The following is a 57,671-nucleotide window of genomic DNA, read 5'->3' as shown; positions in this document are numbered from 1 at the left end:
AATGGCAAACAGACTATCCGTGTTGGTTTTAATCGTCCTTTAGAGTCGGTACTCACCGGTAATCAGGAGGGTGCATGGCGCATTCTGGTGGAAGAAATTCCACAGGCCGTGAAAGAAACCTCAGTTAACTTTCTGCTCAGCTTTAACCTGCCTTTATTTGTCGGTAAGCAGGAAGACACGAACGTTAAATTTAATATTGAGAATAACCGGCTGGTTGCACAAAATCAGGCCAATTCGCATGTTCAGATTAATAATTTGAAGATTGTTGATGCCAATAAGAAGGAAGTGTTTAAGGCCGATACTATGGCTTACTTATTGGCCAAAATGAATTACAGCTATGAGTTAAATGGAACCAAGATTGCAGATCCAAAAAAGTATACTGTCCAATTTTTTACGGATAAGAACGATAACATGGTGGAGCTTAAATTCTCGGACTAGCGGTATAAGGGGAATTTGCGATGAATATAAAAAATCGGTGGTTTATTGTTGTTCATATTTTATTTAGCTTCGCAGCGAATGCGAATGAAAATCCGATAGAAGAAAGTCTTGCCAATCTGTGGATTAATGAACTTGATCATCATACTGATATTATTTTAATCACAGAAGGGCAGCATTATTATATGGGTTGTGATGTGCTGTCCGAACGGCAAATTCAAGTGCAAAAGTTAAAGAAACATCAGCAGCGTGCGGATTTCTGTCTGGTCAGTGAAGGCGATATTCAAGCGGTTTTTGATAGTTCATCGCAGTCCATTAAATTAACCATCCCCACTCACTATTTTCAATCCGATTTAAACGTTTTTAACCAGAAAGTGATTCCTGAAAAAGCCAGTTTTGGTGGCTTTTTGAATTATGACTGGGTCTATGCCAACAGCGATTCAAATGAAGCTTATAGTGGTCTGGCCGAGTTGGGGATCTTTAAAGATTACTGGATTCTCAAGAATTCGGTGCTGTATCAGAATACCTCTGTTGAGGAGCAGGTAGTACGTTTAAATAGCAGTTTTGATCTGGAATTTCCAGAAAGCATGACCCGTCTAACCCTGGGCGATACCACAACAACCTATAACCCGTTAATTAATTCTTTGCGTTTTGCCGGCTTAAACTGGGGAACCAACTACACCGAGCGTCCAAGTTTTGTCTATTGGAATATTCCAACCTTACAGGGTAGCGCGCGTATTCCATCTACTGTTGAGCTGTTTATTAACGGGGTGAGCATTTATAGCCAGAAAGTCAGCCCGGGTGATTACATGCTGGAAACAGGGGCGCAAATTCAGCAGGCGGGTGATGCACAAATTGTAGTTGAAGATGTTTTAGGTAACCGCAGTGTGCAAACTTTTCCGGTACTGGTCACTAACCGTTTATTACGTGATGGCCTAAATGAATATAATATTGCCTTAGGTAAGCTGCGTTATAACTACAATCTGGACAGTAGCGATTATCGGGATTTCTTTGTTAATGGCTTTTACCGCAGGGGGCTGTCTAACGCAACCACTTTGGGAACCAACCTGTCCTATAGTGAAGATATTCAGAATGCGGGGGTTATGTGGACTCAGGCCATTAGTAATATTTTAATTGTAGACAGTGTGGTCATGGTCTCGCATGATGACCGGAATCAGATGAACTATTCCTATGGTTTATCCGCCAGCAAGGATTTCGGGAATTTTTCACTGGGTGCCAGTTCCAAGTATACCGAACGGGATTTTAAGTTTTTAGGCGATGATCTGGACAATGTTTCGAATTATCCAAAATTTGAAAATCTGGTGTATTTAGGGCTGACCAATGTGCCTTATGTGCACAATATTAATCTGAACTATGCTGAACAGAAATACTATGATCATCCTGAATTTGAACAGCAGAACCAGCGGGTGATCAATGTTGGATTTAACCGAAATTTTGGACGCCGATTTGCTGTCGGGCTCAGTTATTTCAATGCCTTTGGCGATCGTAAAGATTCTGGCGGGATATTATCTCTTAGTTATAGTTTTGATAATGATAAATCCGTCTATTTTAGTCAGTCTGCAGACCAGAACACCAACCTGCAGCTGGTAAAAAGTGACTCGAGTCAGGTCGGCTTTGACTATGCTGTCGGTGTGAATCATCGCAATGATGACACACTTTATAATGTAAATGGCCTGCTGAAAACCAAGGTGGGTGATCTAGATTTTTACCATGTTCAGGGCAAGGAAACGCGTGACTCGCAACTGGCTTATCGTGGTGCTGTTGTCTGGTTGGGTAATCAGCTAAGTTTTACCAAAATTGTTGAACATGCTTTTGGTTTGGTCAAAGTCGGGGATTATCAAGATATTGATATTCTACGCTCACTGGTTTATGTCGATAAAACCAACAAAGACGGCTATGCCTTTGTGCATGACATTATTCCTTATGTGAAATACGACATTGCCTTTGATGAAAATCAGTTACCTATCGAAGATAAAATTCTTTATTCAAGTAAACAAATTACCGCGTTAAACCAGCGCGGCTACAAAATCAATTTCCCGGTTTTCCATGCTAAACAGGTTCGTATCCGGCCGGTAGATGTCCAAAATCGCAGTTTTGTACCGGGATCAGAGCTGCATATTAACAATGAAGGTGGCGAGGTTTATCCGATTGGTTCGGATGGAACGGTCACTTTATATGGCTTGATTCCAGGGAATTATAGTGTCCGGATTAAAACCCGAGAGGCGCAAACCTGTAGCGCTGTATTACAGGTTTCAGCTCAGGCACAAGATATAACTGTACCGGTTGAACTTGTGTGTAAATAAAAGGAGTAGGGGTGATGAAAGCGAGTGTACTGTTTTTAGTCTGTTGTATCAGCAGCAGTCTGTCTCTGGCACATGCGAGACAATGCCAAATTGAGCGTTTAACGGCAACTCAATTGAATTTGAATGCCTCTTATTTAAGTCAGGCTGCGACTTCCTTTTCGGTGAATTGTGATAGTCGTTATGCTATTAAATTTAATAGCCGAAATCTGGTGAATAGTACAGGCAGCAGTTATCTGGTGAATGAGAAGAATTATAAGCTCAGAACCCAGATGAATATTAGTGGCGCCAGTTCTTCACGCTGGAATGTTCCGCTTAGTCAGGCCCCTACTGGTCAAGATAAATTTGTGGTGTTGGTTCAATTAATGGAACGTCCAACGGCAAGAACACCTGCCGGTGTATACCGGGACAGTCTATATATTAATTTGATGTTTTAATTATGCTTTAAATATTGGAAATATCGAATATTTTTCCAAGCCTTTAACTAGGCGGGTGCAATACCACGAGTTTGATACAAGTATGAAATTAATTTCATGAATTTATCATAAAACTGCAAACTGTAAGGATTATGCTGGGCAGACAACAACAACAGAGGAATACGCGGATGTCAGCGTCTTCACGCACACTGGTATTAAAGTCGCCTAATATTCCTGAGAATTTTAAATTTTATTTTAAACAGGAAAAACAAAAAAACGCGATTAATGAAGTCATTGAAATTGAAGAGCTGGTGCGACCTCGTTTAAGAATTGCGTTAGTGACAGAAACCTGGCCGCCAGAAATTAATGGTGTGGCCAATTCATTATTACAACTGTGCAAAGGATTGCAAAAACTGGGACATAAAATTCTACTGATTCGTCCTGAACAAAAACAACCTTGTACCGATTTTAGTCCCAACAAAGAATGTCTGGTCAAGGCGCAGTCTATTCCGAAATATGGTCATCTGCAGTTTGGCTGGCCACAGCTGTATAAACTCTCTACCGCCATGGATGAGTTTGAGCCAGATATCGTGCATGTGGTGACCGAAGGGCCGCTGGGTCTGGCTGCGTTACAGGTAGCAAAATCCAAGCAGATTCCGGTATCTAGCGGTTTTCACTCTGCCTTTCAGGATTTTAGCCGCTTTTTTGACCTGGCTTTTCTGGTCAAACCGATCCAGCGTTATCTGTGCTGGTTTCATAACAATACGCAACTGACCTGTGTACCCAGTACCGATACCGAGCAGTCTTTACGCCAGTTTGGTGTGGATGGTCCACTGGTGGTCGTCGGTCGTGGGGTCGATGTCGACAGGTTCTCACCACAACATCGTTCAGAGGTCTTACGTTCACGTTGGGGTGCCGATGAACAGACCCGGGTCCTGCTTTATGTAGGCCGGGTGTCGCCAGAAAAAGAAGTGAACGTGGTGATTGATGCCTATCGGGCCATGCAGTCCATTGCCAAATACCCAACCAAGCTGGTGGTGGTAGGCGATGGCCCAGACCTGAAACGTCTGGAAGGGCTAAACACCGATGGCGAAGTCATTTTTATGGGCAGCTTAAGCGGGCAAAAACTGGCTGAAGCTTATGCCAGTGCAGATGTGTTTGTCTTTGCCAGCCAGGTAGAAACCTTTGGCAATGTGGTGCTTGAAGCCATGGCCAGCGGCTTGCCAGTCGTGGCGTATGACTATGCCTGCGCCAATTTGCATGTCAAGCAAGATGAAACCGGCTGGCTTAGTCCACTGGGTGATGTCGCCGGAATTATGCGTTCGATTTATCAGTTACCAAGCGCAAAAGTATTAAGACAGATGGGTAAAAAAGCCCGTGAATCTACCCAGCATATCGGCTGGCAATATCCGATCCAACAATTTGAACAGGCACTTTATCGGGTGGTGCAGGAGTCGCATATGACGACCTAGATTTTAAGCTCAAGCTTAAAGGAGAGCATAGAATGAAACTTAAAAATGCAAAAATAAGAATACTTGATCTCGACTTGAAAGGCTGTTTGTATCTCAATCATTTTTCCCACTCCGAGCGGGTGGCTTATTTCTTTAAAGTGGTGAGCCGTTTAGGCGACGGTTTATTCTGGTATGTCATGCTGGCCACAGTCTGGTTATGGCAGGGTCTGCTGTATGGATTACAGATTATCTACCTGCTGTTAGGTGGATCAGTCGGTACAGGCATCTATAAACTGCTTAAAAGCAAAACCGTGCGTCCCCGTCCTTATCAGGTACATCAGGTGATTCGCCTGGGCGAGCGTCCGCTTGATCACTTTAGTTTTCCCTCTGGTCACACTTTGCACGCGGTCATGATTACCACAGTGCTGGGCTACATTCAGCCGCTACTGCTGGTGTTGATGTTACCTTTTACCATTCTGGTGGCGCTGTCGCGTATGGTGCTGGGGCTGCATTATCCCAGTGATGTGGCGGTCGGTGCACTAATTGGCGGTCTGGTGGCCAGCGGCATTATTTCGGCTGCGCCGTATCTGGAAATTGCGCTATAGCCCATTCACCGGCGGTACGGCCTATCAAAGCTGGTACAGCATTTGCAAAATTTGCTAAAGTAGTGCATCACACTAAACTGCCTTAGGAATAGACATGGGTTTACGTTGGACAGATAGCATCGATATCGCCATTGAACTGTATGAAGCACATCCAGATGTCGATCCGCAATGGATCCGTTTTACTGACCTGCATGCCTGGGTTTGTGCACTTCCAGATTTTGAAGATGATCCGACCAAGTCAACCGAAGGTCTGTTAGAAGCCATTCAAATGGCATGGATTGACGAAGCACGTTAACAGCGACCTCAAAAAACCGATTTTTTTACAGATTAAACGCAGAAAAAAGCCCATTTTTCGGTATAATGCGGCAAAATTTCTGTCAACTTTGACTTTAAGGAGCCAATCATGGCTATCGAACGTACATTATCTATCGTTAAACCAGACGCAGTTGCTAAAAACGTAATCGGCGAAATCTTCGCACGTTTTGAAAAAGCGGGTCTTAAAATCGTTGCAACTAAAATGAAACACTTGACTCAAGCTGAAGCTGAAGGCTTCTACGCTGAGCACAAAGAACGTGGTTTCTTCGCTGACTTAGTTGCGTTCATGACTTCTGGTCCAGTTGTTGTTTCAGTTCTTGAAGGTGAAAACGCAGTTCTTGCTCACCGTGAAATCCTGGGCGCGACAAATCCTAAAGAAGCGGCTCCTGGTACAATTCGTGCAGACTTCGCTGTAAGCATCGACGAAAACGCTGCTCATGGTTCTGACTCTGTAGCATCTGCTGACCGTGAAGTTAACTACTTCTTCGCTCAAACTGAGATTGCTCCACGTACTCGTTAATACGCAGTATTCAAACCAGATAAGTGTTATTATACTTATCTGGTTTTTTTATTCTCTGAATAATCCCTCGCTCAGATCTTGAGCATCTCCTTTCATCCTCAGACATGATTTAGGTAATACACATGAGTAATGAAGTGGTCGCTTCATCTGCAACATCTGATGAGCAGCAACAATCTTTGTCCACTCCAGCGCAATCAACTTCTGTGCAGAAAGTGAATTTACTGGGCATGTCGCGTGCTGAGCTGGAAAAATTCTTCGAAGATTTAGGCGAGAAGAAGTTTCGTGCCGGCCAGGTGATGAAATGGATTCACCAGTATTTTGTAACCGATTTTGCCGAAATGACCAATATTTCAGGCAAGTTGCGCGCAAAACTGGAACAGATATGTGAAATTAAAGCGCCCGATGTGGTGCATAAAAACTATTCTAAAGATGGTACGCGTAAATGGGTGTTCCGTGTCGGTGATGGTGCCGGTTCCTTGGTTGAAACGGTCCTGATTCCGGCAGAAGACAAAACCGGCTCACGTAAGACCCTGTGTATTTCTTCACAAGTGGGCTGTGCTCTGGACTGTTCATTCTGTTCAACCGGTAAACAGGGCTTTCAGCGTGACTTGACTCAAGCTGAAATCATTGGTCAGTTGTGGATGGCCAACTATTCCTATATGGAAGAAGTGCCTGTGGCTGAGCGTGAGCGTTCAGTGACCAACGTGGTGATGATGGGCATGGGCGAGCCGCTGCTGAACTATGATGCAGTTTTAAACTCGATGCGTATTATGCTGGATGACTTCGCCTATGGCATGTCAAAACGCCGTGTAACGCTGTCGACCTCGGGTGTAGTGCCAAAAATTGACCAGCTGGCTGAAGATATTGATGTCGCGCTGGCGATTTCTTTACACGCCACCAACGATGAACTGCGCAATGAGCTGGTGCCAATCAACAAGAAATATCCACTGGAACAGCTGATTGCAGCCTGCCAGCGTTATATCAAAAAAGATGGCAACGAAAGTGCGCGTAAGCACGTGACCATTGAATATGTCATGCTCGATGGCGTGAATGACAGCATTGAACATGCCAAAGAGATGATCAAGCTGCTCAAAGACCTGCCAAGCAAAATCAATTTAATTCCGTTTAACCCGTTCCCGCATGCGCCATATGGCCGTTCAAGCCGGAACCGGATTATTTCTTTCCAAAAAACTTTGTCTGATGCCGGATTTGTGTGTACGATTCGTCAGACACGTGGTGATGATATTGACGCTGCGTGTGGCCAGCTGGTGGGACAGGTGGCAGACCGTACCCGTCGTGCGGAACAGTGGAAAAAGAAAGTTGCAGAGCGAAATGAAATTATGCGCTCTCAAGGATAATTAAATTTAGGGGGAGAGGTCCATTGACTAAGTTGATGTATAAATTCACAACCATCAGCACACTGTGTGTGGCTGCATGGATGAGCACCGGCTGTCAAACCACAACTCCTACTTTAAGTCCGAAAGATCCGGAAAAGGCAATTCAGGTGCGTACCCAGCTGGCGGCCGAGTATTTAAAATCGGGTGATTTAGACTCGGCCAAACGTGCCCTGGATCAGGCACTGGAAACAGATTCGCGTGATTCTATGGCCAATATGATGATGGGCGTGCTGCTACAGCAAGAAGGTAGCAAGCTGAATCTGGAGAAGGCCGATACGTATTTCAAGCGTGCCATCTCTGCCGATCCGAACAATGCGCAGGCGCGTAACAACTATGGTACGTATTTGTATCAGGTTGAACGCTATAATGATGCCATTGAACAGCTGAGTATTGCCGGGGCAACACTCGGTTATGATCAACGTTTTCGTGCATTGGAAAACGTGGGGCGGATTTACCTGAAACTGGGCGATATGGCGAATGCTGAAAAATCATTCAAGCAGGCTCTGCAGGCGAACCGTGACTCCTATGTTTCAATGTTAGAGTTGGCGGAAATTTTTTATTTCAACCAGCAGACTCCTGCAGCATCCAGAATGTATGAACAGTTTGTGCGTGCTGTGGGACAAAAAAATCAAGGTGCGCGTGCATTGTGGATTGGGATCCGTGTTGCACGAGCAAATGGCGATCAGTTGGGACAGCAGGTGCTGGTCAATCAGCTTCGGGCATTGTTCCCTGAAAGCCAGGAATATCAACGTTATTTGCAATTACAGCACAGTACTGAGGCCGTATGGAAGTAAATCCTAATTCACCGCAATCAAATACAAATGTAGCGCCCAATGCATTAGGAAATATCCAACGCCCAGGTGAGTATCTGCGTCAAATCCGTCAAAATCAGAAGCTTGAGCTTGAAGATGTGGCGCAAGAATTGAATATTCCGGTCAAAACCCTGACGGCGCTGGAGCAGGATGAATACAAGTCACTGCCTGAAGCGACCTTTATCAAGGGTTATTACCGCACCTACGCCAAATATTTAAAAGTCGATGCCACCAGTATCATCCAGCGTTTTGATGAAATCTATGCCAATGATACCGGCATGCTGCCGAATCATGCCCTGAATAATTCCCCAATTAAAATTATGGGCAAACTGCCTGGCTCGAATCGTGACCGTAACCGCAAATGGTTAAAGCGTATTGCGCTGGCGGTAGTGGCACTGGCCTTAATCTGGATTATCATCGCGGCCGTGCAAAACTGGTCATCTTCGCAGTCGAGCGACACCGAGCAGAATATTGTGCCAATGTCTGATGTCGAAATTATTAATTTAGACAACAGCAGTGCCGTGACCGGCGATCAGCTGTCTTTAAGCTTTAACCGTCCGACGTCGGTTCATATTGTGGATTCGACCGGGAAGGTGCTGGCCACTGGCCGTCAGGCGTCCAGCTTGAATTTAACTGGTGAGGCACCATTTCAGATTCGTTTAGATGATGCAACCGCAGTGTCATTAAGTCTAAACAATGAAAATATTTCATTGTCTCCATATACCGTCAATGGCAAAGCGGAATTCCGTTTGTCGCGTTAATGGCACAGAGTAGAGCGAAATCATGATTGAGAATCCAATTCGACGCCGTCCAACCCGTAAAATTCGTGTCGGTTCAGTCTATGTGGGCGGTGATGCGCCAATCAGCATTCAGAGTATGACCAATACCGAAACCTGTGATGTCGCTGCAACGGTTGCGCAAATTCAGCGCTGTGTTGATGCTGGTGCAGACATCATGCGGGTATCGGTACCAAGCATGGAAGCCGCACAGGCTTTTGGTGAAATCCGTAAGCAGGTCTCTGTTCCTTTGGTGGCTGATATTCACTTCGACTATAAAATTGCTTTGGCTGTGGCCGATTTCGGTGCTGACTGTCTGCGGATTAACCCGGGTAATATCGGTTCGGAAGCGAAAATCCGTGAAGTGGTGGCTGCGGCTAAACATCATGATATTTCCATGCGGATTGGGGTCAATGCCGGTTCACTGGAAAAAGATATTCAAAAAAAATACGGCGAGCCGACCGGTGCAGCCTTGCTTGAATCGGCCATGCGCCATATTGATATTTTAGACCGTCTGGATTTCCAGGAATTTAAGGTCTCGGTGAAAGCATCGAATGTATTTTTAACCATGGATGCCTATCGTTTGCTGTCGCAGCAAATTGATAATCCGCTACATTTAGGTGTGACTGAAGCGGGAATCTATCGGACCGGTTCGGTGAAATCAGCGATTGCCTTAGGTGGCCTGCTGATGGAAGGCATTGGCGACACCATGCGTATTTCCCTGGCAGCAGAGCCGGAAGAAGAAGTCAAAATTGGCTTTGATATTTTAAAATCGCTCGGCCTGCGTTCTAATGGCATTAACTTCATTGCCTGCCCAAGCTGTTCACGTCAGGAATTTAACGTGATTAAAGCCATGCAGATGTTGGAAGAGCGTCTGGAAGATGTCCGCACTCCAATGGATGTGTCGGTGATTGGCTGTAAAGTTAACGGTCCGGGCGAAGCCAAAGAAGCTGATATTGGCGTGGTAGGTGCAAGTCCGCGTTCACTGGTGTATCGTAATGGTGAAAAGAGCCATTTAATTGATACCAATCAATTGGTTGATGAAATCGAAACAATGGTTCGTCAACGTGTTAAAGAGCTTGAAGAAGCTAAGTCAAAAGAGATTATTCGCACAGGTTTTTCTGAGTAGATCATGAGTTCAATCGTCGCAATCAAAGGTTTTAATGACATTCTCCCAACCCAGACCCCGGCTTGGAGACGTCTGGAACAGCATCTGTCCAGTCTTATGGATGCTTATGGTTATCAGCAAATCCGTTTGCCGATGGTTGAGCAGACCCATCTGTTCAAGCGTTCCATTGGTGATGCAACCGATATCGTTGAAAAAGAAATGTATACCTTCCTCGACAAGGGTAATCCACCTGAGTCGTTGACCTTGCGTCCAGAAGGGACGGCAGGCTGTGTACGTGCCATGCTTGAGCATAACCTGCTGCGCGGTGCAACGCCTCGCGTGTGGTATATCGGCCCAATGTTCCGTTATGAAAAACCACAAAAAGGTCGTTACCGTCAGTTCCATCAGTTTGGTGTGGAAACTTTTGGTGTGGCTACACCAGATATGGATGCCGAGCTGATTTTAATGACCGCGCGTTTATGGAAACGTATGGGCGTTGCAGATAAAGTTCAACTTGAACTGAATACTTTAGGTGAGTCAGATGAACGTGCCGCGTATCGCGCCGCCTTGGTTGAGTTCCTGGAAACGCACAAAGCCGATCTCGATGAAGATTCTCAGCGCCGTTTAAGCACCAACCCGCTGCGTATTCTGGACTCTAAAGATGCCAAAACTCAAAGCATCCTGGAAAATGCACCAAAACTTCACGACTTTATGGGTGAAGACACCATGGCGCATTTTGCCCTGTTGCAGCAGTATCTGACTGATGCCGGTGTCAGCTTCGTGATTAATCAAAAATTGGTCCGTGGTCTGGATTATTACAACAAAACTGTATTTGAATGGACCACCACCCATTTGGGTTCACAGGGGACAGTGTGTGCCGGCGGCCGTTATGATGGTCTGGTGGGGCAGTTAAAAGGCAAGCCAGAACAGTCGGTTCCGGCAGTTGGTTTTGCCATGGGCATGGAGCGTTTATTGCTTCTATTGGAACAGGTCGAAGACAACAGCCCAAGCCGCGATTGTGAAGTATTCCTGGTGGCCGATCCGGCATCACAAGGTAAAGCACTGGTGCTGGCAGAGCAGATTCGTGACCAGCTTGAAGCCAGTGGTAGTGCCATTCGCCTGAAAGTCGGCTCACAAGGCTCGATGAAAAGCCAGATGAAAAAAGCCGACCAGTCGGGTGCACTGTATGCTTTAATTCTGGGTGAGCGTGAGTGGGAAAACCAGCGCTTCGCCGTTAAAGAACTGGCCACTGCCGAGCAGTTGGATGTAGCTGTGGCAGAGATTGTGCCATTTATGATTGAAAAATTTTCTTCAAAATAAGCCAAAGAATATAAGGAAAAGGGTAATTCAATGAGCGCATTAAGTGATGATGAACAACTTGATCATTTAAAATCATTCGCTAAGAAATATGGTTCTGCAATTATTAGCGGGATTTTGATTGCGCTGATTGCCTTTTTCGGATGGCAATACTGGCAGAAGAAAAACCTGGCTGAAGATCAGACCAACACCGCCAAAGTCCAGCAACTGATGGACGAGGCGCGTGCGGCTGAAGGCGATGACAAAGCTTTCCAGAATCTGTCGACCACGGCCGATAAGATTGTGAAAGAAGCACCAGATTCCGTCCAGGCCATTCAGACCCAGTTCTTAATGGCGAAACTGGCCTATGATCAGGGCGATTATGCCGGTGCAGAAAAAGCCTTAAAGAAAGTTGAAAATTCTAAAGTCGATGATGCCGGCTTAATGCAGGTATTAAAACTGCGTTTGGCCTATGCGCAATTGGCACAAAAGAAATATGATGAGGCACTGAAAACCTTGTCTGCCGTCAACGATCCTGCCTTTAAAGCAACAGCTGAAGAAGCGCGTGGTGATGTGTACGTGGCGAAAAACGATATTGAAAATGCCAAAAAAGCGTATCAGAACGCATGGAATGCGTTACTTGAACGTCAACAGGAACGTCAAATTTTACAAATTAAACTCGAAAGTGTCGGCGTTTTAGTTGATGATCCTGAAATTGAACGTCCTGTAATCGACACACAAGTGGATGAAACTGAATGAATAGAAAATATAAGATCCCGTTTGCACTAACTGTTTTAAGCCTTGCATTGGCTGGCTGTTCAAGCAACAGCATTAAAGTTGAAAAAGTAAAACCGAATCCTTTGCCAAAACTGCAACAGGCCAAAACCCTGGTGCCTGTATTTTCTCAAAACACCTCATCGACTGCTGAAGAAGATCCGCTGCGTTTACAGCTAGATGTCGATAATGGCGTAGTATTTAGTATTGATCCTAAAGGTGAAGTGGCGGCCTATCGTGGCAAGCAGCGTTTGTGGCAAACCGAAGTCAGCAAACAGGGGCTGAGCTCAGGTGTAGAAGCGGCAGAAGGTCTGGTGATTGTTGGGAATCAGAAAGGCCAACTGTTTGCACTGGATCAGGCCACAGGTGAGAAAAAGTGGACCGCACAATTGACTGGGGCTATTCTGGCACCTTCGCTGGTGCATGCCAACCGTGTGGTGACTATCAGCAATGATGGTATTGTCTATGCGCATAACCTGGCGACTGGCCAGCAAATGTGGACTTACAATTTGCCGAATGTCCAGTTTAGCCTGCGTGGTAGCGCTGCACCGGTAGCGGTTGATCCGCGTACCGTGCTGGTAGCAACCGCCAATGCTTATATTTATGCAATTGATGTGGTGACCGGTACGCCGCGTATGCAGCGCCGTGTGGCCATCAGTGAAGGTCGCTCCGATATTCAGCGTTTAAATGATATTGATGGCGATCCGGTAGTAGCGGGCCAGTTCCTGGTCACTACCAGCTTCCAGGGCCAGGTGACCGTCACTGATCTGGCTTCACAGCAAGTGGTTTGGAGCGAAGACCTGAGCAGCACCAAACGTCCGGAAGTGGTCGGCAATGGGGTTTTTGTCGCCAGTGCCGATGGCCGTTTAGTGGCTTATGAAATTACCAGTGGCCAGAAGCTGTGGGAAAATGACCAGTTGCTTAACCGTCGTTTAAGTAACCCGGTAATGCTGGGTCAGGACCTGGTGGTGGGAGATATGGATGGTGTCTTGCATCTGTTTAACCCGAGCAACGGTCAGCTGATTGGTCGCGCCAAAACCAGCGGTGAAGTGCGTTCTTTACGTGTCATCGACAACCAGTTATATGTTGGTACGCAAAAGGGTGCATTCAGCATTTGGCAGAACCGTTAACTTTTTGTTGCCTTATGTTAAACTAGGCGACAATTTCCGTATTTTTTAACGCGGGGTGATTGAATGTTCAATGCCCCGTGTTTTTATTCAGGTCTTTGACTGAAATTTTTTCTTCCCATTTGTTTCTGATGTTCAGACCCGTGTAGTGGACTGATCTCAAATAAAGGTTAATCTATGAAACCCGTAATTGCGCTCATTGGTCGTCCGAACGTCGGAAAATCAACGTTGTTTAACCAGATCACCAAGAGTCGTGATGCTCTGGTCGCAGACTTTGCCGGCCTGACGCGTGACCGTAAATATGGTGATGCGACCTATCAGAATAAATCCTTCATCGTGGTCGATACCGGCGGTATTGGCGAATCTGAAGGTGGTATCGATTCTTACATGGCCGAGCAGTCGAAAACCGCCATCCATGAAGCCGATATGATCATCTTCGTGGTCGATGCGCGTGCCGGTCTGCTGGCTTCGGATGAGCAGATTGCCCGTGAACTGCGTACGCTGGGTAAAAAAGTCTTTCTGGTGGCCAACAAGGTCGATGGCGTACATGCAGAAGCCGCGCTGGTTGAATTCTTTAAACTGGGGATGGGCGAGCCAATGCAAGTGGCCGCCAGCCATGGTCGCGGTGTTCAGCAGATGCTGGAAGAAGTACTGCAAGATGTGCCGGAAGATGAAAACCCGGAAGAGCGTGATGAAGACACGGGTCTGCGTCTAGCGATTATTGGTCGTCCAAACGTGGGTAAATCGACGCTGGTGAACCGTTTGCTGGGTGAAGAGCGCGTGGTTGCTTTTGACCAGCCGGGCACAACACGTGACTCGATCTATATTCCGTTTGAGCGTGAAGGGCGTAAATACACCCTGATTGATACTGCCGGTGTACGCCGTAAAGGCAAGGTTGATGAAATGATCGAGAAATTCTCGATTGTAAAAACCTTGCAGGCGATGAAAGATGCCAACGTGGTGGTTGTGGTGGTCGATGCGCGTGAAGGGATTGTCGAGCAGGACCTGCACCTGATTGGTTATGCGCTGGAAGCTGGCCGTGCCATGGTGATTGCGATCAATAAATGGGACAACATGTCTGAATATGATCGCAAGCAGTGTAAGCTGGATGTCGAGCGCCGCTTTGACTTTATTCCTTGGGCGCGTATTCACCTGATTTCAGCGCTGCATGGCACTGGGGTGGGTGATCTTTATCCATCGATTCATCGTGCTTATGAGTCTTCGCGCTTAAAAGTATCACCAGCCAAACTGACTCAGATTCTGAATGATGCAACTGAAGCGCACCATCCGCCAAAAGTGCAGGGTCGTGCCATTAAAATGCGTTATGCACACATGGGAGGCCAGAACCCGCCAACGATTGTAATTCACGGTAACAAGGTGGATAAAACCCCGGCCGATTATCGTCGTTACCTGGAAAACGTGTTCCGTAAGGTCTATAAGCTGGAAGGAACTCCGGTGAAGATTGAATTTAAAACCTCTGAGAACCCGTTTGAAGGACGTAAATCACAGGTGGATGAACGTACTGCTGCGCGTCGTCGTCGTTATGTACAGAAGTTTAAGAAAGCCGAGAAGAAATTTAAACGCGGTTAAGCGGTTTGTCGCTTGATACAAAAAAGCCCGAATCAGATTCGGGCTTTTTTATGGCCATCAGTTTCTAGTCTGGACGCCGTGCCAGCAACATATTGCTATAACGATTCACCCACTGCGGGCTTAGGCGTGACAGGGTAAACAGGAATTTGCTTTTTAATCCGACCGGCTGATGGGTGGCGGTAAATAGCGAGCTTTTTCGCGTAACACAACTGAAAATTTCATCGGCCACATCTTCCACGCTTAAATGTACCCCCATGTTTTGAATGGTGCCGGCATCCATATCTTTGACCATGGCGGTTTGCACAAATAGCGGCATTACATCCAGTACCCGGATACCGTATTTTTGCCATTCTACATCCAGCCCTTCGCTTATACCGCGTACCGCAAATTTACTGGCCGAATACGACACCAGATCGGCCTGTCCATAAATGGCCGAAGCCGACGACAGGTTCACCACCCGGGCAAAAATCGCCTGTTTTAAATAAGGCAGTGCGGCATGACAGCCATTTAGCACCCCATTGACATTAACCTGCATGGTACGCTGATGCGCCTGAATCTCGGTGTCTTCAAAAGCACCCGAATATAAGATACCGGCATTGTTGACTAAAATATTCAGCTCGCCAGCCCAGTCTACAAAACGCGCCAAAGCCGTTTGCCACTGCGCATAATCTGCGACATCCAGCCCGCCGGCTTGCGCATTGGGACCCAGCTGCTGCGCCAGTTGCTCGGCCAGTGCAAAATTTAAATCATAAATTCCGACTTTATAACCCGCCTGATAAAATAAGCGGGCCACTGCTGCACCAATGCCTTGTGCTGCGCCACTAATGAAGATACTGTGCATGTGGCTAACTCCTTGTGTTTTTGTTTTTCAAAGTATTGTTCTGTTGAGAGCATAGCAAATATTTTTGTGTAGATGATGGTTGAAGAAGGTGGAAATCGGCATGGATCAGTTATTGGCAGTGATGAAACAGCTTCGTGAGCAATGTCCGTGGGACCAGAGGCAAACCCCGGAATCGCTGACCAAGTATGCGATTGAAGAAGCCTATGAAGTCGAAGCGGCTGTGCGCAGTGGTCATGCTCAGGACGTCAAAGAGGAACTGGGCGATCTATTGCTGCAAGTGGTGTTTCAGTCGCAAATGTATAGCGAGCAGGGTGCTTTTGATTTTCAGGATGTGGTGCAGGCCATTACCGATAAAATGATTCGCCGTCATCCGCATGTATTTCAGTCCGAGCAGTTTGCGGCCTTAAGCCCTGAAGATGTCAGTGCATTGTGGCAGCAGATCAAACAGCAGGAAAAAGCCGGCAAACCTGCATCGCGCTTATCTGAGGTCAAACATGGCCCGGCCATTCAGCAGGCGCAGCAGTTACAGCACAATGTCGCACAGATTGGCTTTGATTTTCCCGATATCGCTGGCGCAATGCAGAAAGTAGATGAAGAACTGCAGGAGTTGAAACAGGCGGTGGATCGGCAAAATTCCGACGAAATTCTGGATGAGCTGGGCGACTGTTTATTTTCTTTAATTAATGTTGGCCGTAAACTGAATCTGTCCAGCGAAATGGCTTTGCTGAGTACCGTACATAAATTTAGAACCCGCTTTGCTTTCATTGAACAGCAGTTACAACAGCAGCATAAAAATATAGAACAGGTGTCGTTGGCTGAAATGGATCAGTTGTGGGAGCAGGCAAAACAACAATTAAAATGACAGAGTGACCATGACAAGAAGAATAAGATTTCAACACGCTCAAGCTCTAATTCAACTGGCGTTAATGTTCTGCCTGTTTTGTAGTTTTTTCGCGCTGCAAAATGCGCAGGCAGAAAATTATGATGCGCGTTATCTGCGATGGAAGGCTGAACAAGAGGCAATTGATGCGCGTTTAAGCCCGTCGGCTTCTACGAAGACTTCCCAACCCCGTTCAGCTAGCGCAGGCAGCAGTGAAAAAATTAATCTGAATATGGCAACAGCCGCACAATTACAGCAATTATCTGGCGTGGGACAAAAGAAGGCGGAAGCCATTATTGAGTACCGCAATCGGCATGGAAAATTCAAACGGATTGAAGATTTACAGCTGGTCAAAGGGATTGGACCGGCATTATTGGCCAAAAACCGGCACCGGCTGGGTATTTAATCGGGTCTGATCATCGGCCAACACCGCATCAGCCGGGCCCGAGTATTGAGATAATCAAATTGCCCTTTGATTGTGTTAGAGATATGATTAGCGTCATCTAATCTATTTTACGTTCAGACGTAGGAGACAGCGTCTTTTGCAAACTTTGCGCGCGTCAAAATGTGGTTTATCAACCACGCAATTACCTGCTTACATTCTAGATGTTATTGATGCTTTAACCAAAGCTGGCTATGAAGCTTATATCGTTGGTGGTGGTGTTCGTGACCTGATGTTGGGCCTGAATCCGAAGGATTTTGATGCCGTGACCAATGCCACGCCATCTCAGGTCAAAGAGGTGTTCGGACGCCGCTGTCGCATTATCGGACGCCGCTTTGAGCTGGCTCATGTCTATTCTGGACGTGAACTGGTGGAAGTTGCTACCTTCCGTGCACCACCGAAAAGAGCGGTGACCTCTGCTGCGGGCATGATTTTAAGAGACAATAACTGGGGCACGATTGAGCAGGATTTTGCCCGTCGTGATTTCAGTATCAATGCTTTGTATTATCAGCCACGTAAAGGAATTGTGCTGGATTTCTGTCATGCAGTTGATGACATTAAATCCAAAACCTTGCGTCTGCTCGGTGATCCGACCGTCCGTTTTGAAGAAGATCCGGTGCGGATGCTGCGGACCTTACGTTTTGCGGCCAAGCTGAATTTCAATATTGATCCGGCCATTCTGGAGATTTTTACTCCGGAAATGACTCAGTTGCTGCGCGATGTTTCTCCGCACCGTCTGTATGATGAATCGCAAAAACTGTTCACCATGGGGCATTTAAATCGCGTCTTGCCGATGCTGATTGACTTCGGTATCTGGCGTCAGCTTTTTGCCGACATCAAGCCGGACATCACACCCTTTATTGAATTGGCTGCAAAAAATACCGATCAGCGCATTGCGATTGGCAAAACCATCAACCCGGCCTTTTTCTATGCGGTGCTGCTGTGGAAGCCATTTTTAGAGCGCTGTGATTTTTATCTGTCCAAAGGGGTAATTCCGGCAGAAGCACGTGCCCAGGCTGGACTGGATGTGTTGAAACGTCAGGCCACCCGCACGGTGATTCCGCGTTTTGCTGAAACCTTTATTCGTGAAGTCTGGGAAATGCAAACCCGTTTGCTGAATCCAAAACCTCAGCAAATTGCTGCCCTGTCCAACCATGCACGTTTCCGTGCCGGTTTCGACTTTTTGCTGCTGCGTGAAAGATCTGGCGATGCTCAGACTCAAGAGATGGGTACGTGGTGGGATCAGTACCAGACCATGAGCACCGATGAAAAAGAACGTGCCATTGGCCAGTACAACCGTCAGCGGGCCAAGAGCCGTCGCAAAGCTGCACAGGAAGAACATCTGGAGCAGCAGCTGAATGCCGCGCAGACCGCCGAAATTGAACCGCTGGTGAATGAGCCGGAGCCACGCAGCCGCCGTGCCCGTAAAGCCAAACAGCAGGAAGACGCCCGTGCCCAGGTTGCATCAACATCATCAAGCAATGGCTCGGGGATTGGTGCAGACCATCCAATTCTGAAGCGCAAGCGGGTACAACGTGATTTAAGTCAGGTTATTTTCGGGCCAACACAATGAGTAGGGTGACTTATATTGGCCTGGGCAGTAACCTGGGTGATTCACGCCAGATTCTGACCGAAGCTGTACACAAGCTGGCAACGTTGGGTCAGGTCAAAACCTCTAAACTGTATCAAAGTCCGCCGATGGGGCCACAAGACCAGCCGAATTATTTAAATGCGGTGATACAGCTGCGTACAGATTTACCGGCGCTGGAATTGCTGGATCAGCTGCAACGTTTTGAGCAGGAAGCCGGACGGGTGCGTTTACGCCATTGGGGTGAACGCACGCTCGATCTGGATTTACTCCTCTATGGACAGGAGCAGATTCAGCATGAACGTCTGACTGTGCCGCATGTCGGCGTTTTAGAGCGCGATTTCGTGGTGATTCCATTACTGGATTTAGACCCCGAACTGCGTGTGCATACGCAATTATTAAAAGACTTGCCGTTCATTCAACAGCCCGCACTGGATGTGCTGGACCATGAACACTGGGCAAATATTTAAAGTGATTTTTAGCATGTTCTATGCTTTTCCTAGAGGAACATCTCCATGATTAGTCTCAGTGACTTAAGACAATTTAAAGCCGATGGTCGCAAATTCTCCTGCCTGACTTGTTATGATGCGAGTATGGCCAAGGCAATGGAAATTGCTGAAATTGATAGTATTTTAATTGGCGACTCGCTGGGGATGTCGATTCAGGGCCGTGACTCTACCTTGCCGGTGACCGTTGAAGATATGGCCTATCATACGGCAGCAGTGCGTCGTGGCAATCAGCATGCCTTTATCATGACCGATCTGCCATTTATGAGTTATGCCACCTTGAATGATGCACTGCAAAGCTCGAAAACCGTGATGCAGGCCGGTGCGCAAATGGTCAAAATGGAAGGTGGTGCCTGGCTGGCTGAAACCGTAGAAGTGCTGACCCGTAACGGAATTCCAGTGTGTGTGCATTTGGGCCTGACGCCGCAATCGGTACATGTCTTTGGCGGTTATAAACTCCAGGCGCGTACCCGTGAAGCGGCAGACAAGTTGATTGCTGACTGTCAGGCGGTGGTTGATGCTGGTGCTGCGCTGTTATTGCTGGAATGTGTACCTGCACAGCTTGGTCAGGAAATTAGTGTCCTGTTTCCGCATATTCCGGTAATTGGGATTGGTGCCGGTGCAGACACCGATGGTCAGGTGCTGGTGGTGCAAGATATGCTGGGTCTGACGTTTGGCCGCGTTGCCAAATTTGTACGGAACTTTATGAAAGAGCAGTCTGGTGAAACGGCCATTTTAGATGCCTTCAAAGCCTATCATGCTGCGGTACAAGATGGTTCTTTCCCGGCACGTGAACAAACTTTCCAAGTTGAGTTGTAAAACATGAAAACAGAAACCACGATTCAGGGATTGGCAGCCTCATTAAATCCTGCACGTGCAGCGCGTAAAATTATTGGTTTTGTCCCGACCATGGGCAATTTGCATGAAGGCCATCTGAGCCTGGTGCGTGAAGCGCGTCAATTATGTGATGTGGTGGTGGTCAGCATCTTCGTGAACCCGATTCAGTTTGGTCCAAATGAAGACTTTGACAACTATCCACGGACCTTGGAACAAGACAGTCAATTGCTGGCAGAAGCCGGTTGTGACATCGTATTTGCACCTTCTGTCGAGCAAATGTATGGCAAAAACCCGCGTTTAACCAACATCAGTGTGTCTGAAATTACCGAAGACCTGTGTGGTTTGCAGCGTCCGGGACATTTTGATGGTGTCGCGGTGGTGGTGACCAAGCTGTTTAATATTGTGCAGCCGAACTATGCCTTCTTTGGCCAAAAAGATTATCAACAGCTGGCGGTGATCCGTCAGTTTGTACGTGACCTGAATATTCCGCTGGAAGTGATTGGCGTGCCAATTGTCCGGGCAGAGGATGGTCTGGCGCTCAGTTCACGTAACGGTTATTTAAGTGAACAGGAACGTAAAACGGCACCAGTAATTTATCAAAGCCTGAAAAATGCTGAACAGGCACTGCAACAGGGTGAAAAGCTGTCAGAAGTGTTAGCGAATATTAAGGCAGCATTGACGCAGGCCGGCTTTGTTGTGGACTATGTAGAGGCACGTACACCTGAACTGCAAAAAATTGATGAATTTAATCAAGAGATTGTTTTGTTCGTGGCGGCAAAATTGGGAAGCACCCGCTTAATTGATAATATGCAGATCAAACCGACTGCATAGCTCAGCAATGGAAAGGACAGCCTTGTCATGAAGCGTATTTTGATTGTGACCGGACAATCAGGTTCAGGAAAATCCTCGGCATTACAAGTGTTGGAAGATTTGGGTTATTACTGTATTGATAATTTACCTTTGGCATTGCTTCCCGAAATTGTGGATAAACTGGATCAGGAAAATAACTTGGAACAGTTGGCATTGGGGGTAGATGTACGCAGTACCCGTGCCGACTTGCAAGAGTTTGATTTGGTATTTGAGCAACTGCAAAAGCATGGTTCAGTCGATATTATTTATCTGACCACGCAAGATCAGGAATTGATTGCCCGTTTTAGCGCATCACGCCGTCCGCATCCACTCTCTAGCCGTTTTAAAAGCTTGAATGAATGCATTCAGGAAGAAAAAGTCCTGCTTATGCCGATTCAGCTGCGCTCCACGGTGCACATTGATACCACCGACAAGAGTGTGCATGACTTAAAACACACCTTGCTGTCGAAGCTGGGCCAGACCGATAAGCTGATTGTGATTTTGCAATCTTTTGGCTACAAGCATGGTATTCCGCTGGATGCCGACTATGTCTTTGATATCCGGCATTTGCCGAACCCACATTGGGATCTGTCTTTGCGCAAATATTCCGGGCTGGATGAGCCGGTGCAACAGTTTCTGGAACAGCATGAACAGACCAATGAAATGTTCCAGGATATTTATCAGTTTTTAAATAAATGGCTGCCTGCATTTGCAGAAGGGCATCGTCATTATATGACCATCTCTATTGGCTGTACCGGTGGGCAGCACCGATCTGTTTATATGGTGGATAGACTAAAAAAGGCACTTGAGGCACAATGGTCTATTCAAGTCTTACACCGGGAAATGAAGCACTGGTCATGATTGACACAACTGTTGACGTAATTAATAAACTAGGTTTACATGCGCGTGCATCAGGCAAACTGATTGAAGTCACCACGAAATTCCGTTCGTCCATTCAAATTGGCAAAGGTGACAAGTTGGTCGATGCAAAAAATATCATGTCCCTGCTCATGCTCGGCGCAGGTAAGGGCACAACTTTACGTTTAGTGATTGAAGGTGCAGATGAAGAACAAGCTTTATCTGAAATTCAGGCACTTTTTGCAGCAAAATTTTACGAGGCAGATTAATCGTGGCACGTCGACCGCACCGTTTTACCGAAGATGATTTCGAATCTTTAGAAGGACGTGCAAGTAAAACTGAACAGAAAAAAGCCGTACAGCGTATGGCTGCTTTGGGCGAGCAGTTGGCTCAACTGAACCCGAAGCAAATTCAAAAGCTTCCTGTAGATGAGCGTTTAATTGATGCACTCATTGAAGTGCAGAATATCAGTTCGCATGAGGCGCGTCGCCGTCAGTTCCAGCGGATTGGGAAACTGCTGCGCAATGAAGATGAATCGGTGATTCTGTCTTATTTAACCCCGCAGCAGGGTGCCAAAAAAACCGCACAGCTGCAACGCTGGGTCGAGCGGATTATTAAAGATGGTGATCCGGTAATTAATGATTTCTGCAAAACTTATAATGCGGCAGAACGACATACCCTGCGTCAGCATGTGTTGCGCATTCACCGTGATTTGAAAGTGGAAATGCCGGAAGCAGAGCTGGAAGCATCCAAGTTAAAATTATTTAACTATGTGCAGCAAGTGGCGCTGTTATCTGACAATTAAGCTAATCAGACTTCATCTGGTCCGAAGCCATTAAAAACGACTCAATGGAGTCGTTTTTTTATTGCGGTTCATTTTTGGGTGACTGATTTGAAAACGGGCACTATGACCCGCATCAACATCTCAGCTGGCTTTAACCGAACTCGCCGACAGCGCGTTCTTTGGCCCATTCACGTAATACAAACTTCTGTAATTTGCCGGTCGAGGTTTTAGGAATCTCGGTAATCACCACTTCTTTTGGCACTTTAAAGCGCGCCAGATGCTGCTGGCAGAAGGCAATGATTTCATCTTCGGTCACGATTTTACCTTCTTTAATTTCAATAAAGGCGCACGGGACTTCCTGCCAGCGCGGATCCGGTTTGGCCACCACTGCCGCGGTGAGGACCGCAGGGTGCTGGTACAGCACCTCTTCAACCTCCAGCGAGGAAATATTTTCACCGCCGGAAATAATCACATCCTTGGAGCGGTCGGTAATTTTGGCATAGCCATCCGGCTGGCAAACGGCCAGGTCGCCGGTATGGAACCAGCCACCGGCAAAGGCTTCGGCCGTCGCTTCCGGATTTTTTAAATAGCCTTTCATCACGATATTGCCACGGAACATAATTTCGCCCATGGTTTCGCCATCGTTCGGTACCGGTTGCATGGTCTCCGGGTCGAGGACTTTCATGCCATCTTGCAGCGGATACGGCACGCCTTGGCGTGAATGCAATTGCGCCTGTTCCTGAATAGTCAGCTCAGACCAGCCAGCTTGTGATGCACATAGCGCCGATGGGCCATAGGTTTCAGTTAAGCCATAAACATGGGTCACGTTAATGCCCAGATTACGCATCCCTTCAATAATCGCCGCAGGTGGTGCAGCACCGGCCACCATCACTTCTACGCGATGCTCAATTTTGATCTGTTGCTGTTCCGGAGCATTAATCAGCATCGACAGTACAATCGGTGCGCCGCAGAAGTAATCAACTTTATGTTCAGCAATCAGTTTAAAAATCAGCTCAGGATCGACTTTACGTAGGCAGATATTGGTACCGCCATTGGCTGCCATGGTCCAAGCAAAACACCAGCCGTTGCAGTGGAACAGTGGCAAGGTCCATAAATAGGTGGCACGTGGGGTCATACCGCAGGCAATAATATTACTGGCGGCATTGATATAAGCCCCACGATGATGATAGACCACGCCTTTCGGGTTGCCGGTGGTGCCAGAGGTATAGTTCAGGCTAATCGCATCCCATTCATCTTGTGGAAGTGACCATTCAAAATTGGCATCGCCTTCAGCCAGCCAGTCTTCATATTCAATCTGGCCAATCGGGGCAGTAAAGCACTGCTCATACAGCTCATCTTCAACATCAATCACAAAAATCTCTTGTGGCACCAACGCCAGCGCTTCTTTGGCCACGGCAGAAAATTCCGGATCAACCAGTAACACTTTGGATTCGGCATGTTCCAGCATAAAGGCCAGACTTTTGGCATCGAGCCGGGTGTTGAGGGTATTGAGGACGGCGCCTGCCATTGGTACGGCGAAATGTGCTTCCAGCATGGCTGGTACGTTCGGGAGTAGGGTGGACACGGTATCATTCTTGCCGACCCCCAGCTGTTGTAGCTGATGGGCAAACTGGCGGCAGCGTTGATATTTTTCTCGCCAGGTAATGCGGCGTTTACCGTGAATAATGGCGTCCTGATGCGGGTAGATATAAGCAGCGCGTTCAAGGTATCTCAGTGGAGACAAGGCCACGAAATTGGCAGGGGTACGCGGCAATTGATCATATGCGCTAACCATTATTATTACTCCCTAATCATATTTATTGTTTCTCTGGTTTAAAGATATTCATTTCAGTGCAGGCTTGCAGTTATTCTTTAGTCGAGTGAGCGGTATTGCTGCTGAATAGGCACGCTATCACCTGAAATATAAACCTTTTTTGATCCGGTAAAATTGTATAGAGATATTTCTTTTTTATCTGGGTGTAGCTGATGATGGCAGTTGCAGATAGATTGGCCAGATCAGCATATAAAAAGCCACATCATCCGTTTGACCGGTAAATCCGGAAATAAAATTGGCCCATGCAGCACATTTTTTTAAATCGGAAAAAATTAAGCATAAACACGAGGCTTAATTTGAATTTTCTCGGAGAAAAGGTTTAATCACCGCGCCAAGACGTGTAAAATTCTAGTCGATTTTTTTATTTACCACCGTTTTTTATCTTTTGAGGTTCTCCTCGATCATAATCTCGCGGTGACATGCTCCATGGTACGGGGCATCACTCCTTAAGGATTTTCTATGCCAATTATCACTTTGCCGAATGGTGATCAAAAACAATTTGATCAAGCCGTATCTGTGATGGAAGTTGCACAAAGCATCGGCCCGGGTCTTGCCAAAAATACTGTGGCAGGTCGTGTGAACGATCGTTTAGTCGATGCCTGCGATTTAATTACCGAAGATGCCACCTTACAAATCATCACACCGAAAGACGAAGAAGGGGTCGAAATTATTCGTCACTCTTGTGCGCACCTGGTGGGCCATGCGGTAAAACAATTGTTCCCTGAAGCAAAAATGGTGATTGGTCCGGTCATTGAAGAAGGTTTCTACTATGACATCTGGATGCCACGTCCATTTACTTTAGATGACATGGCGGCCATCGAAGAGCGTATGAAAAAGCTCATCGACCAGGACTACGATGTTGTGAAAAAAATGACCCCGCGTGATGAAGTTATTGCTGAATTCACTGCGCGTGGCGAAGAATACAAACTGCGCCTGATTGCAGACATGCCTGAAGAAACTCAAATGGGCCTGTACTACCATCAGGACTATCTGGATATGTGCCGTGGTCCGCACGTACCAAATACCAAATTCTTAAAATCGTTCAAGCTGACCAAAATCTCGGGTGCTTACTGGCGCGGTGATGCCAAGAACGAGCAGCTGCAACGGATTTACGGTACCGCTTGGGCTGACAAAAAACAGCTGGCTGCCTACATCAAACGTATTGAAGAAGCAGAAAAGCGTGACCACCGTAAAATTGGTAAAGCCTTAGACCTGTTCCATATGCAGGAAGAAGCGCCGGGTATGGTGTTCTGGCATCCAAATGGCTGGACCATTTACCAGGTGCTGGAACAGTACATGCGTAAAGTGCAGCAGGACAACGGTTATCAGGAAATCCGTACTCCGCAGGTGGTCGATTTCACCTTATGGGAAAAATCGGGTCATGCCGCGAACTATGCGGAAAACATGTTTACCACGCATTCTGAAAACCGTAACTACGCAGTGAAGCCAATGAACTGCCCATGTCACGTGCAGGTGTTTAACCAGGGCCTAAAGTCGTATCGTGATTTACCAATCCGTCTGGCAGAATTTGGTTCATGTCACCGTAACGAGCCATCGGGTTCATTGCACGGTATTATGCGGGTACGTGGTTTCACTCAAGATGATGCGCATATTTTCTGTACCAAAGAGCAGATTGGCCAAGAGGTTGCTGACTTTATTCAATTAACCTTAGACGTCTACAAAGACTTTGGTTTTGAAGATGTGCAAATGAAGTTATCGACTCGTCCTGAAAAACGTGTCGGTGATGATGCACTGTGGGATCTGGCGGAAAAATCACTGGCCGATGCTTTGGATGCAGCGGGTCTGGCCTGGGAACTACAGCCGGGTGAAGGTGCATTCTATGGTCCGAAAATTGAATTCTCATTGAAAGACTGCTTAGGCCGTGTATGGCAGTGCGGTACCATTCAGTGTGACTTTAACTTGCCAGAACGTTTAGATGCTTCTTATGTGACGGAAGATAACGACCGTGATCAGCCGGTAATGTTACACCGTGCGATTCTTGGGAGTTTTGAGCGTTTTATTGGTATACTTATTGAACACTATGCGGGCTTTATGCCACCTTGGTTATCGCCAACACAAGCCTGTGTAATGAATATTACCGACGCGCAAGCTGAAGCCTGTGGGTCAGTCGTCGAGAAACTGAAAGAAAACGGTATTCGTGCGATTTCTGACTTGAGAAATGAGAAAATCGGCTTTAAGATTCGTGAACGTACTTTAGAGCGTATTCCTTACTTGCTGGTTCTTGGCGACCGTGAAGTAGAGGAAGGTACAGTGAACGTGCGTACCCGCTCAGGAAAAAATTTGGGTACTATGTCAATTGATGCTTTCGTTGACCTAGTAAAAGCAGCCGTTGCCGAACGCGGCCGGTACATTGTGGAGTAAGAAAGATTAAACAGCCTGACCGTAACCAACAACAAGGTGCTAAGAGTAACCGCCCTGCAATTAATGACGAGATCCGTGCAAAAGAAGTACGCCTCGTTGCAGCGGATGGTGAACAAAAAGGAATTGTTTCTTTAGCGGAAGCATTGCGTGCTGCAGAGGATGCAGATCTTGACCTCGTTGAGATTGTGGCAAATGCAGAGCCGCCTGTTTGTAAAATCATGGATTACAACAAGCACTTGTTTGACCTGAAGCAAAAGCAAAAAGATGCCAAGAAAAAGCAGCATCAAGTGCAGGTAAAAGAAATTAAATTGCGCCCAGCAACCGATGTAGGTGACTACAACGTAAAACTGCGTGCAATTATCAAATTCCTTGAAGAAGGAAACAAGGTAAAAATCACTTTACGCTTCCGTGGTCGTGAAATGGCTCACCAACAGTTAGGTTTGGCTCAATTACAAAAAGTTGAAGCTGACGTAGTTGAATATGGTGTAGTTGAACAGGCGCCAAAAATGGAAGGTCGTCAAATGGGTATGCTGCTTGGACCGAAAAAGAAAAAGTAAGCATCTCCGAATCAAAAAAGCACTGCCCAGCAGTGCTTTTTTTGTGACTACAGTTTATGAGGTCACTAATATTTTGACATAATGATCGTTCGGTATGTTGAGCAGCTCAGCATATTTTGCATGATAAAAGCCCGGTGACTTTCGAACAGCTGCGGGTCATCTCTGGTGTTTAATTTTTGTGTGACAACAGTTGCCCTGCACAGGCTTATCTCGTATCTTTAACGGCAGAGCAATAACACATGACAACGACAAGAGCGCAAGGATATACACATGATTGATCTTTATTATTGGGGTACGCCCAATGGTCATAAAATTACGATTGCCTTAGAAGAAATGGCGCTGCCATACCAGATTTTCCCGATTAATATCCTTGAAAACGACCAGTTTCAGCCAGATTTTCTGCGCATTTCTCCCAACAATAAAATTCCGGCTATCGTCGATCAGGATGGACCGAATGGCCAGCCGATTTCGATTTTTGAATCGGGGGCAATCTTGCAATATCTGGGCCGTAAAACCGGTATGTTCTATCCGGTAGATGAGCTCGAGCGGGTAGAGGTGGAGCAGTGGCTGATGTGGCAAATGGGTGGCTTAGGCCCGATGCTGGGGCAGAACCATCACTTTAGCCGCTTTGCACCCGAGCGTATAGCCTATGCCACCGAGCGTTATGTCAATGAAAGCAAACGTCTGTATGGCGTGTTAAACAAGCATCTGATCGGGCAGAAATATGTAGCCGGTGAATATTCAATTGCCGATATGGCGATTTTACCGTGGTTGTTACGCCATGAATGGCAGCAGATTCCGCTAGAAGATTATCCGCATGTGCAGGATTATATTGAGCGTTTAACCGCCCGTCCGGCAGTACAACGCGCCCTGGCGATTCAGGTTTAAATAATCATCATAAAATTACCTAAAGCATCTTCGGGTGCTTTTTTTGTGATTTCAGTTAAGATGGGCAGAACCTGTTAACTGCATCTGTTATGGCTTATCTGCTGTTATTTCTGTCGGCCTTTGGGGCGGCTACCTTATTGCCGTTGCAATCTGAAGCGGTATTACTGGGCCTGCTCATTCAAGAGCAACATTCGGTGATGGCTTTAATAGCCATCGCCAGTCTGGGCAATATTCTGGGCAGCTGTGTGAACTGGTGGTTAGGACTCAAGATCGAGCAGTATAAAGACAAGCGCTGGTTTCCGGTGTCTGAACCCAAGCTGCAGCAGGCACAGCAGATTTATCGGAAATATGGCTTCTGGTCCTTACTGCTGAGCTGGGTGCCGGTGATTGGTGATCCAATCACCCTAATTGCCGGTTTAATGAAAGAAAACTTCGCCCGATTTCTGCTGATGGTGAGTGTAGCCAAAATCGGGCGTTATCTGTTTATTTATCTGGCTTATGCCATGTTCTAGTTTAGCCCTCACATTCTGCTGGCTGAAAACGGACTTCATCTTTCAGGCTGGATTTTTTATAGATCCAGAATTTGCGTGGTACATCGACCTGTGCACCTTGCAGCGCCTGAATCAGTTTCTGGTCCAGCGCATAACGGCCGGAGCCTTGCTGAATTTTAACCTTGTGGATGTTGCCGTATTTATCGGCTTTCATTTTGAACTGAATCCGGCGGGCATGGCCATTTAACTCATCTTCGGTGACGTTCAGTTGAGGCTGGCTGCGATATTGAAACGCGCTTTTTGCGCCGGCTTGCTGCGCTTGCCAGACAGTCGAGTCAAAGCTGTAGTGGCAGTCCTGAGCAGTATCTTTTAAATCCAGATGAAAGACCTGATAACCAATCACTGGAACCGGGGTATCATCGACCAGATGTGGTTTGATTTTGGCCTGTTTTACCGCCTGGCTAATCAGCTGATCTAAAGATTTTAGCCCGGTACTTTCCTGTACCGTGACTTTGTTGATTTGCCCCGATTCATCGGCATGAATCCGTAAAATGGCCGCGCGGTTTTGCTGCTTTAAATCGGCATTGCTATAACGCAGCTGCGGAAACTCGGTCCATTGAATACGCGTGGTCAGATGGGCAGCCAACGCCGAGGTTTTTTGTACTTGCAGTTGTTCGGCAGGGGCAGCAATGGCAAGCGTGGCACTAAGCGGCAGTGCCAGACACAGACTCAGGCAAATGGTTTTTTTCATGAGGATTAGCTTGTTGTTGGGCAAAAGAAGGAACGCTGCGCAGTATTTCCTGAATCGGGCTTCAGTACAAGTCTTCCGCTATAAAAATAAGATGTTCCATCTTCATGTTTTGGCTGTTCAATAAAAAGGAGAGATCCTGCTAATCTCAAAGACCTCATCTGCCGATAGAAGACGAGCAACTTTTGCAATATCTGCTTTTGTTTTAGGCAAAGATGCTTTAGAATACGTGCTCCCTTACCTGCAGGTCGTTTGTAATGGTGCAAATGAGCCGAACAGGTACTTAAAAGAGGTTGTTATGGCTAAGTTAAAAACTCGCCGTGGTGCAGCTAAACGTTTCAAAGCGACTGCTAACGGTTTCAAGCGTAAACAAGCGTTCAAACGCCACATTTTGACCAAAAAATCTGCTAAACGTATCCGTCAATTGCGCGGCTGTGTAATGGTTCACGTGAGTGACGTTGCTTCAGTTCGTCGTATGTGCCCATACATCTAAGGAGATTTATAAATGGCTCGTGTAAAACGTGGTGTACAGGCTCATCGCCGTCATAAAAAAATTCTTGCTCGTGCTAAAGGTTACTATGGTGCTCGTTCACGCGTATATCGCGTAGCGTTCCAAGCGGTAATCAAAGCAGGTCAATACGCTTACCGTGACCGTCGTCAGAAGAAACGTCAATTCCGTGCTCTATGGATTGCGCGTATCAATGCTGGTGCTCGTCAAAACGGCTTGTCTTACAGCCGTATGATTGCTGGTTTGAAGAAAGCTCAAGTGATCATCGACCGTCGCGTACTTGCTGACATCGCTATGCATGACGCAGTTGCATTTGCTGCTTTAGCTGAAAAAGCGAAAGGTGCATTGGCTGCCTAAGTCCTCGTGACTTAAAAGAAGACCGCTTTATGCGGTCTTTTTTATTGCGCAGAATCAGGGTCTGAATGATAGAGTAGGGAAATTGTATGCAGCGAATTAATGTGGTTGGTACTTCGGCTACAGGCAAGTCGACCTTTGCCCGGGCGCTGGCAGAAAAGCTGGGACTGGCCTATATCGAGCTGGATAATCTGTTCTGGTTAGATGACTGGCAGCAAAGTGCTGATACAGATTTTTTTGCCAAAATTCAGGCAGCCATTGAGCAGGCACCCAATGGCTATGTGATTGATGGCAACTATACTCGCACCATTCCCATTAAATGGGCGCAGGCCGATACCATCATCTGGCTGGATTTACCGTTTCATAGCAATTTACTGCGTTCTGTACAACGCGCCGTGCAGCGCGCGGTTTCACAGCAAACCCTCTGGCCTAATTCCAATAATCGGGAAACGATCAGACAGCTGTTTAGCCGCGATTCGATTGTCTGGTGGATGATTAAAACCCATCAGAAAAATCGCCGGCATTATCTGCAGCTGATGCAATCTCCCGAATATGCCCATCTGCACTGGATTCGGCTGACCTCGGTCGCTGAGGTTGAACGGTTTCTGAATCGCGTTTAAAGTCCGAAATAATAGGCCAATAAACAAATTACCACAGTAATAAGAATCAGCTTGATGACTCCAGTCGCACCAACTTTATGATGAGACGGGGCTTTGGCTGAATGCGCTGCTTGCGCATGGGTAGCCTTGTTGTCAGATGCGAACGGTTCCAGCGGATTCGGCTGTGCGACAGGCGTCAGCTGGGCGCTTTGGTAATGGTTGGCCACCTTGACAATAAATTTGGCGCTTAAATCATCCAGCTTCTGGGCAAAATGGCGCAGGTCAAGCTGCTCTTCCGGACTCAGCACTTCATTATCTGCATTATAGGGATGCTGGATTTTCTGTTGAATATCATCTTTTAGCGCTTCTAAACGGTACAGCATGCGATGTGCATAATCGGCCTGATAGTGAGTCGGTAATAAAGACAGCTGATGCGGATCAGGTGTATCTGCCGTAAGCGGAATGCCGTAATAGGGTAAATTCTGCTGTTCAGGTGGCTGAAAGTCGGCCGCCAGTGTATGGGAAAACAGCTCCTGCTCGGTAAACAGATGAATTTCATCCCAGTGAGCGGGTTCTAGATCGGCCTCTACCTTTTTGGCCAGCTTACTATTGAGTTCATAACGCCAGAACGTTTCCTGGCGCAGTTCAATCCGCTGTGCCGGTGGAAATTCATAATCATTGTCGGCGTTATACCATTCCGGCAATTCCTTGCCACAAATCCAGGCAAATTTTTTATGTGCTTCATGGCTGACAATAAAATGCGGGTAGGGTAGTAACTCGACATTGGCATTGGGATTTTTTTCATCGACCAGCAGACTGGCATTGTGCAGACTCAGTCGGGTTGTACCCTGGCGTTTTAAGCCTTCCAGCCAGATTTCAAAATGCTGGGCCAGCAGATGCTGGGAATTTAAATCACGAAACCAGAACATGTGCTGATTAAAAATGGGATGCGCACGCCAGCGACTGAAACTCAAATCCTGGCTCAGATATTCATTGCCATAGGTGACCAGGGTCAGTTGCTGTTTCCAAATTTGATCGAGCGCCATAGTGTTTGATCTCATTGATATTTTGATTATCTTATACTTTTTCCAAATTGCGATGCCAATCTAATTTTCCTGCAATGCAACTTCATTCTACTGTCCAAAAACTGTTAGAATGTGGGGTTTTTAATTATATTCAAAATTTGTTGCTTTGAGAGTTACTATGTCACTGGAAGCCCTGACCACTGAAGCGCTCGCTGCCATTGCAGCAGCAGACGACCTTGCTACACTCGATCAAGTACGGGTGCAATTTACGGGGAAGAAAAGCCAGCTCGCGGAACAATCTAAGTCACTTGGTAAAATGGATCCTGAACAGCGTAAAGCGTTTGGTGCGCAAATCCATGCGGTGCGTGAAGCCATTAATACTGCATTAACCGAGCGTCAGGCAGCATTACAGCAAGCGGCATTAGAACAAAAACTTGCCAGCGAAACGGTGGATATTACTTTACCAGGCCGTGGTCAGACCATTGGCTCCATTCACCCGGTAACTCAGGTGCAAGAGCGTATTTGCCAGTTCTTTACCAAAGCTGGCTTTACTGTGGCTACTGGCCCAGAAGTTGAAGATGATTATCACAACTTTGAAGCGCTGAATATTCCAGGCCATCACCCGGCCCGTGCCATGCACGACACGTTCTATTTTGATGCGACTCATTTGCTGCGTACCCATACCTCTGGTGTACAGATTCGGACTATGGAAACCCAGCAGCCGCCAATCCGTATTGTCTGCCCGGGCCGTGTTTATCGCTGTGACTCCGACCAGACGCATTCACCAATGTTCCACCAAATTGAAGGTTTGTACGTGGCGGAAAACACCAGCTTTGCTGAACTGAAAGGTTTACTGGTGAACTTGCTGAACGAATTCTTTGAAAAAGATTTGAAAGTCCGTTTCCGTCCGTCGTATTTCCCGTTCACCGAGCCAAGTGCTGAAGTGGATATTATGGATGAGCGCGGTAAATGGTTAGAAGTGCTGGGCTGCGGTATGGTGCATCCAAATGTATTACGCGCGGCAGGTATTGATCCGGACAAATATAAAGGCTTTGCTTTTGGTCTGGGCGTAGAGCGTTTTGCAATGTTGCGTTATGGCATTAACGACCTACGTATGTTCTACCAGAATGATGTGCGTTTCTTACGCCAGTTTGCTTAAAACAAATTTATACCTCTCCCTAACCTCTCCTAAAAGGAGAGGGGTTGTCCATCGGTGACATAGGGTTCTCCCCCTTTTTTAAAGGGGGAGTTAGAGGGGGATTTTAGAGATTTGAATTACAGGTTTTATATTAATGAAAATTAGCGAAAATTGGCTACGCACGTGGGTCAACCCAGCCATCGATAGCGAAAAACTTTCTGACCAGTTAACCATGCTGGGTTTGGAAGTTGATGATTTATCTCCAGCTGCAAAACCATTTACTGGTGTAGTGGTTGGTGAAGTGCTGACGGTTGAACAACATCCAGATGCAGACCGTTTACGTGTAACGACGGTGAACATTGGTTCCGGTGAGCCTTTACAAATCGTCTGCGGCGCGCCAAACGTACGAGCAGGTATGAAAGCACCTGTGGCAACTATTGGTGCAGTATTACCAGGCGATTTTAAAATCAAGAAAGGCAAACTGCGTGGTGTGGAATCACAAGGCATGCTCTGCGGTGCATCTGAAATTGACTTAGAAGATAAAATCGACGGTCTATTAGAACTTCCTGTGGATGCACCGGTCGGTGTCAACATCCGTGAATATCTGGACCTAGATGACAACGTGATTGACATCAGCATCACGCCAAACCGTGGTGATTGTTTCAGTATTCGTGGGATCGCACGTGAAATTGGGGTGATTAACCAACTGCCTGTGACTGCGCCTGAAATTAAAGAAATGGCTGCAAGCATTTCTGATGAAAAGAAAGTGGTTGTATCTACTGAAGGCTGTCCACGTTATTTAGGTCGTGTGATCAAGAACGTGAATACCAAAGCCGCGACGCCTGAATGGATGGAGCGCGCATTGGCACGTTCGGGTATCCGTCAGCACAGCATTCTGGTTGATATTACCAACTATGTCTTGATGGAACTGGGTCAACCACTCCATGCCTTTGATGCTGCAAAAGTGCAAGGTGCTGTACAGGTGCGTCAGGCGACTGGGGGCGAAAAACTTGTTCTATTGAATGAACAAGAAGTAGAACTGCAAGACGATGTCATGGTGATTGCCGATGATGAAAAAGCTCTGGCGATTGCCGGTATCATGGGTGGTCTGTCTTCATCGGTTACCGATGAAACCACTGAAATCTTCCTGGAATCTGCTTTCTTTGCACCGCTGCATATTGCCGGTCGTGCGCGCCGTTTTGGCCTGCATACCGATGCCTCTCAGCGTTATGAGCGTGGTGTGGATTTTGAACTGCCATTGATCGCCATGCACCGTGCCTCTCAGTTAATTTCTGAGCTTGCAGGCGGTGAGTTTGGCCCAATTACGGTGGCGGAAAATGCAGCAGTATTGCCAACACGTGACGCGATTGAACTGAAACAGGCACAGGTCGATCAGCTGCTGGGTTATAGCGTAGATTCAGACTTTATTACCGATGCTTTAACACGCTTGGGTTGTGAAGTGACGGTAAAAGCGCAAGGTCAATGGTCTGTGGTACCGCCATCGCATCGTTATGACATGGCCATTTACCAGGACCTGATTGAAGAAGTCGCGCGTATTCACGGTTATGACAATATTCAAATCAGCCTGCCGGTGATTGACACCAAACTGGCGAAGTATCAGGATCAGTTTGAAGTGGCACAGCTGCGTCAAACCCTAGTGACTTTGGGCTATCAGGAAGCAATCAGCTTTAGCTTTGCTGACCTGAAACTGGAAAAACAGCTAAATGCAGCGGTCAACCCACTGGCATTGGCGAACCCGATTTCAAGCGATCTGGCGGTGATGCGTTCAACCTTGCTGTCGAGCCTGATTCCTTGCGTACAGTACAATATTAACCGTCAGCAAAGCCGTGTGCGTTTCTTTGAACTGGGTTTACGTTTTGATTATCAGAACGCAGCCTCAATTCATGACCTGAAACAGATTCCAACCCTGGCAATGATTGCTGTGGGCGCTAAAACAGCAGAATCATGGCATGGCAAGCCACAAGCCATGGACTTCTTTGACCTGAAAGGTGAAGTTGAAGAGTTGCTGGCAGCAGGTCGTGTACAGGTCGAATATGTACGCTCAGAGCGTAGCTGGTTGCATCCAGGCCAATCTGCAGAGATTCTGGTCAATGGTCAGTCAATTGGTTATTTGGGCCGTTTGCATCCATCTCTGGAAAATGAACTGGATTTGGGCACCACTTGGGTGGCGGAACTGGATCAGCAGGCTGTTTTGCAAACTTATGTATCTAATTTTACAGAATTATCACGTTTTCCGTCGGTAAGACGTGATATTGCGCTTTTAATTAGTGATAAGATTAATGTTAGCGAAATTCAGCAACTTATCGAACAAACGGGCGGCGAGCTTCTGCATTCAACCTGGTTATTCGATGTGTACACTGGTCAAGGTGTTGAAGCGGGTAAACGCTCATTGGCATTTGCACTGTTATGGCAACATCCGACACGTACGCTTGAAGATGCTGAAATTAAATCAGGTATGGACAATATCCTAAAAGTGTTAGAAAACACTTATCAAGCGACATTGAGGGCTTCATGACAGCATTAACAAAAGCAGAAATGGCTGATCATTTAAGTGAGCTCACGAGTTTAAACCGTCGTGAAGCGAAACAAATGGTCGAGTTATTCTTCGATGAGATTAGCCAGGCGCTAATCTCTGGGGAGCAGGTGAAACTTTCAGGTTTTGGTAACTTCGAGTTGCGTGATAAACGTCAACGTCCAGGCCGAAATCCGAAGACGGGTGAAGAAATTCCGATTTCTGCACGCCGGGTGGTAACCTTCCGTGCCGGACAGAAGTTCCGCCAACGTGTTGGAAATGAGCAGATCGATTGATCTGCTTTTTTATGCCGCTAAAAAAGTAAGGGCTGAGGTTCTAACGGCAGGTATTACCGTGTTCCTTGTATGTGATGATGAGATGTTGTAAGAAATATTCAGACAATAAAAAAGAGAGCCAAAAGGCTCTCTTTTTGTCAATAATCTAAGATTATTGAGCTTCAGAAGCAGCAGCGTCAACAGCAGCATCAGCAGCGTCAGTAGCAGCATCAGCAGCGTCAGTAGCAGCAGCAGCAGCAGTGTCAGCAGCATCAGCAGCAGCGTCTACAGCAGCATCAACGCCAGAAGCAGCTTCAACAGCAGCAGCGTCAGCAGCAGCTTCAGCTTCAGAAGCAGCTACAACAGCTTCAGATGCAGCTTGGTTAGCGTCAGCAGCAGCTTCTTCAGTTTTTTTAGCACAACCAACGAAAGCTAAAGTAGTAGCAACTGCAGCAGCAATAGCGATTTTTTTGAATAACATGGCATCACTCTCTAAAAAATTGAGATTAAAAAAAACCGACGTTAGCCTGTTATATGCTTTTATTATTCCTAATTTTGTTAGGCACTAACAACGCAGGAGCAGTCTAACTGGTCTGCGAATATGCTATCACTGAGTTTTTTTAATTACTACTAGCTTGCTCTAAAAAATGCCGAAAAAAGCCCTAAAATGCGTTGTTTTTTAACAGAAAATAACAATCAAGAGTTCAGTTTATATTGGCGAAAGGCGATTTAAATCATTAAAAACTATAGGGTTTTTTTGAAATACTTATTTATAATCATTTACTTAAAAATAAGTTTACACAGAAAACGTCCAATTGTATCTTTATGTAAAGATGGTCAACCGAAATAAAAAAGCCATCGTTATACGATGGCCTTTTTAAAAAGTTTTGATCTTAGTTGCTGGCTTTACGCTTCATATGATCAAAGAACTCGTCATTGGTTTTGGTTTCTTTCATACGATCCAGCAGGAATTCCATGGCTGCCAGTTCATCTTGGGTATGCAGCAGCTTACGCAGAATCCAGACCTTACGCAGGTTGTCTTCAGACATCAGGCGCTCTTCACGACGGGTACCTGATTTCTTGATGTTCATGGCAGGGAACACGCGTTTTTCGGCAATACGACGATCAAGCGTAATTTCCTGGTTACCGGTACCTTTGAATTCTTCGTAAATCACTTCATCCATCTTGCTGCCGGTTTCAATTAACGCGGTTGAGATGATGGTCAGTGAGCCGCCTTCTTCAATATTACGTGCGGCACCAAAGAAACGCTTTGGACGTTCCAGTGCGTGAGCATCGACACCACCAGTCAGGACTTTACCTGAAGATGGCACCACGGTGTTATAGGCACGCGCTAAACGGGTAATCGAGTCAAGCAGAATCACCACATCTTTTTTGTGTTCTACCAGACGCTTGGCTTTTTCAATTACCATTTCAGCCACTTGTACGTGACGGGCTGGAGATTCATCAAAGGTTGAGGCAACCACTTCACCACGCACGGTACGTTCCATTTCGGTCACTTCTTCCGGACGTTCGTCAATCAGCAGAACAATCAGGAATACTTCCGGGTTATTACGTACAATCGACTGGGCGATGTTTTGTAATAACATGGTTTTACCAGCTTTTGGCGGCGCTACAATAATTGAACGCTGGCCTTTACCAATTGGCGCAACCAAGTCAACCACACGCGCGGTTAAATCTTCAGTGGTACCGTTACCAAGTTCCATGACCAGTTGTTCGGTTGGGAACAGCGGGGTCAGGTTTTCAAACAGGATTTTATTGCGCGAGTTTTCTGGCGTGTCGTAGTTAATCTGGTTAACTTTTAACAGGGCAAAATAACGTTCGCCTTCTTTTGGTGGGCGAATGGTGCCGGTAATGGTGTCACCGGTACGCAGGTTAAAACGACGAATTTGCGAAGGGCTGACATAGATATCGTCAGGACCGGCTAAATAAGAGCCTGCTGCAGAGCGTAAGAAGCCAAAACCATCTGACAGAATTTCGAGCACGCCATCACCAAAAATCTCTTCGCCATTCATTGCATGACGTTTTAAGATGGCAAAAATAATGTCTTGCTTACGGTTACGAGCCATTCCTTCAAGGCCCATAAACTCGGCAATCTTGATGAGTTCGCCAATCGGTTTTTTCTTGAGTTCGGTTAAATTCATAGGTGATCAGATAGAATCAAAAATTCTGGGGTACAGGTTGGAAGGGAAGCAACATTTGACCGCATGCAGGCAATAAAACGAACGCAATTGTATTTGCACAATAACAATTCAGAGGACTGATTAATTGTTTCAGAGAAAAATGTGAAAAAACAATTTCTGTTGCCGAGCGGCATTTTTGTGTTGTGTCTTTTAAGAAACGGGCGGGACGGGAAGTCCTTTATTTCTTGAGCAAGCAATATAAGAGAGAAACGCCGATTTGTCAATTTATAGACGAAAAAAATACGCTATGAAACATAGCGTATTTTAATTTTTCTAAACAGACAGGATTTAGATGTTTTCATCAATAAATGCAGTCAGTTTCGATTTTGGTGCAGCACCAATCTGCTGGGCAACCACTTCCCCATTTTTGAACATCAACAGTGCAGGGATGTTACGGATGTTGTAGTTCACGGCAGTTTGTTCGCAAGCGGTCACGTCAACTTTCACAATTTTAACTTTGCCTTCATATTCAGTCGCCAAAACTTCAAGTACTGGCGCAATTGCCTTACAAGGCGCACACCAGCCCGCCCAGAAGTCAACCAATACAGGTGTTTCAGATTGAAGAACGTCTGCTTCGAAGTTTGCATCCGTTGTGTTTACGATGTTGCCAGACATGGAATGTGCTCCAAATGAATTTTTGTATAGATAGCTATATTTATTAGTATTACATAGCCATCTAGAACAATGTAGAGGAATATGTAAATTTTCGATCTTTCCTGTGAATTTGTCTAATTGATGCTCACGATGCTGATGATCGTGTCACACAATTGTCACATCTGCCGAAAATTTAAATACTCATCGAAATGTGCGCACAAATGGCTTTTAAATTGCATGTATGTGAATTACTCTAGGCACAATTCTGTATAGGTTTGTTTGAAGAATGTCTGATTTTTTAATTGATGAAGAGTTACTTGCAGCCATCGATATGGGGTCGAACAGCTTCCACCTGGCCATTGCCCGTGTGGATCATGGTGAAGTAAAAAAAGTGGCATCAATGTCAGAAAAAGTACAGCTTGCCGCTGGTTTAGATGAGAATAAAAATTTAACCGAAGCCGCACAGCAGCGCGGTTTAGCCTGTCTGGCACGCTTTGTCGGACGTTTAAGCGCTGTACAGCCGAACCGTTTACGTATTGTTGCCACCAACGCCTTGCGTCAGGCCAAAAACGGACATGAATTTATTCAAAAAGCCGCAGAAATCTTGCCAAAACCCATTGAAATTATTGCCGGTCGTGAAGAAGCCCGCTTAATTTATCTGGGTGTGTCGCACACCATGGAAAACAGTGGTCGCCGCCTGGTGATTGATATTGGCGGTGGTTCAACCGAGCTGATTATTGGTGAAGAATTCGAACCTATTCATACCGAATCTTTACAGATGGGCTGTGTGGCCTATACCAAAGCCTTTTTCGCCGAAGGTGAAATTAACCATAAAAGTTTTGACAAAGCCGTGTTTGCCGCACGCAAAGAATTATCCACCATTGCCAATACCTATAAAAATGCCGGCTGGGATACCGTAGTAGGCTCAAGTGGTACCATTAAAGCCTGCCGCCAGATTACCGTGAATATGGGCTGGAGCAATGCGCAGGAAAATCTGACCCGTGAGGGCCTGGAAAAACTCAAAGATAAGCTGCTTAAATATAAGCATGTCTCTGAAATGGACTTTGACGGTTTAAAAGAAGATCGACGAGCAGTTTTGCCAGCCGGGATTGCGATTTTATATGCAGTTTTTGATATTTTAGATATTGATAAACTGGTTTATTCCGATGGTGCCTTACGTGAAGGCGTAATGTATGACCTGCTGGGCCGTTTCCAGCATGAAGATATCCGGGACCGCAGTGTGCAGGCGCTGATGGGCCGTTATAACGCCGATCCGAAACAGGCAGAACGTGTGGTCAAAACCGCGCAGCACCTGTTTGAAGGCGTGGCCGCGGAGCTGAAATTGACCAGCGATGACAGTGATTTACTGCGCCGCGCGGCCTATTTACATGAAATTGGTCTGGCGATCAGTCATGGTGGCTATCATCGTCATGGTGCTTATTTATTACAACATTCGGATATTCCAGGCTTTTCACAAATTGATCAAAACCATCTGTCGCATCTGGTTGCGCATCATCGCCGCAAGCTGCGTCAGGACGATAAAATTGATGTCAACAAGGTCGGTGGCCATAAATTAATGCATTTATGTCTGCTGCTGCGCCTAGCAGTTTTAGTCAATCATAGTCGTAGCGATCAGATGCTTCCTGCCATTGAATTGAGTGTTCAGAATGCGCAACAATGGCAGCTCAGCGTTTCGGGTGATGCTAAACAATGGCCATTGCTTGTCGCTGAATTGCACGATGAACAAGTGCAGTTCAAGAATTGGGACATTGAATTAAAAATTCATTCGGAACAATTTGTCGATTAACGTTTTGGTTAATTTAGGGATAACAGTCGACTTATGAAAAATAAAGCTGCTCAATCAAAAGCATGGACAACGGTCCAAATTGCACGTCATCCAGAGCGTCCGCAATTCCTGGACTATGTAGGCGAAATTTTCACTGAATTTGATGCGTTGCACGGCGACCGTTTATTTGGTGATGATGGTGCAATGGTGGGTGGCTTGGCACGCTTCGATGGTCAGCCGGTCATGGTCGTGGGCCAGCATCGTGGTCGCAGTACCCGCGAGAAATTGCAGCACAATTTCGGCATGAGTAACCCGGAAGGTTACCGTAAGGCACAGCGTTTGCTAGATATGGCAGAACGTTTCAAGCTGCCGGTCTTTACCTTTATTGACACCATGGGTGCTTATCCGGGTGTGGGTGCAGAAGAACGTGGTCAGGCGGAAGCGATTGCTACCAGTCTTGCTCAATTATCGAACCTGAAAGTGCCGGTCGTGGCAACAGTTTTAGGTGAAGGCGGTTCAGGCGGTGCCTTGGGTATTGGTGTTGCGGATCGTGTGGTGATGTTATCTCACAGTATTTATTCAGTAATTTCTCCAGAAGGCTGTGCATCTATTTTGTGGAAAACTGCAGAAAAAGCAGAACAGGCAAGTGAAGCATTGGCACTGACTGCTGAAAAATTACAGCAGATGGGCATTGTTGAATATGTGGTTGATGAAGGTGAGGGAGCTCACTTGCAACCAGAAAAAGTCATGCAAGATTTAAAAGCCGTGTTAAAACAGGCTCTAGAAGAATTGCAACCGATGGATGCACAAGAACGATGCGAAGCACGTTACCAGCGTTTGATGAAGTTTGGCAGCGACAATTTAGGACTGGCGTCTTAACCCAGATTCAGTCTTTTCCAGAAGATACCCATTTTCTCATCGGATGTAGTGGCGGCATGGATTCCATGCTGCTGCTGCATCTGATGGCGTTTTTATGCCCGGAAAAAGTCCGGGCCATTTATATTGATCATCAATTACAGTCTTCCAGCCAGGCCTGGGGCGAATTTGTCCAGCAGCATTGTCAGGCCTTCAATATTCCGTGCATGATTCAAGCGGTACAGGTCGCCGAAGGCAATCTGGAACAGCAGGCACGCGCCGCACGTTATCAGGCATTTCAGCAGCATATTCAAACCAACGAGATATTGGTACTGGCCCATCATCAGCAGGATCAGGCAGAAACGGTGTTATTGCGTCTGTTTTCCGGTGCTGGAATTCCTGGCCTGGCGGCTATGAAAACTTTCGATTCTCGTCCTGAACTGTCAATCTGGCGACCGTTGCTATCTTTATCGCGTGAGCAGATTCAGACCTGGTGCCAGCAGCTTTCGATTCCACATATTCAAGATCCGACCAATCAGGATATTCACTACGACCGGGCCTGGTGTCGGGAACAGTTATGGCCGCTGTTAAACGCGCGCTTTCCCAAAATGCAGCAAAGCATTTGCCGCAGCAGCCAGCTGATGCAGGATGCCGAGCAGATTTTGGCCGAAGTATTGCGGCAGGATTTGGCCAGCTGTGGCGATGCCGAGCATCTGGATTTACACCGTATTCAGCAATTGTCCGAGGCGCGGCAACGCCAGTTACTGTCGTTCTGGATGAAAGGGGACAGCCAGTACCGGCCAAGTTTTGACATGGTGCAGCGTATTCAGCAGGAAGTGATTCAGGCCCGGGCCGATGCGCAAGCGGCTTTGCATTGCAACGGCTTTTATTATGTGCGCTATCAAAATGTCATTTACCGTCTGCCTCAGCTGGAATATTTGGCCAGTCAACAGGCCATCCCTGCGCGGGAACAGGTGTGCTGGCAGTTGGGGCAAACCCTAGATTTACCAGCCGGACAGTTTCAGTTGAATGCACCGCATCAGGTTGGTTTGTCTTTTGCATTACTCCAACAAGAATTGACTTTAAGTACGCGAGTGGGCGGAGAAAAAATCCATCTTCATGGACGTGTCGGGGCCTGGCCATTAAAAAAGGCGATACAGCAGGCACAAATTTTTCCCTGGAAGCGTCATACAATTCAAATATTAAGCAGAGATAATGTTATGCTAGGGGTTTTCACGCCAAAAGGGTTTTGGCTGGCAGATTCTGCCTATTGCGAACCGGATGGCTGGCAACCGACTTTAATCTCTTAACTATAAAGAACTCAACCAAGAGTGTGAATCATGAGTGCAGTGTTAAATTGTAATATTAGTTTTATTGGTGGCGGAAATATGGCACAGGCCTTAATTGGTGGCCTGATTGCACGTGGCATGCCTTCAACGCGTATTACAGTTGCTGATCCGGTCGAAAAAATCCGTTTGTTGCTGGAAGAAAAAGATGTACATGTGACCGAAGACAACCAGGCTGCCATTCGTGACGCCGATATTGTGGTGTTCGCAGTCAAACCGCAGGTGCTGGCCAGCGTGCTGCAACCGCTAAAAGGGCAGTTTGAAGGCAAACTGGTGATTTCGATTGTTGCCGGTGCAGAAATTGCCACCATTTCGGCATTGCTCGATACCGACCGTGTGGTGCGGGTGATGCCAAATACCCCGGCACTGGTACAAACTGGTGCGCATGGTTTATATGCGCATGATGCGGTCGATAGCAAAGACCGTGAATTGGCAAGTCAGGTTTTGGCTGCCACGGGTTTAACAATTTGGGTAAACTCTGAAGCGCAAATTGATGCAGTCACGGCAGTATCCGGTTCTGGCCCGGCTTACTTTTTCTATATGATGGAAAGTATGATTCGTGCCGGCAAAAACTTGGGCCTGGATGAAAAAGTGGCAACGGCTTTAACCTTGCAAACTGCGTTGGGTGCGGCACAAATGGCAATTACCAGTTCCAATACCCCGGCAGAGCTGCGTAAAAACGTGACCTCTCCAAACGGGACCACGCAGGCAGCGTTGGAAGTGTTTGACCGTGCGCAAGTGTCGCAGAATATTCAGGCGGCGTTGGCGGCTGCCAAAACACGCAGTCAGGAACTGGCTGCCGAGCTGAGTGACAGCATTAAATAAAGTATTTAATTTTAGGAACGTTCAAGTATGGGTGCAAATTCTGCGCTAATTTTTGGCATCATCATTAACGTAGCGATTTTGCTCGTCTTCTTCCGTTTTCTCATGCAGCTGGCTGCGGTGAGTCCTTATAATCCGGTGGTGTTGTCTACGATCAAGGCCACGAAAATTGTAGATGTATTTAGCCGTATTTTCCCGACCGTGGCAAAAGGCCGGGTGAATCTGGCGGCATTGGCGCTGCTGGTGGTGCTTTATCTGCTGAAAAATTACGGCATGATGTATTTAAACGGGGCGATGCCTAATGGCCCGGTACATCTGCTGATTCTCACCTTTGTGACCATGATTCAGGACCTGCTACGTTTCTGTCGTTACCTGATTTTTGCCACCATTATTTTAAGTTGGGTAGTGATGTTTACCCAGTCACGCGGGCCTTATATTGAAGTGATTCAGGAACTGGCAGAACCTTTACTGGCACCGTTTCGCCGGATCATGCCGAATATGGGCATGATTGACCTGTCTCCAATTCTGGCATTTCTGGCGTTATATATTGCTGAAATTCTGATGAACCAGGTGGCAATTGTTTTGCTGACTGGGTTCTAAATTGAGCTCAAGAAAAAAGGACGCTGCGGCGTCCTTTTTTATGGCTCAAGTTTTGAGGTGAAGACCTTGATATTTTGCCCAAGAGGCAAATGACCTTCAGCCCAGCCTTCCTCCGAGGAGGAAGGTGGAAAGACTTTAGTGTGCTTCATCCCAGTTCTGGCCTTTACCCACTTCGACCACCAGCGGAACAGACAGTTCAATCACCGACTGCATCACTTCGGCCAGTTTGGGTGCCAGTTCATCGGCGACATCGGCATCGACTTCAAACACCAGTTCATCGTGTACCTGCAGTAGCATTTTGGCCTGATCGCGTGGCAGCATTTTGTCTACCTCCACCATGGCCATTTTAATAATATCTGCCGCCGAGCCTTGTAGCGGCGCATTAATTGCGGCACGTTCTGCTGCTTTACGCACCATCATGTTACGGGCATCAATATCCGGGGTATATAAACGGCGGCCGGTCAGGGTTTCGACAAAGCCTTGTTCCAGAGCCACCTGACGGGTGCGCTGCATATATTCATAAATGCCCGGATAACGCTGGAAGTATTGCTTGATATAGTTCTGCGATTCTTCACGGGTAAAGCCCAATTGACGGATCAGACCAAATTCGGACATACCATATAACAGGCCGAAGTTAACCGCTTTGGCCTGGCGGCGCTGATCTGGCGTGACATCTTCCAGGGCAATATTCAACACTTCGGCAGCGGTACGGCGGTGTACATCCTGACCATGATTGAAGGCATCAACCAGCGCGTCATCTTGCGAGAAATGCGCCATTAAACGCAGTTCAATTTGCGAATAGTCGGCAGCCAGTAATACGCGGCCTTCTGGTGCAATAAAGGCTTTACGAATCTGGCGGCCAATATCCATACGTACCGGAATATTTTGCAGGTTCGGATCGGTCGAAGACAGACGGCCTGTTGCGGTCAGTGCCTGATGATAACTGGTATGCACGCGATGGCTGCTGCTATTAGCCTGCTTTTGTAAGCCATCGGTATAGGTACTTTTCAGTTTAGACAGACCGCGATATTCCACAATCAGGCTGGCAATCGGGTGCTCAATCTTTTCTAAAATACTTTCACTGGTGCTGTATTGGCCGGTGGCAGTTTTCTTGCCGCCTTTGATGCCCAGCTTTTCAAACAGGATTTCGCCAACCTGTTTGGGCGAGCTGACATTAAACGGCTGGCCGGCCAGTTCAATAATCTGCTGTTCCAGTTGCAGCATGGTGTTGGAAAATTCTACCCCCAGCTGATCTAGGAAATTCAGATTCAGCTTGATGCCGTTTTCTTCCATCTGGGTTAGCACGCGTGCTACCGGCATTTCAATATGATGCAGCAGATTGCTGAGTTCCGGATGACGCTGTAACTTTTCATTCAGCACTTCATACAGGCGATACGTCACATGTGCATCTTCGGCGGCATAATGCGCAGCTGTTTCAATCTCGATCTGGTTAAAGGTTTTCTGTTTGGCGCCTTTACCGGCAATCTGTTCATAGGTGGTGGTCAGATGACTTAAATACAGCCGCGCCACATCATCCATCCCATGACGGGTGGCGACAGAATTTAAGACATACGAGGCCAGCATGGTGTCAAAGTACCAGCCCTGTAAGTGAATGCCGTGGTTTTCCAGCACATGCGCATCATATTTTAAATGATGGCCAATTTTTTCAACCGCTGGATTTTCCAGAATCGGTTTGATCTGCGCCAACACTGTTTCACGGTTTAACTGTTCTGGTGCGCCGGCATAGTCATGCGCCAGAGGCACATAGAAGGCTTCCGTAGCATCAAAAGCCACCGAGAAGCCGACAATCTGGGCAATCCGATAATCCAGACTGGTGGTTTCGGTATCAAAGGCAAAACGTGTGGCGGTGCTTAAACGCTGGAAGAGTACATCCCAGTCTGCCGGGCTTAACACTGTATGATAGGTGGCTTCACCTAGCTGATCTTCACTGCTGCTGAGCTGAGCTTGATCTTCGGTGGCGACTTCTGCGGCCGCTGGTGTTTGGCTAATGGCCTGGCTGACCTGTTTGTAGCTGTTGCTGTTCGGGTTGTTCGGATGATCGAGCGACTGTAGCTGGTTCCGGAACTCCAGTTCGGTATACAGGCGGCGCAATTCTTCGGTATTTGGATCGCACAGTTTCAGGTCTGCAAAGGTCAGGCCCATGTCCAGATCACAGACAATACTGGCCAGTTGATGATCAATGGCAATACCATCGACATTGTCTTTAATATTCTGGCCAACGCGACCTTTAATTTTGTCGACATTTTCTAGAATTCCGCCTAAAGAGCCGTATTCAGTCAGCAGTTTGGCGGCAGTTTTAGCACCCACGCCCGGAACACCCATAATCCCGTCCGAGGCATCGCCCATCAGGGTCAGATAATCAACAATCTGATTCGGCCAGACGCCAAATTTCTCAAAGACACCCTGCACATCCATTGGTTTCTCTTTGAAGCTGTCTTCCAGCGTAACTTTGTCGGTCACCAGCTGAGCCATGTCTTTGTCGCCGGTGGAAATTAACACCTGATGACCTTCGGCTTCGGCGCGTTTGGCCAGCGTGCCAATAATATCGTCGGCTTCGGCACCCGGCAGCATATAAAGAGGAATCCCCAGTGCGCGAATTAAGGCGTGTAAATAAGGAATCTGCTGTGACAGTTCATCTGGCATACTTGGACGGTCACCTTTATAAATGGGTGACAGTTCGTGACGGAAGGTTGGTTCCGGGGTATCAAAAATCACCGCCATATGGGTGGGCTGGGTACGGCGCATCAGTTTCTGGATTGCGGAAATTGCCCCACGGATGGCGTTGGTATGTATACCGGTTGACGTGGTTAAAGGGGGTAAGGCGTGAAACGCACGAAATAAAAAATAAGACCCATCGACCAAGACAAATGGTGGCATTGAAAGTTTCCTAATCCAAAAAACCTGTTTATTGTACGTGATTTTACACACGCACGCTGAGTGATGATTGTATATGCAGGTTACCGAATATCTGATGAATATAAAATAAGCACTGTGCAAGTTGTTGTATGATCAGCACAATTAATAAAGGAATAAAACAAGATGCTGAGAGGGCAGAGCGAAACCCGCATGATCTGGTTGATGAGCCTGATGATTGTCGCCATCAGCGCGTGGTTTTTATCATTTCCACTGCTGACCTATGTCTGTGGTTTTGCGCTGCTGATGAGTGTCATGCACTATGTCGATGCTATTCAGCAACCGGCCCAGGCGCTAGGCGAACAAAGGTTAATTGCATTTCGTGCCACCTCCAAAGTGCCGCTGTATCTCTCCTCGATTATTGCCGTGGTCGGTGGGCTGCTGGATTGGGGCTGGATGATTGCCGCTGGCGCTGCGGCCTGGATTTTCTTTTTTCTGCGCTGGCTTCGGCGTCTGGAACAGTATTTGGGTCAGATTCAACAGGCCCAGCATTTTTTGCCGCAGCCGGCTTCTTCGGTACAGTCGGACATACCGCCTTTACCGTTTAGTGCAACAGCTGAAGCTGCACCAGCGCCCGCTCCCAATTTAGTCCAGCAAATCAAACACTGGATTTTTGAGGGTAATCCGGTGCTGAAAACCGCGATTTCTATTCTGGTGATCGGCATTATTCTGCTGCTGCGTTTTGCCACGGAACATTGGCAGCTGAGCCTGGCCACCAAACTGGCCATGGTCGCGCTGAGTAGTGCTGCCGTGACCGGACTGGGTTATCGCTTGCAGCAGCGCAATCGCAGTTTTGCCCTGGGGCTGGAAGGGCTCGGGCTGGCAGCCTTGTGTCTGACCTTATTCTTTGCCTATTACAATGCAATAATTCCAAACTTGCTGATTGCCAGTGGCTATTTTCTGCTACTAATGGCCCTGACGTTATGGCTGAGTTTAAGACAGCAGTCGGTTGAACTGGCGTTAATGGCCATGGTGATGGCCTATCTTGCACCATTTACCTTACCGGTGCGTGATGCAACTGCACCGGAATTTATTGGCTATTATCTAGTGATTAATATTGCGGTGGCCGTGCTCAGCAGCCTGCGACCGTGGAAGTTTCTGAATCAGATTGCTTTTTTAATGACCGTGCTGGTCGGTGGCAGCTATGCCTTTGTGCATGGCAGCGATGCTGACCGCGACCTGATGACCGTGCTGATTCTGGCACATGCCGCTATCTTTATCTGGCTGGGTTTCCGTTTTAGCCAGTTATTGGCACAGCAGGATTTAGACAAGTTTAAGCTTAAACCGGCGCTGGATATTGGGCTGATTTTTGCTGCACCGTTGCTGGCCTATAGCAGTTTATATGTGCTGCATTTCCAGGACACAGCCTGGCAGGCGGGCCTCAGTCTGCTGTTTGCACTGCTGTTCGCCGTGTTGTACCGATTGTCCAGACACCATCAAACGGTACAGCTAATTGCGCACAGCTATTTAAGCCTGACCTTAATTTTTCTGGCCTTAATTCCGCCGATTTTATTACCAGCTGAAAAAAGTGTTATGGGCTGGGCCATTGAAGGCCTGCTGATTTTCCTGTTGGGGCTGGTGCGGCAGTCCAAAATCAGTCTGTATCTGGCCATGGGCCTGCTGGTCGTGGCGGGGCTGTCGAGCCTGTACTATCTGGTGGAGCTGATTGTATTTCCACGCGCCATGTTCTGGGTGCTGTGCCTGAGCTATGTGGGCGTGGTATTGCTGTCCAATAGCCGGCTGCAATTTCAGCAACAACTTAGTAGCAGTATGATTGGCTTTCAATGTCTGCTGATGTTGCTGGCGACCACCATGCTGCTGGTGCTGCTCCAGGATGAATGGTCCGGCGAGCTCAGTGCGGTGCTGAGCCTGCTCAGCCTGAGTCTGGCCTATTGGGTTGTGAATGAAATCCTGTTACGCCGACAGGCCGGGGTGGCCTGGTTATTCAGCAAATGGTCGGGCCTGGTTCCCTTGCTGCTGTTTGCGGCAGGAATTGTCATGCTGCGGATGCAGCAGGGTAGTATTGTCTGGGCATCTTTCAATGAGCGGCTGTTGTTTGCCGGAGCTAGCATCATCCTCAGTCTGCTCTGGTTAAGGCCGCTTTTAGGTGTACGAACCGAAAAAGAATGGGTCAGTGCCGGTACTTTACTCAGTCTGCTACTGACCAGTCTGACTTTATTACCGCAGCAACCGTATATCAGTATGGTGATTTTACCGCTGCTGTTTTGCGGCTGGTGTTACTGGCAGGCACAGCCCGACTGGCAGATGTTCTGGCAGGCCCGAAGCAGTTTGCTGTTGATGCTGGCCTGGATGATCTGTTCGCAGCTGTTAAGCCAGCAGGCGTTTCATGGCTATCTGCTGCCCATCTTAAATCCTTTTGATCTGGTCAGCATCGCCATGCTGGTCGGCTTTTTATGGATGCTGTCGTTACAGGTTAAGGCCGGGCTGGACCGCAGTATGGCCGCAGTGTTGATGGTGCTGAGTTTATTGTGGCTGAGTAGCTATATTGTGCTGCGTGGCTTGCATGTCTATGTGGGTACACCGCTGAATGAATTGGCGCTGTGGCGTAATGGCACGGTACAACTGAGTTTGACTTTACTTTGGGTCAGCCTGGCATTTGTTACCATGAGCTGGGCCAGTCGCAAACAGCTGTGTTCGGTCTGGGTCCTGGGCGGCAGTATTCTGGTGGTTGTCAGCTTAAAGCTGGTGCTGTTTGATCTGTCGCATATTGGCACTTTAACCCGGGTGATTTCCTTTTTAGCCGCCGGTGCGGTGATGCTGATTATTGCCTATATTGCGCCAATGCCCGATCCAGAACAGCCAGTTGAACGGTCACCCTCTGAATAGAAAAAAGCCTTCTCTTGGTGGAGAAGGCTAATATTAAAAAATCTATTTTAAATCCGGTTCACGTTTCAGGGCTTTTTCATTGGCATATTGATCAATCTCTGCATTTTCCAGCGGTCGAGACAGCGGATGATCGACAAAGCCCATTTTCGGTACCGGAATTTCAATCTGGTTATCGACAAAGCCATTACGAATCCGTTCCTGCATTTCATCACGTACTCGCAGGAAATTTTCCTGCTGGCACCAGATCGCAAACAGCAGTTCAATTGAGGATTCACGGAAGGCAGTTACTGTCACCGCAGGTTTCGGATCGGCCAGCACCAATGGATATTTATTGGCCACATCCAGCAGCACTTCACGCACCTTGATAATATCTTCATGGAAATTAATGGCCAGAGTAATTGGAATCCGCCGGATCGGGAATTTGGACAGGTTGTGTACTGGCGCCCGAATCAGCTGTTCGTTCGGTAAACGCACATACACGTTGTCCTGGGTGAGCAGTTTTACCGAGAGCAGGTCAATCGAAATCACTTCACCTTCTACGGTATGACCACGAATGAGGGTAATCTGGATGGTGTCGCCCACTTCAAAGGAACCTTCACCAATCAGGAACAGACCGCTGATTAGGTTGGAAGCCGAAGTTTGTGACGCGAAACCCAACGCCACGGTTAAGATACCGGCTGCACCCAGGAAGACACTAAGTTTAAAGCCGGCTTCTTTCAGGCTGGCCATCACAAAAATCAGGAAAATAAAATAGAAAATCCCGCGACGCCAGACCAGACTCTGATGCGCATTAAAGCGTTTACCAATGGTGCGGATAAAGGCATTAGAGACAAAACGCGCCACCAGAAAGCCTAAGAAGCACAGCACCAGCGCCACCAGAATTTCAGTCAGGCGCTCGGTGTTGATATTGGTGAAAATCCCTTTCAGGCTATTGGTAATTTCTTTAGGGATATTGGAATCGGCCATGTCTACTCCCTAGAAGAATGAATCAAACATATTAAATAACGCCCCCGCGGTTTCACGTGGCGGATGCACATAAATCACTTCACCGGCATGCGGTGGGGTACGGTTTTCAATTCGTACCCGTGGTGGCCGGTCAGAGCCTTCGTGCAAGACTTTAATTTGGGAGGTCCATAAACGTCCGGTACTTTCACTAAAAAATAGCGGCAGTGCCGGCACCGGTACATTCATCCGGTCAAAGCGCAATTGCTGGTTGCTGATATTATGAAACTCGATAGGCGTAATGGCACGAAAAGCGCGCGGGCGTAGCTGGTGCAGCTCGGTCCGGCCATCCACCGCGGTGGCATAACAGATTTCGCCATAACGGTGATTCGGTCCAAACCAGGTATCTTTGGGCAAAATCACCGGCAAATCAAAAATCGGCTCGCGCTGACCATTGACAAAACCGGCAATCCATAACGGGGTACTAATGTACAGCGTGCCACGCTGGCCAGCCGGAATATAAATCGGATCGACCGGTTTAATCACCACCGACCGATCTGCCAGACGCGGCATCAGCTGGAGCTTGTTGGTGGTCGATTTGAACATGTAGCGTTCAATTTTCACTGGCTGCGGAAAGGAAAAATTCGGGTCATTGATGCGATGCCATTGCTGTTCATAGTCATATTGCACCTGCGGACGATGATATTCCAGACGCCACTCCTGCATGCCGCGTGTTAAACGAAACAGCAGGGAGCCAAATTGCCAGGCTTTGGGCTGATGCAGCTCAAACTCGTGTTCGCCCCACCATTTTAAATCGGGCAATTCATCATGATTCAGTAATTCATTCGGATGCGGCAAGGGCGTCTTCCTTTCAATTTAAAACCCTAAAAAACAGACTTCACGCTGTCATAAGCTTAGAGTACACTCAAATGAGATTTTTTCATCATTATTATAATCGCTGATGCAAGTACTTAAACAATTACAAATTCCCTATAGTTTTGCAAAACGCCATGGCGTGCTGATTCGCTATGAGGGGGATCATGCTTTTATCGTGCGCCGTGAAAATACGCCGCTGCTGGCCATTCAGGAAGCACGCCGTTTTCTCGGGCATCCGGCCCAGTTCCAGTTATGTACCGATCAGGAATTTCATCAACTGTTAAGCAGCAGTTTTGCCGGCGATACCGGGGAATCACAACAGGTTGCAGCAGGCCTGGAAGATCATCCGGATTTACTCAGTCTGGCCGACTCGGTGCCTGAAGCCGAAGATTTAATGGATCAGGAAGATGATGCGCCCATTGTCCGGCTGATTAATGCACTGCTGTCCGAAGCCATTCGGGTCGGTGCGTCGGATATTCATATTGAATCGTTTGAAAAACGCTTATCGGTGCGTTTGCGGGTAGATGGACAATTACGTGAAATTGTACAGCCGCGTCGTGAGCTGGCGCCGTTACTGGTATCGCGGATTAAAGTCATGGCCAAACTGGATATTGCTGAAAAACGCATTCCGCAAGATGGCCGTATTTCGCTGCGCCTGGCGGGCCGTGAAGTCGATGTGCGGGTCTCAACCTTGCCATCTTCGCATGGTGAACGGGTGGTAATGCGTCTGCTGGATAAACAGGCCGGACGGCTGAACATGACCCATTTGGGCCTGATGCAAAATGATTATGACCGGCTAAAACAGCTGGTACATCGTCCGCATGGCATTATCTTGGTGACTGGTCCAACCGGTTCGGGGAAAACCACCACCTTGTATGCAGCACTGTCGGACCTGAATGATGGCTCGAAAAATATTCTGACTGCTGAAGATCCGATTGAATATCAGCTGGAAGGGATTGGGCAGACTCAGGTCAACACCAAGGTCGATATGACTTTCGCGCGTGCTTTAAAAGCCATGCTGCGTCAGGACCCGGATGTGGTGATGGTCGGGGAAATCCGTGATCTGGAAACTGCAGAAATTGCGGTACAGGCTTCGCTGACTGGTCACCTGGTATTATCGACCTTGCACACCAATACTGCGATTGGCGCCGTAACCCGTTTAAAAGATATGGGCATTGAACCTTTCCTGCTGTCCAGTTCCCTGATTGGTGTGATTGCGCAGCGTCTGGTCCGAACCTTGTGCGCGCACTGCGCCACCTGGCATGATGCTGATGACTTTGAAAAAGAACTGTTTAAACCTGTCAGCAGTGCAGAGGTATTGCGCCTGCCGAAACCGAAAGGCTGTGAGCAGTGTGCGCATACCGGATTTACCGGTCGGACCGCCATTTATGAAATTGTGCCGGTAGATGATCACATGCGTCGCCTGATTCATGGCAATGCTGCAGAGTATGAACTGGAAAACTATGCGCGCCAGCAATCCGGTTCGATTCGTGAAGATGGTTTGCGTAAAGTACTGGCCGGTAAAACCACAGTCGAAGAAGTGTTACGTGTCACCAATGAAGCGGCAGACTAGCAGAGCTGTAGAGCCTGTTTAAAAAAATCGTCAGTCCCTACCACAGGCTGACGATTTTTTGCATTAAGAGGGCGCGTAAGGGTGCCGTCGGATTGCCGGGATTGCGCTGGCTTTCATGAGTATAAAATGCCTGCCAGGCCTGCACCATCTCCAGGGTTAAACCTTGAATTTGCATCTGATGCACATCGGCAGCTGTGATGGAATCTAAACGCCCTTGCGCACCTTCCGGGCCGCTGCCCCAGCCAATCAGTCCCTGTCCAAAGGCCGGAAGATTCATCTGATTCGGTGTGGCTGGAACCGGCAGACGTGCCATCTCCGGATTGACCTGAGAATAAACCACAGGACGCATTTTTTCAGAAATACTCAGCTCGGCCAAGGCCAGTGTCGAGCACAGCAGCCCCAGACTGGTGATCACGATTTTAAACATCAGGATAATTTGTTGTTGAAAATAAGAATCATTATTATATGCAAGTTGAAAGCTTACGTCGATAACAATATCAGCGAGATCAAGGGAAAGACTTAATAATTGACTAACACGCGATGCTGCATTAAAGGCATTGACTCGCGTACCTGTTGCTGTTCTTTCAGGTCAAATTCGACTGTAATCAGTTGCGCGCCTTCGTCCTGCACCATGGCCAGTAATTGTCCACGGGAATTGGTCGCACCAGAATGACCCCAGGTTTGACGTTTTTCGCCGTGCCAGCCTTGCTGGGCAGCACCTAAAACCTGACACTGACTGTCCATGGCACGTGCTTGTAGCAGCAGCTGCCAGTGCATCTGGCCAGTGGTGTAGGTAAAAGCAGAAGGTGCTGTCAGAAGATTGGCGCCTTGTGCACGCAGTTTTAGCGCCAGTTCCGGGAAACGTAGGTCATAGCAGACCATCAGGCCAATATTGCCAAATGGGGTTTTGGCCACCACAACGTCTTGGCCCGGTTCAAAGAATTTGGATTCCTGATAACCCCCGACGGCATCACCCACCTGTACATCAAACAGGTGAATCTTGTCATAACGGGCTTCGGTTTTTTCCGGACTGATACACAGGCTGACAGTACGTACCCGGCCATCTTCAATGACTGAACCATCCGGGCGGAATGGACACGGCAGGGTACCCGCCACCAGCCAGATTTGATGCTGACGGGCCAGTTGTTCCAGACGTTGTTGAATAGATTCAAACTGGGCTGCAGTTTCGCGCTGCTTGCCGGCAGCAAAACAGATAAAATTTTCAGGAAGAACCAGCAGTTCACTGCCGGCGGCTTTACTCTGCTGAATCAGCTGCTCGACTGTGTTGAAATTGGCTTCAATATCATTTTGCGAGTTCATCTGTGCAACAGAAACGAAAGTCATGCAGGCATTCTCCCAAACTGAAAATTATACGTTTTGCTGATTAGACACCTGTTCCAAGTTGTCCTGTTCTTTTTGTAGCTGTTTGACCAGGGGTTCAAACATATTCTGGTTGCTGTCGTTGAGTTTCATCAGGGTTTTATGGGCATCCAGTACGGTCGAGAGCATATTGCTATGCGTCACATGCTCTTCAATCAGGGCACGGGTGCAGACACTCGGATCGCCACAGTAATTCAGAATCACAAACACCTGCCCCAAGCCCATGCTATTGGCCAGTGTGGTGATGTCTGGATTGGTCGACAGCATGACCGCCTGAATCTGATGTACCTGTTTAAGTTTTAGCCCGAGTTTTGCCAAAACACCCAAAACAGTACTGTCAATAAATGTGGTTTGAGTTAAATCGACAATGGCGCCGACCACATTGGTTTGCTGTTCAATTTTACTGAGTAGTTTGTCTAAACTGATACAAGATTGGGCACGCACTTCGCCGATCAGCTTGAAAATATGCGTTCCATCCAAACTTGCGTATTCAACATGACCTGTTGACATATAAATGCCATTTGCAGAGAAGGATAGATAAAATTATCCCATAGGGACACCACAGACTCAAGTGTCTGCTATGGACATAAGTCTAAGGATGGTTTTAAGTGGTTGATTAAGTGATTAATTCAGTCGGCACAAACTGAGGATGGCAATATCGTCGGCCACGTGTTCTGGCGCTTTAAAGGACTGATTCTGCAAGTGATAGACCAGTTGTTCAAACTGTTCATTGAGTCCACCAACATAGGGTTCCAGCGCACCATCTGAACAGATAATAAAGCGCGCCTGACGTGACAGCACGCATTCATATTCTTCTACTTCCAGGTCTTCGGTCAGGCCCAACGGGAAGCTGCTGGTGTTTAAGATTTTCGGTGGCTGATTTGGCTCAAAGATAATCGCAGGCGGATAATGTCCGGCACTGGACCAGCGCAGCTGATGGGTTTCCAGGTTTAAAATCCCGCTAATCATGGTGATATGCTTTTCAATATTTTCCTGTACCAGCATCCCGTTCAGTTTTTTCAGTAACTCGCGCGGGGTTTTGGAGCGGCCATGAAAAGCCGCCATCCACGACGTTAATAAACTGCTGGTTACCCCATGTCCGGACACATCGGCCAGATAAAAAATTAGCTCTTTATCGCTAATTTTCCAGTAATCGAACCAGTCGCCAGATAAATAGGCGGAAGGCTGAAACAGGGTTTCAATTTCATAATTGACCAGTTCAATCGGGTTCGGCAGCAAACGTTTTTGTAACTCTGCAGCCGAAGGTAAATCACGACTGTCCTGATTGCGTTTATATTGCGCATCAATTTTAAGCAGGGCCTGCTGCGGTTCTGTCGGCAGTTTGCTCCAGATCCAGCCGGCCAAAGCGCCTTGTTCCCAGGCTTGCGATAGGGCCAGCCCTTCATCTTCAAAGCCCAAAACAATGGTCGGTAAATTCCAGCGATGGGTTAAATAATCCTGCACATCGGCAATGGCAATGATGGTCTGATCATATAGGTCGATGTCATCTATGCGAATCATTTGCACACTGGGCAGTGTGTCAATCACCTGATCTAGATAGGGAATATCACGTGTGGGCTGAATGAAATACATAAATGTAGAATATAATCCTATGCGCTTTAGGGGATAGATGTACTATAACAATCAATGAATTACTAGGGGAAGTTGAACTTCCCGCCAGAAAGAAGTATTACAAATTATTCAGTGAGCGGTGCAACTGAATCAAAGTTTTCTTCATCTTCGATGTAGTCGTCTTCGACATCTTCAATAAATGAAATGCTCTCGGCCTCTAAGCCTTTTTTCTCGGCAATTTCAAAGTTTTTACGCTGCAGGTAAATATCACGAATAGCGGCATAGCGATCCCCTTGTAACACCTGTTCTACATCCAGAATCTGGGAACGGGCATCAATGCCGCGTAAAGCCTGCTCGGTCCAGTACAGTCCATCATGATCTTCTAGAATGTATTTTTGTGGACGGGCCTGACTGTCAACCAGACGGCCAAAACCATCACGGAAGGTACTTGGGCCAATAATCGGCAAAACCAGATACGGGCCAGACGGCACCCCGAAATAGCCTAAAGTAGTGCCAAAATCTTCATCTTCGGTTTCCATTCCCAAACGACGGGCCGGATCAGCCAGACCTAAAGTGGTGATGGTATTTACAGTAAAACGGCCCAGCGTTTTTGCTGCTCTGAGCGGACGGCCCTGAATCAGCTGGTTTACTGCATTCCATGGTTCACCCAGGTTTTTACGGAAGTTACGATAAGAACCACGCACATCGCCAGGAACTTTTTCTGTATATTGCACAGCCAGCGGACGGGCGATATTGCGGTCTAACACATCATTTAAGGCATAGACCTGACGGTTTAAAGGTTGTAGTGGATCTTTAACACTTTCCGGTTGTGCGGCATTGGCATTCACTTTCAAATCTTGTGCTTTAATATTTTTCAGCTCTTTTAAGGATTCAAGGCGTGAAGGGGCTTTGCTGGTTGCTGCAGATGAGTCTGCTTCTGCTGTGGTGCGGGTAGAACTGTCTACTGCAGATTCATTGGCAAAAGCAGGGGAGGCCATCCCTAAAGTCAGCAGGCTAATCCATACATATTGTTGTTGACGCATAAAAGATCCTAGTGCTTTGAATACTGAAAGCAAAAAAGAGAAAGCAGGGTCATTCGACCCAGCGCACATTTTAAGAGAGTATTTAAACACTTTTGGCCGAAATTTATAGCTAAAAAAGGTAAAATGAATAAAAAATAATCGGATGATTAAATTTTTTTATCAAAGGGCTTGCAAGCGTAAATATTTCGCCTATAATGCACATCCATCGGCGGTGATGTTGATAAAAACTTGTTGATAAACAAGGATTTAGCTAAAATGGTTGAGTTCTGGTTTAGGTGGTAAGTTTAGAAATAAAATCAACATTGTATATTGTATGTTGACTTTCTAAAAATAGAGAGTAATATAGCCGACCTAGCTTGATGCTGACGAAGCATCGAGAAGATCATTAAGAGATTATGAAGAACAACTTGTGTGGATTTTTACTGGTTGATTAATCGAAT

The 57,671-nt window shown here is 47.1% G+C and carries 56 protein-coding genes (1 of these 56 running past the window's edge); 41 read left to right on the top strand and 15 right to left on the bottom strand.

What is annotated here, in order from left to right:
• From FTT68_RS08580 to der, 15 genes are all read left to right on the top strand, one after another.
• Positions 1-438, top strand: partial view of a molecular chaperone gene (locus FTT68_RS08580; RefSeq protein ID WP_180083980.1) — the 3' portion only. Its footprint begins 267 nt before the window's first position; only the last 438 of its 705 coding nucleotides appear in the window; its start codon lies off the left edge, out of view; the stop codon is at positions 436-438.
• A 20-nt stretch (positions 439-458) separates the two neighbouring features.
• A complete protein-coding gene (locus FTT68_RS08575) occupies positions 459-2,759 on the top strand; it encodes a fimbria/pilus outer membrane usher protein (protein ID WP_180083982.1) in 2,301 nt (766 codons plus the stop codon).
• Between the two features lie 14 nt (positions 2,760-2,773).
• The gene (locus FTT68_RS08570) at positions 2,774-3,193 is read left to right on the top strand and encodes a hypothetical protein (RefSeq protein WP_005182377.1); all 420 of its coding nucleotides are present in this window, start codon (positions 2,774-2,776) and stop codon (positions 3,191-3,193) included.
• Between the two features lie 167 nt (positions 3,194-3,360).
• Positions 3,361-4,644: a glycosyltransferase family 1 protein gene (locus FTT68_RS08565; protein WP_180083984.1), complete on the top strand. Its 1,284-nt coding sequence runs from the start codon at positions 3,361-3,363 to the stop codon at positions 4,642-4,644.
• A 32-nt stretch (positions 4,645-4,676) separates the two neighbouring features.
• Positions 4,677-5,228 (top strand): phosphatase PAP2 family protein, encoded by a 552-nt coding sequence (locus tag FTT68_RS08560; protein ID WP_005182381.1) that lies wholly within the window; start codon positions 4,677-4,679, stop codon positions 5,226-5,228.
• A 94-nt stretch (positions 5,229-5,322) separates the two neighbouring features.
• Positions 5,323-5,523 (top strand): Fe-S cluster assembly protein IscX, encoded by a 201-nt coding sequence (gene iscX, locus FTT68_RS08555; RefSeq protein ID WP_005182385.1) that lies wholly within the window; start codon positions 5,323-5,325, stop codon positions 5,521-5,523.
• A 108-nt stretch (positions 5,524-5,631) separates the two neighbouring features.
• Positions 5,632-6,063, top strand: coding sequence for a nucleoside-diphosphate kinase (ndk, locus tag FTT68_RS08550; protein ID WP_005182388.1), 432 nt, complete (start codon positions 5,632-5,634; stop codon positions 6,061-6,063).
• A 122-nt stretch (positions 6,064-6,185) separates the two neighbouring features.
• Positions 6,186-7,421, top strand: coding sequence for a 23S rRNA (adenine(2503)-C(2))-methyltransferase RlmN (gene rlmN, locus FTT68_RS08545; protein WP_180083986.1), 1,236 nt, complete (start codon positions 6,186-6,188; stop codon positions 7,419-7,421).
• A gap of 35 nt (positions 7,422-7,456) precedes the next feature.
• Positions 7,457-8,254 carry a type IV pilus biogenesis/stability protein PilW gene (gene pilW, locus FTT68_RS08540; protein WP_104470591.1) on the top strand — a complete coding sequence of 266 codons (798 nt, stop codon included), beginning with the start codon at positions 7,457-7,459 and terminating at the stop codon, positions 8,252-8,254.
• The gene (locus FTT68_RS08535) at positions 8,245-9,033 is read left to right on the top strand and encodes a helix-turn-helix domain-containing protein (RefSeq protein ID WP_016659532.1); all 789 of its coding nucleotides are present in this window, start codon (positions 8,245-8,247) and stop codon (positions 9,031-9,033) included. The genes pilW and FTT68_RS08535 overlap by 10 nt, the downstream gene beginning before the upstream one ends.
• Positions 9,034-9,055: 22 nt before the next feature.
• Positions 9,056-10,177 carry a flavodoxin-dependent (E)-4-hydroxy-3-methylbut-2-enyl-diphosphate synthase gene (gene ispG / locus FTT68_RS08530; protein ID WP_005182396.1) on the top strand — a complete coding sequence of 374 codons (1,122 nt, stop codon included), beginning with the start codon at positions 9,056-9,058 and terminating at the stop codon, positions 10,175-10,177.
• A gap of 3 nt (positions 10,178-10,180) precedes the next feature.
• Positions 10,181-11,476, top strand: a complete 1,296-nt coding sequence (hisS, locus tag FTT68_RS08525; RefSeq protein ID WP_005182398.1) for a histidine--tRNA ligase — start codon at positions 10,181-10,183, stop codon at positions 11,474-11,476.
• 30 nt (positions 11,477-11,506) lie between these two features.
• Positions 11,507-12,211, top strand: coding sequence for a tetratricopeptide repeat protein (locus FTT68_RS08520; protein ID WP_005182401.1), 705 nt, complete (start codon positions 11,507-11,509; stop codon positions 12,209-12,211).
• Complete coding sequence (gene bamB, locus FTT68_RS08515; RefSeq protein ID WP_104472416.1) at positions 12,208-13,356, top strand: outer membrane protein assembly factor BamB; 1,149 nt, start codon at positions 12,208-12,210, stop codon at positions 13,354-13,356. Before FTT68_RS08520 ends, bamB begins: the two co-directional genes overlap by 4 nt.
• A 174-nt stretch (positions 13,357-13,530) precedes the next feature.
• On the top strand, positions 13,531-14,943 hold the full coding sequence (gene der, locus FTT68_RS08510; RefSeq protein ID WP_005182406.1) for a ribosome biogenesis GTPase Der: 1,413 nt from the start codon (positions 13,531-13,533) through the stop codon (positions 14,941-14,943).
• A 64-nt stretch (positions 14,944-15,007) separates the two neighbouring features.
• Here the strand turns inward: der and FTT68_RS08505 are convergent, their stop codons facing one another.
• Positions 15,008-15,784, bottom strand: coding sequence for an SDR family oxidoreductase (locus FTT68_RS08505; RefSeq protein ID WP_180083988.1), 777 nt, complete (start codon positions 15,782-15,784; stop codon positions 15,008-15,010).
• 100 nt (positions 15,785-15,884) lie between these two features.
• Between FTT68_RS08505 and mazG the strand changes: the two genes are divergently transcribed.
• From mazG to yjgA, 9 genes are all read left to right on the top strand, one after another.
• Positions 15,885-16,646 carry a nucleoside triphosphate pyrophosphohydrolase gene (gene mazG / locus FTT68_RS08500; RefSeq protein WP_160241607.1) on the top strand — a complete coding sequence of 254 codons (762 nt, stop codon included), beginning with the start codon at positions 15,885-15,887 and terminating at the stop codon, positions 16,644-16,646.
• Positions 16,647-16,656: 10 nt separating this feature from the next.
• Positions 16,657-17,070, top strand: coding sequence for a ComEA family DNA-binding protein (locus FTT68_RS08495; RefSeq protein ID WP_160241606.1), 414 nt, complete (start codon positions 16,657-16,659; stop codon positions 17,068-17,070).
• A 136-nt stretch (positions 17,071-17,206) separates the two neighbouring features.
• A complete protein-coding gene (pcnB, locus tag FTT68_RS08490; RefSeq protein ID WP_005182410.1) occupies positions 17,207-18,679 on the top strand; it encodes a polynucleotide adenylyltransferase PcnB in 1,473 nt (490 codons plus the stop codon).
• Positions 18,676-19,164 (top strand): 2-amino-4-hydroxy-6-hydroxymethyldihydropteridine diphosphokinase, encoded by a 489-nt coding sequence (gene folK / locus FTT68_RS08485; RefSeq protein ID WP_160241605.1) that lies wholly within the window; start codon positions 18,676-18,678, stop codon positions 19,162-19,164. Before pcnB ends, folK begins: the two co-directional genes overlap by 4 nt.
• 45 nt (positions 19,165-19,209) lie before the next feature.
• A complete protein-coding gene (gene panB / locus FTT68_RS08480) occupies positions 19,210-20,019 on the top strand; it encodes a 3-methyl-2-oxobutanoate hydroxymethyltransferase (RefSeq protein ID WP_160241604.1) in 810 nt (269 codons plus the stop codon).
• Between the two features lie 3 nt (positions 20,020-20,022).
• A complete protein-coding gene (gene panC / locus FTT68_RS08475; protein WP_005182413.1) occupies positions 20,023-20,868 on the top strand; it encodes a pantoate--beta-alanine ligase in 846 nt (281 codons plus the stop codon).
• Between the two features lie 27 nt (positions 20,869-20,895).
• A complete protein-coding gene (gene rapZ / locus FTT68_RS08470) occupies positions 20,896-21,747 on the top strand; it encodes an RNase adapter RapZ (RefSeq protein WP_160241603.1) in 852 nt (283 codons plus the stop codon).
• Entirely contained in the window at positions 21,744-22,013 is a 270-nt protein-coding gene (locus tag FTT68_RS08465) for an HPr family phosphocarrier protein (RefSeq protein WP_034598158.1), read from the top strand. The genes rapZ and FTT68_RS08465 overlap by 4 nt, the downstream gene beginning before the upstream one ends.
• A gap of 2 nt (positions 22,014-22,015) precedes the next feature.
• Positions 22,016-22,549 carry a ribosome biogenesis factor YjgA gene (yjgA, locus tag FTT68_RS08460; protein ID WP_005182421.1) on the top strand — a complete coding sequence of 178 codons (534 nt, stop codon included), beginning with the start codon at positions 22,016-22,018 and terminating at the stop codon, positions 22,547-22,549.
• 130 nt (positions 22,550-22,679) lie between these two features.
• On the opposite strand, the gene FTT68_RS08455 is transcribed toward yjgA, so the two are convergent.
• Positions 22,680-24,323, bottom strand: a complete 1,644-nt coding sequence (locus FTT68_RS08455) for an acyl-CoA synthetase (RefSeq protein WP_160241602.1) — start codon at positions 24,321-24,323, stop codon at positions 22,680-22,682.
• A 498-nt stretch (positions 24,324-24,821) separates the two neighbouring features.
• Between FTT68_RS08455 and thrS the strand changes: the two genes are divergently transcribed.
• The 4 genes from thrS (at position 24,822) to FTT68_RS08435 (ending at position 28,701) form a co-directional block, all read left to right on the top strand.
• The gene (thrS, locus tag FTT68_RS08450) at positions 24,822-26,744 is read left to right on the top strand and encodes a threonine--tRNA ligase (protein WP_016659522.1); all 1,923 of its coding nucleotides are present in this window, start codon (positions 24,822-24,824) and stop codon (positions 26,742-26,744) included.
• A 5-nt stretch (positions 26,745-26,749) separates the two neighbouring features.
• Complete coding sequence (gene infC / locus FTT68_RS08445; RefSeq protein ID WP_160241813.1) at positions 26,750-27,301, top strand: translation initiation factor IF-3; 552 nt, start codon at positions 26,750-26,752, stop codon at positions 27,299-27,301.
• Between the two features lie 270 nt (positions 27,302-27,571).
• Positions 27,572-28,189, top strand: a complete 618-nt coding sequence (locus FTT68_RS08440; protein WP_180036865.1) for a glutathione S-transferase N-terminal domain-containing protein — start codon at positions 27,572-27,574, stop codon at positions 28,187-28,189.
• 89 nt (positions 28,190-28,278) lie between these two features.
• On the top strand, positions 28,279-28,701 hold the full coding sequence (locus tag FTT68_RS08435) for a YqaA family protein (protein ID WP_005182435.1): 423 nt from the start codon (positions 28,279-28,281) through the stop codon (positions 28,699-28,701).
• A 1-nt stretch (position 28,702) separates the two neighbouring features.
• On the opposite strand, the gene FTT68_RS08430 is transcribed toward FTT68_RS08435, so the two are convergent.
• Positions 28,703-29,431: an energy transducer TonB gene (locus FTT68_RS08430; protein WP_160243523.1), complete on the bottom strand. Its 729-nt coding sequence runs from the start codon at positions 29,429-29,431 to the stop codon at positions 28,703-28,705.
• A 295-nt stretch (positions 29,432-29,726) separates the two neighbouring features.
• On the opposite strand from FTT68_RS08430, the gene rpmI reads away from it, so the two are divergent.
• The 3 genes from rpmI to FTT68_RS08415 all read left to right on the top strand — a co-directional run bounded on the left by rpmI (position 29,727) and on the right by FTT68_RS08415 (position 30,910).
• On the top strand, positions 29,727-29,921 hold the full coding sequence (rpmI, locus tag FTT68_RS08425; protein WP_001096359.1) for a 50S ribosomal protein L35: 195 nt from the start codon (positions 29,727-29,729) through the stop codon (positions 29,919-29,921).
• Between the two features lie 12 nt (positions 29,922-29,933).
• Positions 29,934-30,293: a 50S ribosomal protein L20 gene (gene rplT / locus FTT68_RS08420; RefSeq protein ID WP_005182440.1), complete on the top strand. Its 360-nt coding sequence runs from the start codon at positions 29,934-29,936 to the stop codon at positions 30,291-30,293.
• Positions 30,294-30,379: 86 nt separating this feature from the next.
• Entirely contained in the window at positions 30,380-30,910 is a 531-nt protein-coding gene (locus FTT68_RS08415) for an AAA family ATPase (protein ID WP_163146106.1), read from the top strand.
• Here FTT68_RS08415 and FTT68_RS08410 read toward each other — a convergent pair.
• A complete protein-coding gene (locus tag FTT68_RS08410) occupies positions 30,907-31,935 on the bottom strand; it encodes a hypothetical protein (protein WP_168381923.1) in 1,029 nt (342 codons plus the stop codon). The two genes, FTT68_RS08415 and FTT68_RS08410, sit on opposite strands and share 4 nt — an antisense overlap.
• Before the next feature lie 157 nt (positions 31,936-32,092).
• Here FTT68_RS08410 and pheS point away from each other — a divergent pair, with 157 nt between their 5' ends.
• From pheS to FTT68_RS08395, 3 genes are all read left to right on the top strand, one after another.
• The gene (pheS, locus tag FTT68_RS08405) at positions 32,093-33,073 is read left to right on the top strand and encodes a phenylalanine--tRNA ligase subunit alpha (protein ID WP_016659518.1); all 981 of its coding nucleotides are present in this window, start codon (positions 32,093-32,095) and stop codon (positions 33,071-33,073) included.
• 133 nt (positions 33,074-33,206) lie between these two features.
• Positions 33,207-35,588 (top strand): phenylalanine--tRNA ligase subunit beta, encoded by a 2,382-nt coding sequence (gene pheT, locus FTT68_RS08400; RefSeq protein WP_180057343.1) that lies wholly within the window; start codon positions 33,207-33,209, stop codon positions 35,586-35,588.
• Positions 35,585-35,881 carry an integration host factor subunit alpha gene (locus FTT68_RS08395; protein ID WP_004649746.1) on the top strand — a complete coding sequence of 99 codons (297 nt, stop codon included), beginning with the start codon at positions 35,585-35,587 and terminating at the stop codon, positions 35,879-35,881. Before pheT ends, FTT68_RS08395 begins: the two co-directional genes overlap by 4 nt.
• Before the next feature lie 151 nt (positions 35,882-36,032).
• Here FTT68_RS08395 and FTT68_RS08390 read toward each other — a convergent pair whose 3' ends face one another.
• The 3 genes from FTT68_RS08390 to trxA form a co-directional block, all read right to left on the bottom strand.
• On the bottom strand, positions 36,033-36,341 hold the full coding sequence (locus FTT68_RS08390; protein WP_180083990.1) for a hypothetical protein: 309 nt from the start codon (positions 36,339-36,341) through the stop codon (positions 36,033-36,035).
• 412 nt (positions 36,342-36,753) lie between these two features.
• Positions 36,754-38,022: a transcription termination factor Rho gene (gene rho / locus FTT68_RS08385; protein WP_005182456.1), complete on the bottom strand. Its 1,269-nt coding sequence runs from the start codon at positions 38,020-38,022 to the stop codon at positions 36,754-36,756.
• A 327-nt stretch (positions 38,023-38,349) separates the two neighbouring features.
• Positions 38,350-38,676, bottom strand: a complete 327-nt coding sequence (gene trxA / locus FTT68_RS08380) for a thioredoxin (protein ID WP_016659515.1) — start codon at positions 38,674-38,676, stop codon at positions 38,350-38,352.
• A 265-nt stretch (positions 38,677-38,941) separates the two neighbouring features.
• Here trxA and ppx point away from each other — a divergent pair, with 265 nt between their 5' ends.
• From ppx to FTT68_RS08355, 5 genes are read left to right on the top strand one after another with little or no spacing between them, the layout of a single operon-like run.
• Positions 38,942-40,462, top strand: coding sequence for an exopolyphosphatase (gene ppx / locus FTT68_RS08375; protein WP_005182484.1), 1,521 nt, complete (start codon positions 38,942-38,944; stop codon positions 40,460-40,462).
• 33 nt (positions 40,463-40,495) lie between these two features.
• On the top strand, positions 40,496-41,320 hold the full coding sequence (locus FTT68_RS08370; RefSeq protein WP_045795976.1) for an acetyl-CoA carboxylase carboxyltransferase subunit alpha: 825 nt from the start codon (positions 40,496-40,498) through the stop codon (positions 41,318-41,320).
• The gene (gene tilS / locus FTT68_RS08365) at positions 41,257-42,606 is read left to right on the top strand and encodes a tRNA lysidine(34) synthetase TilS (protein ID WP_180006954.1); all 1,350 of its coding nucleotides are present in this window, start codon (positions 41,257-41,259) and stop codon (positions 42,604-42,606) included. The genes FTT68_RS08370 and tilS overlap by 64 nt, the downstream gene beginning before the upstream one ends.
• Before the next feature lie 30 nt (positions 42,607-42,636).
• Entirely contained in the window at positions 42,637-43,467 is an 831-nt protein-coding gene (gene proC, locus FTT68_RS08360) for a pyrroline-5-carboxylate reductase (protein WP_005182498.1), read from the top strand.
• Positions 43,468-43,494: 27 nt separating this feature from the next.
• Complete coding sequence (locus FTT68_RS08355) at positions 43,495-44,064, top strand: YggT family protein (RefSeq protein ID WP_005182501.1); 570 nt, start codon at positions 43,495-43,497, stop codon at positions 44,062-44,064.
• 135 nt (positions 44,065-44,199) lie between these two features.
• Here FTT68_RS08355 and polA read toward each other — a convergent pair whose 3' ends face one another.
• Positions 44,200-46,962, bottom strand: a complete 2,763-nt coding sequence (gene polA, locus FTT68_RS08350) for a DNA polymerase I (protein WP_180006955.1) — start codon at positions 46,960-46,962, stop codon at positions 44,200-44,202.
• Between the two features lie 162 nt (positions 46,963-47,124).
• On the opposite strand from polA, the gene FTT68_RS08345 reads away from it, so the two are divergent.
• Positions 47,125-49,845, top strand: coding sequence for a DUF2339 domain-containing protein (locus FTT68_RS08345; RefSeq protein ID WP_180006956.1), 2,721 nt, complete (start codon positions 47,125-47,127; stop codon positions 49,843-49,845).
• 42 nt (positions 49,846-49,887) lie between these two features.
• Here the strand turns inward: FTT68_RS08345 and FTT68_RS08340 are convergent, their stop codons facing one another.
• The gene (locus tag FTT68_RS08340) at positions 49,888-50,811 is read right to left on the bottom strand and encodes a mechanosensitive ion channel family protein (RefSeq protein WP_016659510.1); all 924 of its coding nucleotides are present in this window, start codon (positions 50,809-50,811) and stop codon (positions 49,888-49,890) included.
• A 9-nt stretch (positions 50,812-50,820) separates the two neighbouring features.
• Positions 50,821-51,624 carry a hypothetical protein gene (locus tag FTT68_RS08335; protein ID WP_373684733.1) on the bottom strand — a complete coding sequence of 268 codons (804 nt, stop codon included), beginning with the start codon at positions 51,622-51,624 and terminating at the stop codon, positions 50,821-50,823.
• A 124-nt stretch (positions 51,625-51,748) separates the two neighbouring features.
• Here FTT68_RS08335 and gspE point away from each other — a divergent pair, with 124 nt between their 5' ends.
• Complete coding sequence (gene gspE, locus FTT68_RS08330; protein WP_104472732.1) at positions 51,749-53,236, top strand: type II secretion system ATPase GspE; 1,488 nt, start codon at positions 51,749-51,751, stop codon at positions 53,234-53,236.
• Between the two features lie 37 nt (positions 53,237-53,273).
• Here the strand turns inward: gspE and FTT68_RS08325 are convergent, their stop codons facing one another.
• The 5 genes from FTT68_RS08325 to FTT68_RS08305 all read right to left on the bottom strand — a co-directional run bounded on the left by FTT68_RS08325 (position 53,274) and on the right by FTT68_RS08305 (position 57,231).
• On the bottom strand, positions 53,274-53,663 hold the full coding sequence (locus FTT68_RS08325) for a DUF4951 domain-containing protein (RefSeq protein WP_168399188.1): 390 nt from the start codon (positions 53,661-53,663) through the stop codon (positions 53,274-53,276).
• A gap of 92 nt (positions 53,664-53,755) precedes the next feature.
• Positions 53,756-54,580 (bottom strand): carbon-nitrogen hydrolase family protein, encoded by an 825-nt coding sequence (locus FTT68_RS08320; protein ID WP_180006957.1) that lies wholly within the window; start codon positions 54,578-54,580, stop codon positions 53,756-53,758.
• A gap of 24 nt (positions 54,581-54,604) precedes the next feature.
• A complete protein-coding gene (gigB, locus tag FTT68_RS08315) occupies positions 54,605-55,126 on the bottom strand; it encodes an anti-anti-sigma factor GigB (protein WP_005182525.1) in 522 nt (173 codons plus the stop codon).
• A gap of 114 nt (positions 55,127-55,240) precedes the next feature.
• On the bottom strand, positions 55,241-56,209 hold the full coding sequence (gene gigA / locus FTT68_RS08310; protein WP_104472728.1) for an RsbU family protein phosphatase GigA: 969 nt from the start codon (positions 56,207-56,209) through the stop codon (positions 55,241-55,243).
• Positions 56,210-56,313: 104 nt separating this feature from the next.
• Positions 56,314-57,231 carry a VacJ family lipoprotein gene (locus FTT68_RS08305; protein WP_180006958.1) on the bottom strand — a complete coding sequence of 306 codons (918 nt, stop codon included), beginning with the start codon at positions 57,229-57,231 and terminating at the stop codon, positions 56,314-56,316.
• Positions 57,232-57,671 lie beyond the last annotated feature (440 nt).

The organism is Acinetobacter sp. Q85-2 (assembly GCF_013420555.1).
Taxonomy (GTDB): domain Bacteria; phylum Pseudomonadota; class Gammaproteobacteria; order Pseudomonadales; family Moraxellaceae; genus Acinetobacter; species Acinetobacter indicus.
Note: the sequence above shows the minus strand (reverse complement) of the source record. Positions and strands in the feature narration are given on the sequence as shown.

Coding starts and splice junctions, on each gene's coding strand:
- FTT68_RS08575 (WP_180083982.1), top strand. CDS start 459: ATGAATATAAAAAATCGGTGGTTTATTGTTGTTCATATTTTATTTAGC.
- FTT68_RS08570 (WP_005182377.1), top strand. CDS start 2,774: ATGAAAGCGAGTGTACTGTTTTTAGTCTGTTGTATCAGCAGCAGTCTG.
- FTT68_RS08565 (WP_180083984.1), top strand. CDS start 3,361: ATGTCAGCGTCTTCACGCACACTGGTATTAAAGTCGCCTAATATTCCT.
- FTT68_RS08560 (WP_005182381.1), top strand. CDS start 4,677: ATGAAACTTAAAAATGCAAAAATAAGAATACTTGATCTCGACTTGAAA.
- iscX (WP_005182385.1), top strand. CDS start 5,323: ATGGGTTTACGTTGGACAGATAGCATCGATATCGCCATTGAACTGTAT.
- ndk (WP_005182388.1), top strand. CDS start 5,632: ATGGCTATCGAACGTACATTATCTATCGTTAAACCAGACGCAGTTGCT.
- rlmN (WP_180083986.1), top strand. CDS start 6,186: ATGAGTAATGAAGTGGTCGCTTCATCTGCAACATCTGATGAGCAGCAA.
- pilW (WP_104470591.1), top strand. CDS start 7,457: ATGTATAAATTCACAACCATCAGCACACTGTGTGTGGCTGCATGGATG.
- FTT68_RS08535 (WP_016659532.1), top strand. CDS start 8,245: ATGGAAGTAAATCCTAATTCACCGCAATCAAATACAAATGTAGCGCCC.
- ispG (WP_005182396.1), top strand. CDS start 9,056: ATGATTGAGAATCCAATTCGACGCCGTCCAACCCGTAAAATTCGTGTC.
- hisS (WP_005182398.1), top strand. CDS start 10,181: ATGAGTTCAATCGTCGCAATCAAAGGTTTTAATGACATTCTCCCAACC.
- FTT68_RS08520 (WP_005182401.1), top strand. CDS start 11,507: ATGAGCGCATTAAGTGATGATGAACAACTTGATCATTTAAAATCATTC.
- bamB (WP_104472416.1), top strand. CDS start 12,208: ATGAATAGAAAATATAAGATCCCGTTTGCACTAACTGTTTTAAGCCTT.
- der (WP_005182406.1), top strand. CDS start 13,531: ATGAAACCCGTAATTGCGCTCATTGGTCGTCCGAACGTCGGAAAATCA.
- FTT68_RS08505 (WP_180083988.1), bottom strand. CDS start 15,784: ATGCACAGTATCTTCATTAGTGGCGCAGCACAAGGCATTGGTGCAGCA.
- mazG (WP_160241607.1), top strand. CDS start 15,885: ATGGATCAGTTATTGGCAGTGATGAAACAGCTTCGTGAGCAATGTCCG.
- FTT68_RS08495 (WP_160241606.1), top strand. CDS start 16,657: ATGACAAGAAGAATAAGATTTCAACACGCTCAAGCTCTAATTCAACTG.
- folK (WP_160241605.1), top strand. CDS start 18,676: ATGAGTAGGGTGACTTATATTGGCCTGGGCAGTAACCTGGGTGATTCA.
- panB (WP_160241604.1), top strand. CDS start 19,210: ATGATTAGTCTCAGTGACTTAAGACAATTTAAAGCCGATGGTCGCAAA.
- panC (WP_005182413.1), top strand. CDS start 20,023: ATGAAAACAGAAACCACGATTCAGGGATTGGCAGCCTCATTAAATCCT.
- rapZ (WP_160241603.1), top strand. CDS start 20,896: ATGAAGCGTATTTTGATTGTGACCGGACAATCAGGTTCAGGAAAATCC.
- FTT68_RS08465 (WP_034598158.1), top strand. CDS start 21,744: ATGATTGACACAACTGTTGACGTAATTAATAAACTAGGTTTACATGCG.
- FTT68_RS08455 (WP_160241602.1), bottom strand. CDS start 24,323: ATGGTTAGCGCATATGATCAATTGCCGCGTACCCCTGCCAATTTCGTG.
- thrS (WP_016659522.1), top strand. CDS start 24,822: ATGCCAATTATCACTTTGCCGAATGGTGATCAAAAACAATTTGATCAA.
- FTT68_RS08440 (WP_180036865.1), top strand. CDS start 27,572: ATGATTGATCTTTATTATTGGGGTACGCCCAATGGTCATAAAATTACG.
- FTT68_RS08435 (WP_005182435.1), top strand. CDS start 28,279: ATGGCTTATCTGCTGTTATTTCTGTCGGCCTTTGGGGCGGCTACCTTA.
- FTT68_RS08430 (WP_160243523.1), bottom strand. CDS start 29,431: ATGAAAAAAACCATTTGCCTGAGTCTGTGTCTGGCACTGCCGCTTAGT.
- rpmI (WP_001096359.1), top strand. CDS start 29,727: ATGGCTAAGTTAAAAACTCGCCGTGGTGCAGCTAAACGTTTCAAAGCG.
- rplT (WP_005182440.1), top strand. CDS start 29,934: ATGGCTCGTGTAAAACGTGGTGTACAGGCTCATCGCCGTCATAAAAAA.
- FTT68_RS08415 (WP_163146106.1), top strand. CDS start 30,380: ATGCAGCGAATTAATGTGGTTGGTACTTCGGCTACAGGCAAGTCGACC.
- FTT68_RS08410 (WP_168381923.1), bottom strand. CDS start 31,935: ATGGCGCTCGATCAAATTTGGAAACAGCAACTGACCCTGGTCACCTAT.
- pheS (WP_016659518.1), top strand. CDS start 32,093: ATGTCACTGGAAGCCCTGACCACTGAAGCGCTCGCTGCCATTGCAGCA.
- pheT (WP_180057343.1), top strand. CDS start 33,207: ATGAAAATTAGCGAAAATTGGCTACGCACGTGGGTCAACCCAGCCATC.
- FTT68_RS08395 (WP_004649746.1), top strand. CDS start 35,585: ATGACAGCATTAACAAAAGCAGAAATGGCTGATCATTTAAGTGAGCTC.
- FTT68_RS08390 (WP_180083990.1), bottom strand. CDS start 36,341: ATGTTATTCAAAAAAATCGCTATTGCTGCTGCAGTTGCTACTACTTTA.
- rho (WP_005182456.1), bottom strand. CDS start 38,022: ATGAATTTAACCGAACTCAAGAAAAAACCGATTGGCGAACTCATCAAG.
- trxA (WP_016659515.1), bottom strand. CDS start 38,676: ATGTCTGGCAACATCGTAAACACAACGGATGCAAACTTCGAAGCAGAC.
- ppx (WP_005182484.1), top strand. CDS start 38,942: ATGTCTGATTTTTTAATTGATGAAGAGTTACTTGCAGCCATCGATATG.
- FTT68_RS08370 (WP_045795976.1), top strand. CDS start 40,496: ATGAAAAATAAAGCTGCTCAATCAAAAGCATGGACAACGGTCCAAATT.
- tilS (WP_180006954.1), top strand. CDS start 41,257: ATGCGAAGCACGTTACCAGCGTTTGATGAAGTTTGGCAGCGACAATTT.
- proC (WP_005182498.1), top strand. CDS start 42,637: ATGAGTGCAGTGTTAAATTGTAATATTAGTTTTATTGGTGGCGGAAAT.
- FTT68_RS08355 (WP_005182501.1), top strand. CDS start 43,495: ATGGGTGCAAATTCTGCGCTAATTTTTGGCATCATCATTAACGTAGCG.
- polA (WP_180006955.1), bottom strand. CDS start 46,962: ATGCCACCATTTGTCTTGGTCGATGGGTCTTATTTTTTATTTCGTGCG.
- FTT68_RS08345 (WP_180006956.1), top strand. CDS start 47,125: ATGCTGAGAGGGCAGAGCGAAACCCGCATGATCTGGTTGATGAGCCTG.
- FTT68_RS08340 (WP_016659510.1), bottom strand. CDS start 50,811: ATGGCCGATTCCAATATCCCTAAAGAAATTACCAATAGCCTGAAAGGG.
- gspE (WP_104472732.1), top strand. CDS start 51,749: ATGCAAGTACTTAAACAATTACAAATTCCCTATAGTTTTGCAAAACGC.
- FTT68_RS08325 (WP_168399188.1), bottom strand. CDS start 53,663: ATGTTTAAAATCGTGATCACCAGTCTGGGGCTGCTGTGCTCGACACTG.
- FTT68_RS08320 (WP_180006957.1), bottom strand. CDS start 54,580: ATGACTTTCGTTTCTGTTGCACAGATGAACTCGCAAAATGATATTGAA.
- gigB (WP_005182525.1), bottom strand. CDS start 55,126: ATGTCAACAGGTCATGTTGAATACGCAAGTTTGGATGGAACGCATATT.
- gigA (WP_104472728.1), bottom strand. CDS start 56,209: ATGTATTTCATTCAGCCCACACGTGATATTCCCTATCTAGATCAGGTG.
- FTT68_RS08305 (WP_180006958.1), bottom strand. CDS start 57,231: ATGCGTCAACAACAATATGTATGGATTAGCCTGCTGACTTTAGGGATG.